The sequence below is a fragment of the Methanomassiliicoccales archaeon genome (assembly GCA_029907465.1).
In the GTDB taxonomy this organism is placed as follows: Archaea; Thermoplasmatota; Thermoplasmata; order Methanomassiliicoccales; family JACIVX01; genus JACIVX01.
On sequence record JARYLV010000001.1, the window covers coordinates 115,344 to 173,014 of the forward strand.

At 46.5% G+C, this 57,671-nt stretch carries 55 protein-coding genes and 1 tRNA gene (2 of these 56 cut by a window edge); 33 read left to right on the top strand and 23 right to left on the bottom strand.

Annotation, left to right across the window (positions count from 1 at the left end; all coding sequences use genetic code 11):
* Positions 1-1,537: the 3' portion of a hypothetical protein gene (locus QHH00_00510; GenBank protein MDH7507866.1), read on the top strand. Its footprint begins 2,810 nt before the window's first position; only the last 1,537 of its 4,347 coding nucleotides appear in the window; its start codon lies beyond the left edge, outside the window; its stop codon occupies positions 1,535-1,537.
* A gap of 10 nt (positions 1,538-1,547) precedes the next feature.
* Here the strand turns inward: QHH00_00510 and QHH00_00515 are convergent, their stop codons facing one another.
* The 4 genes from QHH00_00515 to QHH00_00530 are packed head-to-tail and all read right to left on the bottom strand — an operon-like array spanning position 1,548 to position 4,877.
* Positions 1,548-1,952 carry a Zn-ribbon domain-containing OB-fold protein gene (locus QHH00_00515; protein MDH7507867.1) on the bottom strand — a complete coding sequence of 135 codons (405 nt, stop codon included), beginning with the start codon at positions 1,950-1,952 and terminating at the stop codon, positions 1,548-1,550.
* Positions 1,953-3,119 carry a thiolase domain-containing protein gene (locus tag QHH00_00520; protein MDH7507868.1) on the bottom strand — a complete coding sequence of 389 codons (1,167 nt, stop codon included), beginning with the start codon at positions 3,117-3,119 and terminating at the stop codon, positions 1,953-1,955.
* Positions 3,116-4,174: a hydroxymethylglutaryl-CoA synthase gene (locus QHH00_00525; GenBank protein ID MDH7507869.1), complete on the bottom strand. Its 1,059-nt coding sequence runs from the start codon at positions 4,172-4,174 to the stop codon at positions 3,116-3,118. Before QHH00_00525 ends, QHH00_00520 begins: the two co-directional genes overlap by 4 nt.
* A 19-nt stretch (positions 4,175-4,193) precedes the next feature.
* Positions 4,194-4,877, bottom strand: coding sequence for a helix-turn-helix domain-containing protein (locus QHH00_00530; GenBank protein MDH7507870.1), 684 nt, complete (start codon positions 4,875-4,877; stop codon positions 4,194-4,196).
* A 200-nt stretch (positions 4,878-5,077) separates the two neighbouring features.
* On the opposite strand from QHH00_00530, the gene QHH00_00535 reads away from it, so the two are divergent.
* A tRNA-Pro gene (locus tag QHH00_00535) sits at positions 5,078-5,151 on the top strand.
* A 695-nt stretch (positions 5,152-5,846) separates the two neighbouring features.
* On the opposite strand, the gene QHH00_00540 is transcribed toward QHH00_00535, so the two are convergent.
* Entirely contained in the window at positions 5,847-6,902 is a 1,056-nt protein-coding gene (locus QHH00_00540) for a Clp1/GlmU family protein (protein ID MDH7507871.1), read from the bottom strand.
* A gap of 1,169 nt (positions 6,903-8,071) precedes the next feature.
* Here QHH00_00540 and QHH00_00545 point away from each other — a divergent pair.
* The 3 genes from QHH00_00545 to QHH00_00555 all read left to right on the top strand — a co-directional run bounded on the left by QHH00_00545 (position 8,072) and on the right by QHH00_00555 (position 9,484).
* A complete protein-coding gene (locus QHH00_00545) occupies positions 8,072-8,566 on the top strand; it encodes an AmiS/UreI family transporter (GenBank protein ID MDH7507872.1) in 495 nt (164 codons plus the stop codon).
* 530 nt (positions 8,567-9,096) lie between these two features.
* Positions 9,097-9,273: a hypothetical protein gene (locus QHH00_00550; GenBank protein MDH7507873.1), complete on the top strand. Its 177-nt coding sequence runs from the start codon at positions 9,097-9,099 to the stop codon at positions 9,271-9,273.
* 4 nt (positions 9,274-9,277) lie between these two features.
* The gene (locus tag QHH00_00555) at positions 9,278-9,484 is read left to right on the top strand and encodes a DUF6485 family protein (GenBank protein MDH7507874.1); all 207 of its coding nucleotides are present in this window, start codon (positions 9,278-9,280) and stop codon (positions 9,482-9,484) included.
* 481 nt (positions 9,485-9,965) lie between these two features.
* Here the strand turns inward: QHH00_00555 and QHH00_00560 are convergent, their stop codons facing one another.
* The 6 genes from QHH00_00560 to QHH00_00585 form a co-directional block, all read right to left on the bottom strand.
* A complete protein-coding gene (locus tag QHH00_00560; protein MDH7507875.1) occupies positions 9,966-11,561 on the bottom strand; it encodes a PAS domain S-box protein in 1,596 nt (531 codons plus the stop codon).
* Positions 11,562-12,031: 470 nt separating this feature from the next.
* Positions 12,032-12,706 carry a phosphate signaling complex protein PhoU gene (gene phoU / locus QHH00_00565; protein ID MDH7507876.1) on the bottom strand — a complete coding sequence of 225 codons (675 nt, stop codon included), beginning with the start codon at positions 12,704-12,706 and terminating at the stop codon, positions 12,032-12,034.
* A 1-nt stretch (position 12,707) separates the two neighbouring features.
* Positions 12,708-13,463 carry a phosphate ABC transporter ATP-binding protein PstB gene (pstB, locus tag QHH00_00570; protein MDH7507877.1) on the bottom strand — a complete coding sequence of 252 codons (756 nt, stop codon included), beginning with the start codon at positions 13,461-13,463 and terminating at the stop codon, positions 12,708-12,710.
* A 2-nt stretch (positions 13,464-13,465) separates the two neighbouring features.
* Positions 13,466-14,317 carry a phosphate ABC transporter permease PstA gene (pstA, locus tag QHH00_00575; GenBank protein ID MDH7507878.1) on the bottom strand — a complete coding sequence of 284 codons (852 nt, stop codon included), beginning with the start codon at positions 14,315-14,317 and terminating at the stop codon, positions 13,466-13,468.
* Positions 14,314-15,273, bottom strand: coding sequence for a phosphate ABC transporter permease subunit PstC (gene pstC, locus QHH00_00580; GenBank protein MDH7507879.1), 960 nt, complete (start codon positions 15,271-15,273; stop codon positions 14,314-14,316). Before pstC ends, pstA begins: the two co-directional genes overlap by 4 nt.
* Before the next feature lie 57 nt (positions 15,274-15,330).
* Positions 15,331-16,230, bottom strand: coding sequence for a PstS family phosphate ABC transporter substrate-binding protein (locus tag QHH00_00585; GenBank protein MDH7507880.1), 900 nt, complete (start codon positions 16,228-16,230; stop codon positions 15,331-15,333).
* A gap of 336 nt (positions 16,231-16,566) precedes the next feature.
* On the opposite strand from QHH00_00585, the gene QHH00_00590 reads away from it, so the two are divergent.
* Positions 16,567-17,532: a phosphate uptake regulator PhoU gene (locus QHH00_00590; protein ID MDH7507881.1), complete on the top strand. Its 966-nt coding sequence runs from the start codon at positions 16,567-16,569 to the stop codon at positions 17,530-17,532.
* 70 nt (positions 17,533-17,602) lie between these two features.
* On the opposite strand, the gene QHH00_00595 is transcribed toward QHH00_00590, so the two are convergent.
* The 6 genes from QHH00_00595 to QHH00_00620 form a co-directional block, all read right to left on the bottom strand.
* Complete coding sequence (locus tag QHH00_00595; GenBank protein ID MDH7507882.1) at positions 17,603-17,767, bottom strand: hypothetical protein; 165 nt, start codon at positions 17,765-17,767, stop codon at positions 17,603-17,605.
* A gap of 1,176 nt (positions 17,768-18,943) precedes the next feature.
* Positions 18,944-19,957, bottom strand: a complete 1,014-nt coding sequence (locus tag QHH00_00600; GenBank protein MDH7507883.1) for an isocitrate/isopropylmalate dehydrogenase family protein — start codon at positions 19,955-19,957, stop codon at positions 18,944-18,946.
* Positions 19,944-20,456, bottom strand: a complete 513-nt coding sequence (locus QHH00_00605; GenBank protein ID MDH7507884.1) for a 3-isopropylmalate dehydratase small subunit — start codon at positions 20,454-20,456, stop codon at positions 19,944-19,946. Before QHH00_00605 ends, QHH00_00600 begins: the two co-directional genes overlap by 14 nt.
* Positions 20,453-21,706, bottom strand: coding sequence for a 3-isopropylmalate dehydratase large subunit (locus QHH00_00610; GenBank protein MDH7507885.1), 1,254 nt, complete (start codon positions 21,704-21,706; stop codon positions 20,453-20,455). The genes QHH00_00605 and QHH00_00610 overlap by 4 nt, the downstream gene beginning before the upstream one ends.
* 11 nt (positions 21,707-21,717) lie before the next feature.
* Complete coding sequence (gene nifV, locus QHH00_00615) at positions 21,718-22,893, bottom strand: homocitrate synthase (GenBank protein MDH7507886.1); 1,176 nt, start codon at positions 22,891-22,893, stop codon at positions 21,718-21,720.
* Between the two features lie 342 nt (positions 22,894-23,235).
* The gene (locus tag QHH00_00620; GenBank protein ID MDH7507887.1) at positions 23,236-24,345 is read right to left on the bottom strand and encodes an mRNA surveillance protein pelota; all 1,110 of its coding nucleotides are present in this window, start codon (positions 24,343-24,345) and stop codon (positions 23,236-23,238) included.
* A 240-nt stretch (positions 24,346-24,585) separates the two neighbouring features.
* Between QHH00_00620 and carA the strand changes: the two genes are divergently transcribed.
* Both carA and carB read left to right on the top strand, forming a co-directional pair.
* Positions 24,586-25,665, top strand: a complete 1,080-nt coding sequence (carA, locus tag QHH00_00625; protein MDH7507888.1) for a glutamine-hydrolyzing carbamoyl-phosphate synthase small subunit — start codon at positions 24,586-24,588, stop codon at positions 25,663-25,665.
* Positions 25,662-28,901, top strand: coding sequence for a carbamoyl-phosphate synthase large subunit (carB, locus tag QHH00_00630; protein ID MDH7507889.1), 3,240 nt, complete (start codon positions 25,662-25,664; stop codon positions 28,899-28,901). Before carA ends, carB begins: the two co-directional genes overlap by 4 nt.
* Here the strand turns inward: carB and QHH00_00635 are convergent.
* Both QHH00_00635 and QHH00_00640 read right to left on the bottom strand, forming a co-directional pair.
* Complete coding sequence (locus QHH00_00635; protein MDH7507890.1) at positions 28,837-29,718, bottom strand: EamA family transporter; 882 nt, start codon at positions 29,716-29,718, stop codon at positions 28,837-28,839. The genes carB and QHH00_00635 overlap by 65 nt on opposite strands.
* A 36-nt stretch (positions 29,719-29,754) precedes the next feature.
* Positions 29,755-30,255, bottom strand: a complete 501-nt coding sequence (locus tag QHH00_00640; protein ID MDH7507891.1) for a regulator of amino acid metabolism, contains ACT domain protein — start codon at positions 30,253-30,255, stop codon at positions 29,755-29,757.
* Positions 30,256-30,521: 266 nt separating this feature from the next.
* On the opposite strand from QHH00_00640, the gene QHH00_00645 reads away from it, so the two are divergent.
* The 12 genes from QHH00_00645 (at position 30,522) to QHH00_00700 (ending at position 42,598) form a co-directional block, all read left to right on the top strand.
* The gene (locus tag QHH00_00645; GenBank protein MDH7507892.1) at positions 30,522-31,061 is read left to right on the top strand and encodes a hypothetical protein; all 540 of its coding nucleotides are present in this window, start codon (positions 30,522-30,524) and stop codon (positions 31,059-31,061) included.
* A gap of 516 nt (positions 31,062-31,577) precedes the next feature.
* Positions 31,578-32,369, top strand: a complete 792-nt coding sequence (locus QHH00_00650) for a 2-amino-3,7-dideoxy-D-threo-hept-6-ulosonate synthase (GenBank protein ID MDH7507893.1) — start codon at positions 31,578-31,580, stop codon at positions 32,367-32,369.
* A gap of 4 nt (positions 32,370-32,373) precedes the next feature.
* Positions 32,374-33,417: a 3-dehydroquinate synthase II gene (locus QHH00_00655; protein MDH7507894.1), complete on the top strand. Its 1,044-nt coding sequence runs from the start codon at positions 32,374-32,376 to the stop codon at positions 33,415-33,417.
* The gene (aroE, locus tag QHH00_00660) at positions 33,417-34,883 is read left to right on the top strand and encodes a shikimate dehydrogenase (protein ID MDH7507895.1); all 1,467 of its coding nucleotides are present in this window, start codon (positions 33,417-33,419) and stop codon (positions 34,881-34,883) included. Before QHH00_00655 ends, aroE begins: the two co-directional genes overlap by 1 nt.
* A complete protein-coding gene (locus tag QHH00_00665) occupies positions 34,880-35,752 on the top strand; it encodes a shikimate kinase (protein ID MDH7507896.1) in 873 nt (290 codons plus the stop codon). Before aroE ends, QHH00_00665 begins: the two co-directional genes overlap by 4 nt.
* Positions 35,749-37,017 (top strand): 3-phosphoshikimate 1-carboxyvinyltransferase, encoded by a 1,269-nt coding sequence (gene aroA / locus QHH00_00670; protein MDH7507897.1) that lies wholly within the window; start codon positions 35,749-35,751, stop codon positions 37,015-37,017. Before QHH00_00665 ends, aroA begins: the two co-directional genes overlap by 4 nt.
* Positions 37,014-38,090, top strand: a complete 1,077-nt coding sequence (gene aroC, locus QHH00_00675) for a chorismate synthase (protein MDH7507898.1) — start codon at positions 37,014-37,016, stop codon at positions 38,088-38,090. Before aroA ends, aroC begins: the two co-directional genes overlap by 4 nt.
* Positions 38,083-39,159: a prephenate dehydrogenase/arogenate dehydrogenase family protein gene (locus tag QHH00_00680; GenBank protein MDH7507899.1), complete on the top strand. Its 1,077-nt coding sequence runs from the start codon at positions 38,083-38,085 to the stop codon at positions 39,157-39,159. The genes aroC and QHH00_00680 overlap by 8 nt, the downstream gene beginning before the upstream one ends.
* Positions 39,160-40,224 (top strand): aspartate-semialdehyde dehydrogenase, encoded by a 1,065-nt coding sequence (gene asd, locus QHH00_00685; GenBank protein MDH7507900.1) that lies wholly within the window; start codon positions 39,160-39,162, stop codon positions 40,222-40,224. It abuts the gene before it with no gap.
* A 72-nt stretch (positions 40,225-40,296) separates the two neighbouring features.
* On the top strand, positions 40,297-41,460 hold the full coding sequence (locus QHH00_00690) for a homocysteine biosynthesis protein (GenBank protein ID MDH7507901.1): 1,164 nt from the start codon (positions 40,297-40,299) through the stop codon (positions 41,458-41,460).
* 2 nt (positions 41,461-41,462) lie between these two features.
* Positions 41,463-41,870, top strand: coding sequence for an NIL domain-containing protein (locus tag QHH00_00695; GenBank protein ID MDH7507902.1), 408 nt, complete (start codon positions 41,463-41,465; stop codon positions 41,868-41,870).
* Positions 41,864-42,598, top strand: a complete 735-nt coding sequence (locus QHH00_00700; GenBank protein MDH7507903.1) for a UPF0280 family protein — start codon at positions 41,864-41,866, stop codon at positions 42,596-42,598. Before QHH00_00695 ends, QHH00_00700 begins: the two co-directional genes overlap by 7 nt.
* A 123-nt stretch (positions 42,599-42,721) precedes the next feature.
* Here QHH00_00700 and QHH00_00705 read toward each other — a convergent pair whose 3' ends face one another.
* Positions 42,722-43,132, bottom strand: a complete 411-nt coding sequence (locus tag QHH00_00705) for a hypothetical protein (protein MDH7507904.1) — start codon at positions 43,130-43,132, stop codon at positions 42,722-42,724.
* Between the two features lie 69 nt (positions 43,133-43,201).
* Here QHH00_00705 and QHH00_00710 point away from each other — a divergent pair, with 69 nt between their 5' ends.
* The 11 genes from QHH00_00710 to pheA all read left to right on the top strand — a co-directional run bounded on the left by QHH00_00710 (position 43,202) and on the right by pheA (position 52,199).
* Entirely contained in the window at positions 43,202-44,017 is an 816-nt protein-coding gene (locus QHH00_00710; GenBank protein ID MDH7507905.1) for a winged helix-turn-helix domain-containing protein, read from the top strand.
* A 183-nt stretch (positions 44,018-44,200) separates the two neighbouring features.
* Entirely contained in the window at positions 44,201-45,064 is an 864-nt protein-coding gene (gene hisG, locus QHH00_00715; GenBank protein ID MDH7507906.1) for an ATP phosphoribosyltransferase, read from the top strand.
* A gap of 10 nt (positions 45,065-45,074) precedes the next feature.
* On the top strand, positions 45,075-46,124 hold the full coding sequence (hisC, locus tag QHH00_00720; GenBank protein MDH7507907.1) for a histidinol-phosphate transaminase: 1,050 nt from the start codon (positions 45,075-45,077) through the stop codon (positions 46,122-46,124).
* Positions 46,115-46,714, top strand: coding sequence for an imidazole glycerol phosphate synthase subunit HisH (gene hisH, locus QHH00_00725; GenBank protein ID MDH7507908.1), 600 nt, complete (start codon positions 46,115-46,117; stop codon positions 46,712-46,714). The genes hisC and hisH overlap by 10 nt, the downstream gene beginning before the upstream one ends.
* Positions 46,711-47,421, top strand: coding sequence for a HisA/HisF-related TIM barrel protein (locus tag QHH00_00730; GenBank protein ID MDH7507909.1), 711 nt, complete (start codon positions 46,711-46,713; stop codon positions 47,419-47,421). Before hisH ends, QHH00_00730 begins: the two co-directional genes overlap by 4 nt.
* Positions 47,418-47,972 (top strand): imidazoleglycerol-phosphate dehydratase, encoded by a 555-nt coding sequence (locus QHH00_00735; GenBank protein MDH7507910.1) that lies wholly within the window; start codon positions 47,418-47,420, stop codon positions 47,970-47,972. Before QHH00_00730 ends, QHH00_00735 begins: the two co-directional genes overlap by 4 nt.
* Positions 47,969-48,727 carry an imidazole glycerol phosphate synthase subunit HisF gene (gene hisF, locus QHH00_00740; protein MDH7507911.1) on the top strand — a complete coding sequence of 253 codons (759 nt, stop codon included), beginning with the start codon at positions 47,969-47,971 and terminating at the stop codon, positions 48,725-48,727. The genes QHH00_00735 and hisF overlap by 4 nt, the downstream gene beginning before the upstream one ends.
* Entirely contained in the window at positions 48,724-49,329 is a 606-nt protein-coding gene (hisIE, locus tag QHH00_00745) for a bifunctional phosphoribosyl-AMP cyclohydrolase/phosphoribosyl-ATP diphosphatase HisIE (GenBank protein MDH7507912.1), read from the top strand. Before hisF ends, hisIE begins: the two co-directional genes overlap by 4 nt.
* A complete protein-coding gene (locus QHH00_00750; protein MDH7507913.1) occupies positions 49,326-49,985 on the top strand; it encodes a histidinol phosphate phosphatase domain-containing protein in 660 nt (219 codons plus the stop codon). Before hisIE ends, QHH00_00750 begins: the two co-directional genes overlap by 4 nt.
* Positions 49,982-51,358, top strand: a complete 1,377-nt coding sequence (locus tag QHH00_00755) for an aspartate kinase (protein ID MDH7507914.1) — start codon at positions 49,982-49,984, stop codon at positions 51,356-51,358. Before QHH00_00750 ends, QHH00_00755 begins: the two co-directional genes overlap by 4 nt.
* Positions 51,351-52,199, top strand: a complete 849-nt coding sequence (gene pheA / locus QHH00_00760) for a prephenate dehydratase (protein ID MDH7507915.1) — start codon at positions 51,351-51,353, stop codon at positions 52,197-52,199. The genes QHH00_00755 and pheA overlap by 8 nt, the downstream gene beginning before the upstream one ends.
* Here pheA and QHH00_00765 read toward each other — a convergent pair whose 3' ends face one another.
* Positions 52,200-53,273 (bottom strand): pyridoxal phosphate-dependent aminotransferase, encoded by a 1,074-nt coding sequence (locus QHH00_00765; protein MDH7507916.1) that lies wholly within the window; start codon positions 53,271-53,273, stop codon positions 52,200-52,202.
* A 1-nt stretch (position 53,274) separates the two neighbouring features.
* Entirely contained in the window at positions 53,275-53,796 is a 522-nt protein-coding gene (locus tag QHH00_00770; protein MDH7507917.1) for a flavin reductase family protein, read from the bottom strand.
* A 283-nt stretch (positions 53,797-54,079) separates the two neighbouring features.
* Between QHH00_00770 and QHH00_00775 the strand changes: the two genes are divergently transcribed.
* Positions 54,080-54,868, top strand: coding sequence for an S-methyl-5'-thioadenosine phosphorylase (locus QHH00_00775; GenBank protein MDH7507918.1), 789 nt, complete (start codon positions 54,080-54,082; stop codon positions 54,866-54,868).
* Positions 54,869-55,259: 391 nt separating this feature from the next.
* Here the strand turns inward: QHH00_00775 and gcvH are convergent, their stop codons facing one another.
* On the bottom strand, positions 55,260-55,643 hold the full coding sequence (gene gcvH, locus QHH00_00780) for a glycine cleavage system protein GcvH (protein MDH7507919.1): 384 nt from the start codon (positions 55,641-55,643) through the stop codon (positions 55,260-55,262).
* A 403-nt stretch (positions 55,644-56,046) separates the two neighbouring features.
* On the opposite strand from gcvH, the gene hypF reads away from it, so the two are divergent.
* On the top strand, positions 56,047-57,671 hold the 5' portion of the coding sequence (hypF, locus tag QHH00_00785; protein MDH7507920.1) for a carbamoyltransferase HypF. The gene runs 565 nt beyond the window's last position; 1,625 of the gene's 2,190 nt are visible here — the first part of the coding sequence; its start codon is at positions 56,047-56,049; the stop codon falls past the right edge of the window.

Below are 57,671 nucleotides of genomic sequence, written 5' to 3' on the forward strand. Positions count from 1 at the left end.
TAGGGATATTGGGAAGTTCATCATAGCGTCGGAACTGGCAAGAAAAGCCGCCGAGCAAGCCTCGCAACTTGCTACGACTAGGATCAAAAATGAACTGGAAGGAGTCGAAGAATTCTGCAGAAAGGAGGGCCTCAAAGGTATCGACCTCGAAGCCGCGAGGTCATCGATCAATGAAGTCGATTATCTAATCGAGAGGTGGCATTTCAGACAGGCTAAAACATTGATCGATCGTTTTTCGAGCGAAATAAGGAGAATTCAGCAGCAGAAACAGATGAGCACACAAACGATCAACGAGGTCAAAGAACAAGCGAAGAGAGCAAAGGAGCTTGGCCTTCGTATCGAGCACGTTGAGAAGCTCATCTCCCAAGCCGATGAAAGAATGAGGAATGGCGCTTTCTCCGAGGCTTTCGCGATCGCGATGCGGTGTTCGGAAGATTTGCGATCGATCTTGGAATCATACGAGAAAAGACTAAATGAAATTCATAAGACTGAGAAATTGATTGAACTTCTCGAGAAAAATGGCCGGGATATTAGTGAACTCTCCGAGAAGGTTAAATCCGCGAGGGAAGCGCTCCAAGGGCTTGAATTTGAAAAAGCAGCCCTCCTGATTCAGAGGGCTATGATCAGCGCGACATCAGAACTTAATTCATTAGCAAAAGAAAAAATGAAAAAGCTGCATTCTCTTTACCAACTGCTCAGCCAGCTGTCATCCGAAACTGAAGTTCTTCAATTAGGATCGGATATCGGTCAAATGGAAATGGGTGAACGAGGGGCACCGAATCTCGAGGTCATTGAGAAGAAAACGGAAGCAATTGAATCCCTGTTATTCCACGAAATAGGAAACAGGATTACGAAGCTGCGAGAGAGAATTGACAAGGAGAAAAAGGCTGGAAAAGAAGTGTCGCTGAGTGAATTTTTTATCGCAACAGCAAAAGAATCGCTCGACACGAAATCTTATGGAGAAGCAATCGAAGCGTTAGAGAAGGTCGAAAAGAGTATCGGCATTTCAGTCGAAAAATATAAGGAGTTTGAAAATACAAAGGAAAAACTCACACAACTCATTACTGAAGCTTCGAGGAGGGGAATACCAGTTGAAGAGGGCAAAGATGTTCTTATTAGAGCCAGTAGATGGAGCCCACAGGAAATTGACATCATGATTGAGGACCTAAAAAATGCTATTTCGTCTCTTGAAAATAAAATCGAAATGCTGATCCCAGAAATTACGATTGACATGGATCTTCTCGGAGAGCCGATTGCCGGTCAATGGACAGGAGCAAGAATACATTTGCGTAACAAGGCAATCGCGATGGTACGAGACATCGCATTGAAATTCCACGGCGATCTTGATGTGAAAGGCCCGCTGACAATTGAATGGATGAAGGGACAAGAAGAGGTGTCTCTAGACCTGAAGATCATGCCGAAGCGAAGTGGCGTTTTACCGATCGCACTTGAACTTAACTTTAAACCTGCGTTCTCCGATGAAAACTACAGATTTGAAAGTACCTTCGAGATCGAAGTGCAAGAGTCGAAATCCTGACCATTCTGCTCTACGATTTTATTGGTGCGAACTTGTAGCCGTAGTGGATAATACCTGCCTCACCGTCTTCTCCGAGTTTTCTGAGGGTGCTTCGTACCCGCATCCCGATTTTCACTTCCGATGGTTCGCAATCGATAATCTGGCCGGTAACTCTCACCCCTTCGTCCATCTGTACGATCGCGATCACATAGGGCTTCATCTTGTCAAGTTGTGATGGTGCCTCGTAAACGATCGAAAAGGAATAGATTTCCCCTTCTCCGCGCAACTTCATCTCTTCAAGCTTGCCCACACTCTTTCTGCGACACACAGGGCAGATTGATCGTGGAGGAAACAGAATCCTCTTGCAGACACCACATCGAACTGCAGTCATATTATATCGGCTCGGGTTCTCACGCCAAAAACGCGCTGTTGACAATTACACCACCCCCAAAATGTGCACAACTGCCGTTGCTCCAGTCCCACCAATGTTGTGTGCTAACCCAATTTCCGCGCCGTTGACCTGTCGTTTCCCAGCCTCTCCTCTCAATTGCGCAACGATCTCGACGACCTGAGCAACACCCGTCGCTCCAATCGGATCTCCCCTTGCCTTCAAGCCTCCCGAGGTGTTGATCGCGATCTTTCCACCGATCGCCGTCTCACCCTCAATCGTTGCTTTACCTCCTTCCCCCTTTTTGAAAAATCCCAGATCTTCGATTGCCAGTATTTCACTGATTGTATAGTTATCGTGAACTTCCGCGAGATCAATGTCCTTAGGCTCTATCCCCGCTTGCTTGAATGCCCTCCTAGCCGCGACTTTTGTTGCTTCGAAGCTGCAGATATCCGATCTGTGATGTAAAGCTAATGTGTCAGAAGCTTGAGCTGATGCCATGATTCTTATTGGAGTATCCGTATACTTTCTCGCTTTTTCCATCGCACAGAGGACAACAGCCGCTCCCCCATCGGAAATCGGCGCGCAATCGAAGAGACCAAGCGGTTCAGCAACTGGCGACGCCCTTAGGACAGTATCGAGAGATATCTCCTTCTGGAACTGCGCCTTGGGATTGAGCGAACCATGTTTGTGGTTCTTGACAGCGACATGTGCAATTTGTTCCCGCGTCGTCCCGTATTCATGCATGTGCCGCCGCGCGATCATCGCATGGAGCGAGGCAAAGGTCGCTCCGAATGCGCACTCCCACTGCTGATCAGCTGCTGATGACTGGATGTCGATCGCTTTGAGGTCCCCAACATCCGTCATTTTCTCCGCACCGCCAACCACCACAATATCATGAAGCCCTGATGCAACTGCGAGGTATCCCTGCCGGAGGGCGAGTCCACCTGATGCACCTGCCGCCTCAACCCTTGTCGCCGGGACATGGTTCCGTGTCATACCAGCGTAATCCGCAATTAACGCACCAACATGTTCCTGCTCAATATAACGACCTGCGGACATATTACCGACATAGATCGCATCAATCTCATCGCCCGAGAGATTCGCGTCATAGACCGCTGCAAGTCCCGCCTGGATTCCTATTTCTCTGAACGATAAATCCCAGAGCTCACCAAATTTGGTATCACCGATCCCAATAATCGCAACTTCCCTCATGACATCCCTCCAGCCAAGCGAATTTTTCCTTTGAATTTTGCGTATGTCGCATAGTCAATGAATTTCTTGTTCTCGACGAGTTGTCTCACCGTGGGTGCCGCATCCCTTCGGAACCGCTGGATTTCTGGTGTGACGGTTATATCAAAAGCATCACTACCAGCACCTGATCCATACGCAACCGCAAAGATCCGTTCGTGCGGTTTCGCCACATCAAGGATCGCAGCAATACCCAGCGGTACGGAGCCACTGTACGTATTGCCGATGAATGGCGTCAGCAGTCCCGTCTCAATCTGGTCCTCTGTGAACCCAAGCTGCTTCGCAACCCTCACCGGGAATTTTCCATTCGGTTGATGAAAAACTGCATAGTCATAGTCTTCCGGTTTGGAACCCATGAGATTCATGAGTTCCTTACCACAATTGATGATGTGCTTGAAGTACGCCGGCTCACCTGTAAAACGACCACCATGACTTGGATAAGGCTGTCCTTCCCGCCTCCAGAAATCAGGCGTATCAGTCGTATAAGAATAGGTGCGGTTGATCTTCGCGATGATCTTCTTTGCGCCGATGAGGAAAGCCGCACCGCCAGCAGACGCAGCGTATTCGAGCGCATCACCCGGCGCACCTTGTGATGTGTCTACACCTATGGCGACACCATATTTGATCATACCAGCTCCAACCATCCCCATGCACGTCTGTATTGCGGCGGTTCCAGCTTTGCATGCAAACTCATAGTCTGCCGCAGTCAGTCCTGGCGAGGCTTCGATCGCTTCCGCCACAACCGTCCCTGTTGGCTTGACAGCATAGGGATGTGATTCTGAACCGACAAAAATGGCACCGATCTCTTTCGGATTAATCGAAACCCGTTTCATCATGTTCCTCGCTGCTTCAACCGCGATCGTGATCGTATCCTCGTCGGGACCAGGAACAGACTTACTAAAGATGAGGAGGTTGCGGCTCATCATCTCGCCATCAACACCCCAGACTCTACCGATCTCCTGGGGTGTTATTCTATATCTTGGAACATATGCACCATAGCTTACAATGCCAACATCCATTTCAAACACCACCTTAAGTTTACCTGAGACGCTCGAGTCTCTCGACAAGAACTTGCATCGGCAGATCTGTTCTAATGAGCGGAATACCCTCGAGAGCCGCGAGTCTGATCGCAAGCTCATCCACATGTTCAGGCTTGTGATAACAGACCATAGCTGGCTTGAGAGGGTGAGCCCTGACAGCGATCATAGGAGATCTTCCGTATTTAACACCCGTAAAAATAAGCGCCCTCTCGCTACTCCATCCATAAATCTTGAGATAATCGAATGAGCTGAGAGAAATGATCGCCTTCATCGAATCGATGACGGTATAACCGTGAATATCCCTAACTAAGGGAAGACCTTTGGTCAAATTTTCGCCATCGATGACCTTGATGAAGTTCTCCACTGGCATACTCGTCTCAAATTCTTTCATGCTGATGATGCAGTCAGTCTTTTCACCGAAAGTGTATTTCTTAATCGTCTTACCACCAGTCTTTTCGTCAAGTTCAATAAGACCGTCGACGATCTTTCTGATGATGACGATACCAGGAGACTTCCTCCTTCCAGATTCATAATCGCTAATGACCGATGGGGAGATTCCAAGATGCTTGGCGAGGGCTTGCTGGGAGATGTTGAACTCCTCCCTCCATTTCCTAATCGTTTTACCCACATCCGATGAAAGGGTGATATCCCCAGCGATCTTTTCCCTTAACTGCTCCTTCATAAAGGGTTGTAAAGCAATGCAGTATTTAATATTTGTCGAATGACGAATACGACAGATTATAAAATCAACGCATCGGGAATCGGCGTCACCGGTTTCGTGGTAAAATAGATTATCAATGAAGAGCTCAAGTCACGGTTATCGAGCACAAGGGAAAAAGGAATAATATTTATCTGAGTTGCATATTCTGACCCGTTTCTCACGGGGCTGTGGGGTAACTTGGCTATCCTTGTAGCTTCGGGAGCTATAGATTCCGGTTCAAATCCGGGCAGCCCCACTATTGTAGTATCAAGCAGGCAATGTCTCTTGGAAGATTGCCTAACGACAAGATGAGTACCCAAAGTACAAGTACCTTTAAATGGCTTTGAGTTTCCCGTGAGTTCTTAATCTAACAGGTTTGAACAATCAAGTTTGAAATTTTTAGATTGAATTCTTGGAAAATTCTTTTTTAGTCTGAACAAGGGAGCACACATACCCTATCTAGGCATCCTGCAGTTCCTTTGCCTTGAAAAGGCCTGTCCATGTAATCAAGAAAAAGTTATTATTGTATAGGTGAATGGATTGTCCAAAAGACGGTGGGATCTTTCCACAGGATTCTCATTTAAGAGTCATTTATTCATCTGAAAGACGAATTGAATTTGAGATTACTGTTAAACATGGTGTAACGGATTCACCAATCAGCAGTCGGACTTTTTACTCCGGTTTGGAGAAACTTGGTTGAAATTCAACCCCCGAAAAAAAGATCGGTTGCATATGGTGTAATTTCAAGAATCATTTCAATTCGACGACAAAAGAACGACGAAAATAAAGATGATAATTGCGGTGTTTCCAGAGTCTCTTATCGAGAGCTCCAATTTCACCTCGGGTCAACATCGTCGGATTCCCAATTGACAATACAATTCGTTTTCATCCCGACGACAATAAACGTGGCGAAATCATATAATCAAACTCGAGTGATCCGTCGTCCATTATTTACCTTCCGTTTCTTTCAATCCTGATTCCACCAATGACAACCCTTGCAACTTTTTCATCAACTGGTGTGAACACTTTTAAAACTCCATTTTTAACATCGATTCCGACAACGACGCCAATGCCGAGTAGTTTTCCATCAGTTCCTAAGAGTCCGATTAATCGACCCATGCTATTTTGCCAATCTTTTCCGAAAACCACCCTGTCGTTACGAAATACCCTTATGCGTCCCTCTTTCAGATACTTTGCAAAAATGAGCTCTCTTAGCCTTCTTCTTGTTTCTGGGCTCCGAGGTTTAACATCCAAAGGTGGCTCAACAACAATGAAATCGTTACTGAAGCTTTGGAGTAAGGGGTTGAGCTCTGCATCCTTTGTTATAACGATAACAAGTGGTGACGGGAGCAGTCCGATTATTGATCTTTTGTAATTTAGTGCCTCATCATTTCCCACCCATCCATCAGTGTTCATGATAATGATTCTAGCCCTTCTCTCTTTTACCTTTTCCAACAATTTCTCCGCCATCGAAAGGACCTTTTTCTGAACGGAATAAGGGGATGTAACCCCCAGGAACATTGTCCAATCAGGACTCATCAGTTGGAGATCTGTTGTCTGTTCTCTTAGAATAACAAAACCAATGGTGCCAGGAGGACCTATTTCTGATTGTCCTAAATCAGTATCTATGAAACATACGGGATCAAGACCATCTCTAATGCAACGGTTTATGAGATAAAGTCCCAAACTCGATTTTCCTGAGTCATTACCACCGATTATTGCTACAGAAGGGGGGGTCTTTTTGATAATCGCATCAGCACACTCGATCCATGATCGAGGAATCGTATTTCCCTCTTTGACTGTATATGTCGAATCGACGCCAAGTCTCATCTTGATTTTGGCTGGAGCAATCGCGTAAAAAGGGAGCCTCCTATTCTCTTTTACAATCGTCATTGATTGAGCCCTTTTTTCAGCTCCAAACACTTCAATAATACCGCTTTCTACCCAGACTGACGCGGGGCCATCAACCAATAGGGTACTATCTGGACATAATTCCAATTCAATCATTTCTGACCCTCCTAATGATCGAGTTATCGCGCGTCAACCAGATCCAATGTTAGTTCTTCACAGTCAAGAAGACTTCATTTCATTTGAATCTATTGCGGATGTCCTAGTGCATTCTCCAGGAAAGCTCCAGTGATATCCATCAGCAATACCCCGAACTCTTGGTTTCCCGCTGTTCTATAAAAATGGGAGGCGTGGCGAAACATTGGAGTCCGATGATATCGTTCATTAAGGTCAAATTCATGGAATTTACAATCAGGGCCAAAGAAATGCGAGGTTTTTCACAGTTATCTTTGTCAATTCAAATTCCCTTCAATTAAGAACTGCTCTTCCGGGAACAGACCAGGCACAAGAAAGCAGTCGGACGGATCCGAGAATATCACTCTGAAGACATTGTTCCAAAAGAAAAACCCGTCTAGAACATTACCTGCCTAGATCTTACACTCTTATCCGCCACCACTTCATTATCCTCACTATATCGTCGAGTTGAGAGGACATTCGTTGCTTGGAGCCAAAAACACGATCGCGAGCTCAGAACTCTATGCTCAATTGGGTTGTTTTCCTCCCCTTCGGCGATTGAAGAGCTATTGGATTATATTTAGCCCACATCGTTAAGAGTGTAGAAGGATTGAGGAAGCCCTATTACGCATATCGAGGTCATGCTTTTCCTGCAAACAATCATCTCTTAAGTCGTTGGTTTTCTCCCCTTGACTATGGTGCTCCAATGTATTGAGACTTGAAGAATGTAACGGGGCGTCATGGCGAAACAGTGCCTATAAACCATAGGCAGAGCAAATTGCCCTGGATTTATGGAAATGGGTTCAAGAGTCCGATGATCTTTCCAACTGGATAAATAAATAGATCAAGGGATGGAGGTCGACGAGGTAATATTCAACTGATGCCTAGAAGATTATAAGATGATCCAAAGATTGTATCCATGCTTGCGCACGGTTCGAACACTACATTGCTGAACACAAAGATAGAATTAGTTAGTGCGAAATGATCTGGGACATCACCGTTCAAATTCGTCCTCGATCGGCCCTTCAAAAATTCCGGTTCTAAGCGGAGAATTTGAAGCATATATTTATTAACAATTTGGTGGCTAGAATTGTGCGCTCAGGAGGAGAAAATCTCCATTTAACTGGAGAGGAGGTGATTTGCTGGGAGAGCTGTTGTTAGGGCTTCCCGCTTTATATATTGGCGGGGTGCTCGTAGTAGCTTTGCTCGTTCTTATGGGATACGCTGATCAGAAGGGTGCATCTATCTTCATCTTGTTAGTCGCCTTTCTAGCGACGGCTGTAGGTTTCTACAACTGGCTAGTCCTAAACAGCCCATTAGCTATGGCGCAAGTGCTGCTTTTCGCATTCACATATTGGATCCTTGGATATAGCTGGTACACTGGCGCAACTGACAATAGGACGCTTGGATGGTACTGTCTGTTCGTGGCCGTCAACGTAATACCGTTTGCCTACTACGTTTGGGACGCGGGAATGTACATACTTGGGGTCAACTGGGTGCTATGGGGACTGGCATGGTTCATGTTCTGGGTCGTCATGGGAATTCAGAGAACACAATTCATGAAGCTCACAATGGTCATAACCTGGATCGCAGCAATCGTCGTATGGATATGCGGGCTTGGATGGTTGCTTGGGTGGTTTGGCTTCTGAATAGAAAAAGAGTAGTCCTTGGAATACGTTTCCTTCGAAAAATCATTGAAATTCATATTCGGAAGGAACAAAACATCTGAGCCGGATTCACTGAGTGTCGACTATAGATGGATACATATGGAATCATTTTATTGTGATATCCCATTTAATGAGATTTGACAATAAAATCTATAACAAAGTAGAACACCAGGGCGAGCGCGAATAGTGGCGATGGTCTTGGGTGGATCGTTCATTTGAGCGGACAGTGACTAGATACTGAGAAAATGGACTGCCCAGGTCACAAAATTCTTGCCAACGTCTTCCCTGATTTGGATTCTCGGATTCGCTATAGGAAGATCCGACAGATCGAAAACAGTAGCAATACGACAATATGATGAGGTTCACACGACGCCCCAGATGTCGTTGATCACAACAAGGCTCACTGGTCTTGCAATATACAGTCGTTCGAATCAAACGTCTCTAATGCCCTTGATGAGTATCGATAGAGAGGGCAATGAAGGAAGAAATTGTGAGGATTAAGAAATCCTCAAATGAGATCGGAGAGTATTCCAGTCATTGTTATCAAAGGAAAAGAATTGAAACCGTCTCCCACAGAGAATCGATATACACATTGCAGAAATCCGCAAGAGTTCCTGCGCTATGATGAAAAGATTGAAAAGATCGCTAGCAAAATAAAAGTGAGGATTAACGAAAGAGTTGCATGGTGAGTGAATGAAAGATAAAATTTGCAAACAACAGGAGAATATAGAGCACTGTTCGTGCACTTACGAACCGTGCGTTCGAAAAGGGGTTTGCTGCGAATGCATCAGATATCACTGGAGGAATCGAGAGCTCCCCGCATGTTTTTTCCCCAAGGATGTGGAGCGAACCTACGATAGATCGCTAGAGCGTTTCATTGAATGCTACAGCAGGAAATGATCACTCGATTTTGGACCAAACTCATTTTCATCGATAGTTGTGAAGTCGAATTCGGAATAGACGAGAGCAGACTGTCGTTAAATAGGAAAGCAAATCGTTCGACTGAGCATTGATTTGTATATCCGTAATGAAGACCCGAAAAAGATAGGGGTCATCGAATCATCGAATATTTACCAGATAAATCATAACGGATTCTTATCGGAGAGTACATAATTTCTTTGATCTAGTTGAAAAGGAGTTTGATTACTTATTATGAAAAAAACAACTGGCACTTCGATTTGGTATAATGATACTTAATTGGAGAATTTCTGATTGATGCTGAAAAACCCAATCGTATAAAGAGGGGGTGTAAACTCCCGAAAATTCTTCTTACAAAGCAATCGTTCTTTTTTTCTCACAGAAAAAATGATTGGCCCCGTCTCAAAGAATCCAAAAAAAGACGATTGGCCAGATTGAATTTCGTCTCTATTCTGAGACAGCTCTAGTTTTTTTCTTTTCCTTCTATAATTGAAAATCTTCGATTTTTCTTGACGCTTCCTCTTTTCAACACTGGATTCAATATATTCCCTTGCGACTCCTCGGTGATATCATGGCCAGTGCAGACGAGCATTCTTACATTACCTCTCTCATCCAGGATGGGTACTTTGGTTATCGCGATTTTTCGCTTCCCCTTTTTCGTACTGATCCACTCAACACCCTTATAAATTCGCTTTTCCTCAAATGCAATCTTGTTGCCCTGGATACATATTTCTGCCGTTTCAGCTGGGATAACCTCCCGTATTTTCTTTCCTTTTAAATCCTCTTTCGCCATTCCTAGAAACTCTGCTCGGGCCTTATTGACGGGCCCGTAGGTTTCTGGGTCGATTGCACACCAAATCTGTGTATCAATGCTATCGAGCAGTGTTTCCAGCTCTCTCGTTTTTTCTTTTAACTCTTCTTCCATCAATTTCCGATCAGTGATATCAATAACATTGCCCAAGATAGCAGGTTTCCCTTCGAAATCGATTATTGCGGGAATGAGTTCGACCCATCTCCCTTCGCCTTTTTTATTGAGTACGATAAATTCAACAGTCAAAGGCAGTCCTTGTACCTCCCCTCTGAGAGCCTTCTCAGTGAGTGTCTTCATCAACTCTCTGTGTTCAGGATGGATTAGTTCCAGATAATTGATGTTCATCAATTCTTGCTCTGAATAACCTAAGAATTCAATCATTCTTCGATTTACGAATTTGAATTTACCATCCTGGAAGATGTAGATGCCAGACGGCGACGACTCAGTTACATCCCTATACCTTTTCTCGCTTTGTTGGAGAGCGTGCATCATTCTCCTTAACTCCGTCACATCTCTGGCTGTGAGAATGAACTCGGTTCTGCCTTTCGGATCAATGCTTCCCTTACCAGTGACTTCAAATACTCTCCATCCACCAATCTTATGGCGGAATCTCAAATCGAATTGGTCGATCTTCCCTGGCTTTGTCGACAATCGTTCTACCGATTTTTCAAATATTTGGACATCATCCATGTGCAGAAATTGTGACAAATTCGTCCCGATCAATTCTTCGGGATCGTATCCAAGTATCTTTTTGACGGACGGGCTAATGTATTTGATCGTGTCAATAGGACTCATGATTATGAAGATATCAAATGACTCCTCGATTAGTGATCTAAATCTTCTCGCATTGTACTCTAAGGCTTCTTCCATATCGCGTTTGATGGCTGCTTGGCGAATCAGATGTACAAGCTCCGCGAATTGCGATGCCAGATCTCCCCCCTTTTTGATATAGAAGTCCGCTCCTTTATTTAGGGCATCGATAACTACTTCCTCCCTTCCTTTTCCCGTGAAGAGTATGAACGGAATTCTGCTGTTTCTTTTCCTGACAATTTCAAGAAATTCGATACCATCAATCTCGGGCATCTGGTAATCACACACAATTACATCGAATCTACTGTGATCGAGCTCCATGATTGCCTGCCGCGGTGATTCGCAAACAGTCACTGTGATATCTGCCTCTCTTTCGAGATAAGCCTTGCCTATTTCTAGGAGCGCTGGCTCGTCGTCGACAAGCAGGACCTTCAACATAGCATGCCCCTGTATTATGAAATCGTAATGGTGAACAAAAAAGGAATAATTAATGAATTTCCGTAAGGTTCTCATTCCTGATAATGAGGGTCGTGAAAATCGTAAAGGAGCGAACGAAATCAAGAAAAAGATGATGGATCTCTGGAGTATGTTAAATGATCAGAATTTATATATAATTCGACTCATTTAATAATTTTTTATTATATAAAAAAATAACCGTGATCCCTTCTCATATCAGGAGACACTGATGCAACCATTACAAATGATGATCCAACTGGGAAGAAGTCTGTTAAGTTCCAAATGAGCTAACTATACTTCCAAGTATTATACGATAATGAGATCTAACGCCCGCAAGCGCTTCCAAATATGTGTTAATGAGTTATCGAAGTCTGTTTAATGTCCCTGCATATCTGTTTATCTCACCCACGATCATTCCGCATTAAAGATACCTGATGCCATCATCGGTCTCATCACATAATTTTTTGGGAATGTCTTACCCGTTCAACCCGCTCACCTGATATCATGTAAATGACTCGTTCCCCAATATTACACGCATGATCTGCAATGCGCTCGAGATACCTCGCGATAAGAATGAAACGCATGCCCATCGGCACTTTTTTTGGGTCTTCCATCATATATGTGAGAACCTCTCTGAATATACTCTCATATAGCGCGTCAACCTCATCGTCTCGCTCAAAAAGGTCGAGCGCTTTATCAGCGTCCCTTTTAATAAAACTCTCAACGGCATCGTCGACCATTCTAATCACCAGAGAAGCCATATGTGGAATACTGACAAGTCGTTTGAAATACCTCTGCCCTTCGAGAAAGTCGATCACTTCCGCGATATCTCGTGCATACCTACCAATCCTGTTGAGGTCTGTAATCATTTTGAGGGAGGTAGATACGATTCTCAAATCACTAGCGACTGGGGAGTGAAGAGCAATGAGGTCAATACAATGTTTTTCAATTTTCAAATCCCATTGGTAAATCGCATCATCGAGTTTCTTGACCTCATCCTTGAGAGCGAACTCCTCGTTGACGATCGCTCTAATCGCCTTGTCTATCGCTTCCCTTGCCAATTTTCCCATTTCTGCGACTTCCTCGTTGAGCTTCGCGAGCTCGTCGCTCAAAACAATCCTTGTCAACTCAACCAAACCTCCCTGTGATATATTGCTCGGTCAACTTTTTTTCGGGCTTTTCGAAAATTTTTCTTGTTTCTCCAATTTCAATAAGTTCCCCCACGTAGAAGAATGCGGTCGTGTCCGCCACTCTCGCCGCTTGCTGCATATTATGCGTCACGATCACCACCGTGTAATCCCTTTTCAGATCGACCAATAGATCTTCAATCTTCGCGGTCGCGATAGGATCGAGGGCGGAACAGGGCTCATCGAAAAGAATGATCTCGGGTTTGACTGCTAACGCCCTCGCGATACAGAGTCGCTGTTGCTGCCCTCCTGAGAGGTCGTACGCAGGCGCATTGAGGCGATCTTTGACCTCATCCCATAGCGCCGCTCTTTTAAGACTCCATTCAACGAGCGCATCTAAATCGCTTTTCCTTTTCACGCCGTGGATGCGCGGTGCGAACGCGATATTTTCGTAGATCGACTTCGGAAAAGGATTGGGTTTTTGGAAAACCATTCCAACTTTCTTTCTCACCTCAACAGCATCCGCTTTCGCATGGTAAATATCGAACCCATCAATCCAGACATGCCCCTTCACGGTGCACCCTGGGATGAAGTCGTTCATCCTGTTGAGACTTCTTATGAACGTCGTTTTGCCGCATCCAGAAGGGCCGATTATTGCGGTTATTTCATTTTTCTTAATCTTCATAGAGATATTTTTGATCACGTGGTTATTTCCAAAGAAAACATTTAGATTCTCAACAAAGATTTCCGGTGCCAAGATTACCACCTATATTTTTGCCTGTATTTTTTCCTCAGCAATATTGCGATGAGATTCATTCCGATGACTAACATAAGAAGGACAAGTGCTGTACCGTACTGAATCGGCCTCGTCGCTATAAGATCAGAGGACTGCGTCGCCATCGCATAGAGATGAAAAGGTAATGCCATGAATTGCGAAAAAATAGAGTCGGGGAGACTTCTCATGAAATATGCCGCTCCAGTCATAAGGATCGGGGCAGTTTCTCCGGCGGCCCTAGAAAGGGAGAGTATAATCCCTGTTAGAATGCCTGACATCGCATACGGGAGCACATGATGTCTGATAGTCTGCCATTTGGTGGCGCCCAGTGCAAGAGATGCTTCCCTTACGGATTCTGGAACTGCAAGAATTGCCTCTCTTGCAGCTGCGATGATTATAGGAAGTACGAGTAGGCCGACGGTGAGTCCAGCAGCGATGAGACTGAATCCAAAATCCAATGCCATAACGAAAAGCCCAAGACCAAGCAGACCGTACACGATCGATGGGACGCCTGCAAGATTATGAACGACGATTCTCCAAATTTTTTTGACCGTCGAATTCTTTTCGTATTCAACAAGATAGATTGCGGAAAGCACCCCAACTGGAACGGAGAAAGCGAGAACGATCGTACAAAGATAAAATGTTCCTACGATTGCAGGTAAGATTCCTCCTTCACTCATTCCCTGCTTTGGAAATTGCGTAATGAAATCGATGTTGACACTTCTAATCCCGCCTAAGATGATATACGTTAAAAGGACGAGGAGGGCGAGGACGACGATAGCACCACAGAACCTAAAAAAGAGGAAATATGTTTTTTCTTTCGTCCGTCTGTTCAATGATAAACCTCCGTGAATTTTGAAAGGACGAGGTCTGCGACGAAATTAATCGCGAAGGTGATAACGAAAAGGACGGCACCAACTGCGAAAAGTGCATGATAATGCAGACTTCCAAAATTGATCTCTCCCATTTCAATCGCAATTGCCGCAGTCATAGTCTCGACGGATGAGAGCATATCCCAGGTAATGATCGGAGTGTTACCGCATGCCATGAGGACGGTCATCGTCTCTCCGACCGCCCTTCCAATCGAAAGCATGATCGCGGCAGTGATGCCAGAAAGTGATGCCGGGATGATGATGCCCTTCAGTGTCTCCCATCTTGTTGCACCTAGCGCATAGGCAGCTTCTCTTAATTCCTTGGGGACGGAATTCATCGCGTCTTCGGCAAGACTCACCATGATCGGTATCATCATCACCGCAAGCATGATTGCACCGTTGAGTGCGTTAAGGCGATACGTATTGTGGAAGATCGCATAGATCCAATCCGAGAGAATAACAAGCGCAAAGAATCCGTATACTACCGATGGAATCCCCGCGAGTATTTCTATAGCAGGTTTCAGAAGAGATCTGATTTTCGGATGCGCGATCTCAGCGAGATAGATCGTACAGCCGATGCCTATTGGTATCGCAATTACCGACGCCCCGAGACTGACAAGAAATGTACCACAAAGAAGTGGCAAGATCCCATAAGCGGGATTCGTTGGTGATGTTGGGTTCCACACTGGCCCTGTGATGAATTCGATGACACCGATTTCGTCAAACGCCGGAAGTGCTTCAGAGAAAATGAAGAAAAAGACGGCACTGAGGGTGAATATTGTCGTGAGTGTGACAACAAAAAGAATCGCCTTGATCGCGTATTCCTTCTTATTGTACATTTCACTGCGATGCCTTGAAATCAGCCGCTGTTTCAATCCTTTCAAAGAGCTTCGGATTCCAATTGCGATCTTCATAGTCATCCTGTTTCACCCTCGCTACAAGCCCTAAGAGTCCGAGAAGATCCGATTCCTCCTCGCTCAACCTAGCTTAGCTAATTCCTCCGTAACTACCTCAGCGGGTAAAGCGTAGAATCCAATTTCTTCAGCGATTGGTTGGCCATCAGTGAGAATCCATGAGATATATTCTTTCAACGCGCCAGTCGGTGCACCATTTGTATACAAATACAGATATCTTGACAGGATATATTCTCCAGAAAGAACCGCATTCTTATTTAGTGGGGAATATGCTTGCGATGATTCATTATTCCTGAGTTCGAGCAATTTGATTCCTGAGGCTTTTTCGGCGTAACCGATTCCTACATATCCTATTCCACCCACGTCATTTGACACCGCGGTAACTATCGCTGAGTTGCCCGTCAATTGTTGCATATCTGTTCTGTAATCCTCATTCTTAAGCACGTGTTCCTGGAAGAAAGCATAGGTCCCGGAAGTGCTCTGTCTTCCATAAGCCACAATCGCTCGATCATGCCCTCCGATCTGTTTCCAGTTCGTGTACGTACCATTGAATATCCCACGCAACTGATCTAAAGTCAAATTCGTTATTGGATTTGACGGGTGGACGATGATCGCGATGCCATCGATGGCGACCCTAAATTCAACAGGTGTTACCCCAGCTGCAATTGCCTGATCTATTTCGCTCTGCTTGATTTGCCTTGATGCTTGTGCGACATCGATATTTTTCGATATCAATGCCGTGATACCCGTACCACTTCCCCCTCCTGACACGATAACCGAAATACTCTTATGATCTTCATGGAAACGTTCTGCCCATACCTGGCACAATTCAAGCATTGTATCCGATCCTTTCTGTTTGATCGTTACAGGCTTCTCGCCACCGCCCATGATAAGGACGGCAGCCAATCCGCCAATGATAACGATCAAAACTATTCCAATTACAATCAATCCTTTCCTAACCATTCGTATCACTTCCTAGTGTTTCATCGTGTGCGGCGTTGTCCATATTACTAGAAATCCTCAGGGAAAGTTTGTCCGATCCATGCATCAAACAACACGCTTCTTGTTCTATATTGAAGCCGCAACACAGCTCCACGGAATTTCGTAACATTATGAGCTTTTATGTATTTTTCAGAATTAGAATATATTCCGGCTCGTATAATATATAGATATATATATCGGACATGAAACTCTATTCGATACGTATACCGTCAAAGAGATTATTTCGCTTTGTAGATCATATCAGCAGGATTGATGAAAATGAACATGAGAAAAATTCAGAAAACCGGTGTCTCCACAATGACAATCTCCCTTCCAAAGATTTGGGTCTCCGAACATCGTCTAAAACCAGGCGATCCTGTGATCGTTCGCGTGATGAACGACGGTACATTGCATATCTGCCCAGCCACACAAAGGGAAGAGGAATCCACAAAGAAGATCCTCCAGATTAGTAATGAATCGAGAGAACATCTCACTAGAAAGCTCATCGCGACGTACCTGGCTGGGTACGATATCATCGAAGTGAGAGCGAAGGATCGATTTGATTTAGATCTTAAGAGAGCGGTGAAAGATTTTTCAAAGATGGTCATTGGTCCCGAGGTCATCGAAGAAACGAGCAATTCAGTAGTATTGCATGATCTATCCGATCCAATGGAGTTACCTCAGCAAAAATGTGTAAGACGCATGCACCTCATCGCGAAGTCGATGCATGTCGACGCAATGTTGTCCTTTGAGAGAGGCGATACAGATCTTGCGAGAGACGTTATTGATCGTGATACAGAAATCGATAGGCTATATTGGATGGTCATTAAACAGTACAATCTGATCCTTAGAGATCGCTATTTCGCTGAGAAAATGGACATCGATGTATACGACGGATTGGACTATACAATCTCGGCTCGAGGTATCGAAAGAATAGGGGATCATGCTGAAAAGATCGCAAGAAATGCCCTTCTACTTGCTGAGTCGAACACAACAAATAGAGAGAATTCGGAAATAACGAGGTCAGGCGACGCCGCTGTGAAGATTTTCGATAGAGCGATCGAGGCTCTGTTCCTCAAAGATACTGAGAAAGCAAATGATGTAATTGACAGAGGGAATGAACTCGTTGAACTCTGTGAAAAAATGCGCGCTAATATTGCTTCATCACAACCGGTTGAGTTAGTCGCAAAAACAACTGTTATAGACAGTATTACAAGGACTATTATGTATTCTATGGACATCGCTGAGATTGCGATCAATGGTGCGATGAGGAAATCCGGGTAAAACGTTCTGAAAACATATAGATGGGTTCAGCTTCTTCATATACTCGACCCAGCTAAAATGATCTGAAGGCTTATTTTGACGACGCCATCAATAGTGCCGATTTTCTCCAGGACAAGTTTGGCGAGTCCCATTCTGTTTTCAGTCCAAATTTTAGCACCTTCGCTTGATCTTCCAACACGGTCGTAGCAGGTTTCGCTTCTCTGACCACATAGAGTTTCTCTGCTACTTCGGGCAATCTCGAAAGATCGACAACGATGGTGAACTTTTCTATGATCTATCTACTGGACGAATTCATTACTCTTTTCCTGGTTGTTGACTAATTTACGTTCAATTGTCTTACTACCATTTAATGACAGGCCATTGTCTTCCTCTAGCAATTCATTGATTTTTCCATCCCATCTGTCAACTATATCTGTTTCCCCCCTATTCCCCTTTTTTCTATTTACTATCAATTTTTCTCGAATCATTGTAGAAAAAATAAAAAGAAACGTGCTAATGGTATAAATTTTTATAATAAAAATATATATGAAAAATAAAAAAAGAGTGTCATTTTACGAGAAAAATGATTGAAGAGAGCGCATAACTGTCTTTGCAAAAGAGTCGAGTTTAATGGAATTACACAATATTGGCAAAGATGATAGAAAAAGAAGGATTATTAAAAAGCAGCGAGGTTGTTTAAAGCGATTAACAGCGGAGCAATAACATTAACATGCCATAAATCATTTCCAAGTACTCGGGCTAATTTGCAAGGCTGAGGATAGCCTCTAAGCGGATATTAACGGCGAGAACTCCGAAATTAAGGAGATGTAATCCGTTTTAATATAAAGGCAAAATACCAGGAAGAGGAGGCTCCTCAGAGGAGGGCTCACTAGGCCTTTTCTGCGGAAGAAATACAGTAGCATGTATCAAAATGCAGAACAGCCGATGGAGAGTTGGAAAGATGTGAGCTCCGGAGCATCTGCATATGCAGTATTTGCGGATATACAATGGAGGAAGAAGTGCTAGAACGGTGCACATTTGTGGTGCTTTGAATGAGAAGTTCAGGAGGTTCTATCCCTGATGTGGAAATAAGGTATGCCAGAAATTCACTCATCATCGGATGCAATACGGCAAGTGAAGAAATGCGCACTAAACCGATCGGAAAACGGCTTATTATCAATCACAAATTGGCTCCGGCCTGATAGCTTAAATTACCATTAGAAAATGTGTGCTTGAAGAAGTGTCTGTGAAAGAAATTTTAAAGATGTAAGTCGACAAAAATAAAGTTCCCAATTATCTTAACTGGCCTGTTCTCGAATATTGTGGTTATTGATTGACACCGCAAAATGGTCCTTTATGGTATAATCGATGTTAGACTCCCATTAATTAAAAAAATGATGAATGAGAGAATACTGTTGATATTGAGCGGAGGTCACCCTAATGCAGCGATGACCGCTTCTGTGAATTGCTCGGTTGTTGCACTTCCACCCATATCAGGTGTCAACACTTTCCCTTCTCCGAGCACACTATAAACCGCTTTCCTGATCCTTTCAGCCTCACTTTTCATGCCGATATAATCGAGCATCCAGGCAGCAGACAAGATGATTCCAGTAGGGTTTGCAACACCTTTTCCAGCAAGATCAGGAGCGCTTCCATGAGCGGCTTCAAACATGCCTATGTTCTCACCGAAATTGGCACCGGGCATGAGCGCGAGACCGCCGATGAGGCCACCACACAGTTCTGAGAGTATATCCCCATAGAGATTTTGCGTTACGATTACGTCAAACTGTGAGGGATTCGTAACAAGCTGGAACGCGGCATTATCAACGAGCATGTCCCTGAACTTAATGCCCGGATATCCAGATGCGATCTCGCCAACGCATCTCAAGAAAAGACCGTCGCCCTTCTTCAGAATATTTGCTTTGTGCACCGCCACTACTTCTTTTCTATCGTTCGCGAGGGCATATTCGAAGGCGAACTTGGCAATGCGTTTACTCGCCTCGACAGAGGTGATCTTAACACTCTCTACCGCGCCGTAACTCGATTCCCTCTCCACGCCAGAGTAGAGACCTTCTGTGTTCTCCCTCACGATGACGATGTCGACATTATTGTAGAGCGATTTGACGCCAGGGATCGATTTGACGAGCCTCACGTTCGCAAAGAGATTGAGACGCTGTCGCATTGTCACATTAACGCTCTTGAAGCCAGAGCCGATCGGGGTTGTGACCGGTCCCTTGAGGACAACGCCTGTTTCAATTGCCCATTCAAAGAATCTCGGTGGTATAGGTCTCCCGATCTCCTGCATAACTTTTGCGCCAGCCTCGATTCTCTCCCATTGGATTTTTGCGCCACTAGCCTCAACGACTTTGACCGCCGCATCTGTAATCTCTGGGCCGATGCCATCACCTGGAACGAGTACAACTTTTCTCATCTTATCCCTCTTCATTGATTTTGAATCCACCATGTTTCCTGAAATGCTCGACGAGCCCACCATCTTCAAGGATCTTGACCATCACGGCTGGTAGAGGCTTCGCCTTGATGATTGTTCCCTTTGCGACGATTCTGATCAACCCCTTCCCGAGATCCACCTGGAGCTCGTCACCATCCTCGATGCCCGAGGTGTCACATTCCAATACTGGCAAACCAACATTAATGCAGTTTCGATAGAAAACTCTTGCGAAAGACTCGGCAATAACAGCTCCGATACCCGCAGCCTGCAAAACGAGTGGTGCTTGTTCTCTGCTTGACCCGCATCCAAAATTCCGCCCAGCAACGATAAAATCGCCATGTTCGATTTCCTCGTAAAATCCAGGCCTAAGGTCTTCCATCACATGCTTAGCCATTTCGTTTATGTCCAGTGTCTTGAACTTGTATTTCCCCGAAATGATATAATCAGTATTAATGTTGTCTCCAAATCGATGGGCTCTTCCCCTCAACAGATTCATTGAAACACCTCTCTAGGATCAGAAATCACACCGTTGATCGCTGAATATGCTGCCGTAGCAGGGCTAACTAGATAGATGGACGCCTTCGAATTGCCCATACGACCCTTGAAATTACGGTTTGCCGTCGAGAGAACGTTTTCGCCGTCAGCTGGTATACCGCCACCAGTGCCGACACATGGGCCACAACCAGGTGTGAGAATAGCCCCTCCAGCCTTCACTATCTTTGCGAGAATCCCTTCCTCCAATGCTTTCAAATAAATTTCCCTCGAAGCTGGTGCGACTATCAACCTTGTCCGGTTCGCCACCTTCTTGCCATCGAGAATTCCAGCTGCGATGCGCAGGTCTTCGAGCCGTCCATTTGTGCATGTTCCGATGAAGACCTCATCGATTTCTACGCCAAGAACATCATCAACTGGCACAACTTGATCAACCTGGTGCGGCTTTGCAACCTGCGGTGGAAGTTTAGAAAGGTCCTCTCTGATCACCTTTTCATACTTTGCATCATCAGTCGCATCGACCCCTTTGATCATCTTTGATGTGCGACCCCTGAGATAATCAATGACCTTTCCATCACAACGCATCAATCCGACCTTTGCGCCTGTCTCAACAGCCATATTAGCGATCGTCATCCGCGCTTCGACAGACAAAGCGTCGATGACCTCCCCATAAATTTCCAGTGCCTTGTAGGTCGCACCATCAGCGGTCAGGGATCCGACCATATATAATGCGACGTCTTTCGAAAAAACACCTGGCTGCAGAATACCGTCGTAGATGAGCTTGATTGTTGATGGTACTTTCAACCATGTCATTCCACTGATGAGTGCTGCCGCAACATCTGTTGAGCCCATCCCTGTTGCAAATGCGTTGAGCGCACCATAGGTACAAGTGTGGGAATCAGCTCCGATGACGATGCTGCCTGGTAGGGCATGACCTTTTTCCGGTATCAACTGATGGCACACGCCCTCGCCCACATCATAGAGAATCGCGCCATACCGCAGGGCAAAGCGCCTCATTTCTTTATGGATATTCGATACGCCTTCAACCGGTGATGGCGCATTGTGATCAATGACGATCGCATATCGACCTGGCGCATAAACGGATTTCCCACCCATTTTCTCGAACGCCTGTATTGTCAACGCAGTGGTTCCATCCTGGCTCATAATAAAATCCACTGGCACCACGACGATATCGCCAGCTTCTACCTGAGCGCCGATATGATTCGAGATAATATTCTCTGAAATTGTCCCCATCATCCTCACCTTTATTCTTTTTCGAACATGCCAGCCTTATAATCCTGATAGATATAAACAAGCTCGTTTTCAGAGAGGCTCCGTTTTAGGGCGATCGACGTCGCCCTAACAAGTTCTAAAAGATCAGTCGCTGTCTTCTCGTCGATCTCAATGCCTTTGGACCTGAGAACTTGAATAATAGTGTGCCGCCCCGAATGCTTGCCGATGATGATCTTCCTAGTCATTCCAACTTCTTCTGGGGAGTAGGGCTCATAGTTGCTGAGGTACTTCATCACACCATCAGTGTGAATTCCCGCTTCGTGTGCGAAGCAGTTCGAACCGACAATTGGTTTCCAATCGGGTATTGTCCTACCAGCAGCTCGCGCCACGTACTCTGCAATCTCGCGGAACCTTTGCGTCTCGATCCCTGTATCGATCTTAAGCAGATGCTTTGCCGCCATAACGATTTCTTCAAGGGGGGCGTTCCCTGTCCTTTCTCCGATACCGAGAACCGTTGTACTCACAAACGTCGCACCAGCCTGGACACCGGCGATGGCATTAGCCGTCGCCATACCGAAGTCGTTATGTGTGTGCATCTCAATCTCTAAATCGACTTCTTTAATAAGTGATGCAATCGCATCGAAAGTCCCACGTGGCTCCAATATACCCAGGGTATCGCAATAGCGGAGTCTGTCAGCACCAGCATCCTCGGCCGCCTTGGCAAATTGAATGAGAAACTCTTTATCTGCACGGGAAGCGTCCTCAGCGTTCGCCGAAATGTAGAGGCCATGGGATTTTGCATACTCGATTGATTCGACCAATCGCTCGATAACCCACTCTCTAGTTTTCCTCAATTTGTGTTCAATATGAATATCGGAAGAGGACATGGAGACCGCAACTGCATCGACATCACAGTCAATGCTGTGCGAAATATCTTCGATATTTGCCCGATTCCAACCCAGCACAGACGCGTTGAGGCCAAGTTGCGCGATTTTCTTCACACATTTCTTCTCATCACCACCCATTGCTGGGATTCCAGCTTCAATTTGCTGGACACCAATTTCATCAAGCAGCTTTGCAATTCTGATCTTCTCGATGTTCGCAAAGACTATGCCCGCTGCCTGTTCTCCATCCCTCAGGGTGGTGTCGCAAATATTGATCGGGCTCTTGCTCAATTTGGCAATGACTAGTTGCTTATCCTTCATCATTTCACATGCCTCTTTGATTTCGTTTCTCATAATTTATAGCCAGGGAGCAAATGGAAGGGTCATTGAACAACATATAGATAATTCTTTCCGCACCATTGTTCAAATATTTACCCAATGTGATAGTTATTCGACATATATTCAAGCAAATAGTCCATTTGTGGACAAGACGCTGCACCGCAACCTGATTGCCCTGAAATCAGGGCGATCGCAACTCTAGTAGGAAATGCTATTCACTTCCAAATCGATAGAATGGAAAAATCATATAATAATGTTGCCCCCGATGATCAAATGGATTCGAAAATAATATCCTAAAATGGAGGCGCTGTTTATTGAAACAAAGAATTATTCGATCTTGAATCTTAGGAGAGCTGCGATTCCGCCAAGTCCCTTAAGTTTTTTGCCTGCCTCGTGATGTTCGCTGACGATCGTTACAGTGCCCCGCGCCTCCTCGACTTTTTTAATGATATCCTCTATGTAATTCTCCCTCAATAGTGAGTCGACGATCAAAAGGGTCCGGACGGCACCGGCGGTAACGGCTCTTTCGACATTACCAGGGCCATAGGTTACTAGACCGTCCTTTGCAATTTCCGTTAGAACGTCCTCAACGAGCTTCGTTTCTGCAGCAACCCTTGAATCTTTCAAGACCTCGGCGCCTAACCCTTTCTTCATTATCTCATGAATGCCAGCTATTCCAGCCTGGCCGGTATGGAAAACAAAGGATTTCGTGAATATCTCAGGTGCACGCCGCTTCCCTTCGGCAAGAAGAGCCTCCTTCGCGAAACCAGGACCGAGTATGATAACTGGCATATCGTCAATGTGAACTTGCTTGAGTTTGTCGATCACGTCACCATAGAAATCTTCCTTATCGCTTTGCTCATACATCTTTCCTACAGATTGACGTGTTATCCGGGCAATCTCCTTGATACCGAACTGAGTGAGCATTGCGATAAGCGCTTCATCGTATTCGATTGCCACAAAAATCAAACGTGGTTGCTGGGAATCTTCGACGGCCCTCTGCAATCTCTCAAGTGCAGATCGAGGCCAATTATCCTTTGTGATCGTAATAGTTTCACCTTCTTGCAGATTAAATGTATGATAGGAACCGAGGTCTTGAGGACCTTCAACGATGGTACCAAGAATTCTCAACCTCGAATCGCTTTCCTGGAATTCGAGTTTCTCGACAGCAATGGTCAGCGTCATTCTCTTTTTCTCTCCTCGTTCAGATCTCAGCTTGTCAGTCTTGATTTCCTCCCTCCTAAAGGTTGAGCCAGTAATCCGATCGCCTGGACGGATGATGTTATAGAGGTGCCAGAGGTCGTCAAGAGAGTCGATCTGAACCTTGATTTTCCCGCTTTTTCTGTCTTGATGGAGTATTTTCATGGTTAGAACATGATATCGGAATTCATAGTCATATCTTGTTCCACTACACTGCTCTTTTATCACTGAGTTCATACCTTTAGCTTAATGTTTCGAATGATGGAACGAGGTTGAAAGCATGATGTTGGAGACCTGAATTGACTTACTATATGTGACTAATAAGGGAGCAGGGAGAATGGCACAGCCTGAATTCCCAATTGCGTTGGCAAATTCCCCCGTCTTTTTTATATGTCCCAGTTCAGACAATTCCATTGAATATTGTCCAATCGCCGGGGATAAAGGTTAAGTACCGCATATCTATACCTTCACCCTCTGATGGATTCGTGCCGCCTCATCCTCGAAGATGGAAGTGTTGTCGAGGGTGTTGGCTTTGGTTTTAAGAAAACGGTTTTTGGCGAAGTCGTTTTCAACACCGGGATGACGGGTTACCAAGAGAGTCTTACAGACCCCTCATATAGAGGACAAATTCTCATCATGTCCTTTCCCTTGATCGGGAATTACGGGGTCAACGCACAAGACTTTGAGTCGGAAAGAGTACAGGTTACTGGTTTCGTTGTCAGGGAAGTCTGTAGTGATCCTTCCCCGATGTACGGGGGAAAGACACTTGACGAATTTCTTAGGGAGTTCGAAGTACCAGGCATTTGTGGTGTCGATACGAGAGCGTTAATCATCAAGATCCGGGAACATGGAACCCTTCGCGGAGCAATCTCATACGATGAAGATGTGGAATCTGTTTTGGAAAAAGTCAAGAAAATGCCATTTCCCGCAGCATATAATCTCGTTGGAGAGGCAACTGCGAAAAAGATCGTCAAACACGAAAAGAAAAATGCGAAAACGATCGCCCTCTTTGACTGCGGATGCAAAGGCAGTATTTTGAAAGAGCTGAAGAAAAGATTTACTGTTATTCAAGTCCCGTACGATACGCCTGTAGAATTTTTCAGAAATAACGATATTGATGGTATCGTCATTTCAAACGGTCCAGGCGATCCTGCACATCCTGCACTCAGGGAAACAATTATCAAAACGATCCAGAAGATCAAGGAAGACTATCCAATTATGGGGATATGTCTCGGTAATCAAATCCTCGCACTTGCCTTTGGCGGACGAACCTACAAAATGAAATTCGGTCACAGAGGTGCGAATCAGCCCGTCAAGTTTAGGAACAAAGTTTTCATCACATCGCAAAATCACGGGTACGCGGTAGACAAGGACAGTCTGATCAACGAGGGATTTCAGGCAGACCAGATTAATGTCAACGATGGTACTGTCGAAGGAATGAGGCACTGCGAGCTCCCAATATTCTCTGTTCAGTATCACCCCGAGGCGTCACCAGGACCAACAGACACATCATTCCTCTTTGATGAGTTTGCTTCGATGCTGGAGGGGACACGATGATCGAGAAGAAACTAAAGAAATTGATGGTCATCGGCTCCGGCCCAATTATTATCGGCCAAGCTGCAGAATTCGATTTTTCTGGCTCCCAAGCTTGTAGATCTCTCAGAGAGGAGGGGTTTGAAACCGTTCTCGTGAATTCAAACCCAGCAACTATACAGACTGATTTTGAAACAGCGGATCAAGTATACATCGAACCACTCAATGCTGAAACAGTTGCCATGATTGCTGAGAAAGAGGGGGTCGATGGTATACTCTCAGGCATGGGAGGTCAAACAGCCCTGAACATCTGCTCCGAGCTCGCAGAAAATGGAACACTCGATCGACTCGGCATCAGACTCCTTGGCACCCAGCCTTTGTCGATCGCCCTCTCGGAAGATCGGGAACTTTTTAGAGACACCATGAAGAAGATCGGTGAGCCGATTCCAAAAAGTATTGCGGTGCGGAACATTGATGATGCAAAGAAGGCCGCAAGTGAATTGGGATACCCAGTGCTCGTGAGACCAGCATATACTCTTGGCGGTACGGGTAGCGGAATTGCCCGGAACGAAGAGGAACTTGAATCCATTGCCGGCAAGGGGCTCATTTACTCACGCATCCATCAGGTCCTGATCGAAGAGAATGTCCTCGGATGGAAGGAATATGAATATGAAGTTATGAGAGATAGCAAAGACAACTGCATCATCGTCTGTAGCATGGAGAATCTTGATCCCATGGGCATCCATACGGGCGAGAGCATTGTTGTCGCGCCCGCGCTTACATTAAGAGATGTTGACCATCAGAGACTTAGGAGCGCGGCGATCAAGATCATAAGGGCTTTAGGGATAGAAGGTGGGTGCAATATCCAATTCGCTTTTAACCCCGAGACTAAAGAGTACAGGGTCATCGAAGTCAACCCGAGGGTTTCAAGGTCCTCAGCACTCGCATCGAAAGCAACGGGCTATCCGATCGCAAGGGTAGCTGCAAAAATCGCCGTCGGTAAAACACTCGATGAGATCAAGAATAAAATTACTGGAAAGACCTATGCGGCATTTGAACCTGCAATTGACTACGTGGTTCTCAAAATCCCAAGGTGGCCTTTTGACAAGTTCAGAACAGTCGATCGGAGGATAGGTACCCAAATGAAAAGCACCGGAGAGGTCATGGCGATCGGGAGGACGGTTGAGGAGGCGATCATGAAAGCCGTCAGATCTCTCGAGATCGACAAAATGGACCTTGAACCGGAAAGTTGGAGTGATGCAGAACTCGAAGAAGAACTTACATGTCCAACTGATAAGAGATTGTTCGCGATTGCAGAGGCGATCAGAAGAGGAATGAACCTCGAAAGGATCGCCGACCTGACGAAATGGGACATATTCTTCATCAAAAAGATCAAAAACATCATCGATATGGAAGAAGAGATCAAAAACGCGAAGGAAATCGATAGGGACCTTCTTCTCAGGGCGAAGAAGATGGGGTTCCCCGATGAAACTATCGCGCAACTCCTAAGAGCATCGCCTGAGGAAATCAGGAAACTGAGGATTTCGCTAGGTATCGTACCAACGTATAAAATGGTCGATACCTGCGCGGCCGAATTCGAAGCCGCGACGCCTTACTTCTACTCAACCTATGAGACACATTGTGAAGCGAAAAAGTCGACGAATAAAAAAGTCGTCATCATTGGTGGAGGGCCGATCCGAATTGGACAAGGGATCGAGTTCGACTATTGCTGCGTCCATGGCGTCATGGCACTGCAGGAGGAGGGTATCGACGCAGTGATCATCAACAACAACCCAGAAACGGTCAGCACGGACTATGATATTTCAAACAGACTGTATTTCGAGCCACTGACGCTTGAGGATGTTCTCAACGTCATCGAGAAGGAAGATGCCGATGGTGTTATTCTTCAATTCGGGGGCCAGACAGCAGTCAACCTCGCTGTACCCCTGCAGAAAGCCCTCGAAGGCCGCAAGACGAGAATCTTAGGGACGGATCCAGAAATGATGGATGTCGCAGAGGATCGCAAGCTTTTCTCGGCGCTCATGGATCGCCTTGGGATTAAGCAACCAGCATCTGGGACAGGATACTCATTCGCAGAGGTCAAGGACATCGCCGCCAAAATAGGCTATCCAGTGCTCGTGAGACCGAGCTATGTACTCGGCGGCAGAGCAATGGAAATCGTTTATAATGAAAAGGAGCTCGAAACTTATGTCAGTTCGGCTGTCAAGGTCTCAAGGAAACATCCGATTCTTGTTGATAAGTATCTTTCAAACGCGATTGAGATCGATGTCGATGTCGTTTCCGACGGAGAAGATGTCTTCATTGGAGGCATCTTAGAACACATCGAAGAAGCAGGTGTGCATTCAGGCGATGCGACAATGGTCATCCCGCCACAAACCCTGTCAAAGCAAATCATCGATGAGATCATTAGCATCACTCATAAGGTTGCGCGCGCACTCCAGATCAAGGGTTTGATGAACCTTCAGTTGGCGGTCAAAGACAACGAAGTTTACATGCTTGAGGCCAATCCCCGCGCTAGTAGGACTGTACCTTTCGTATCAAAGGCAATAGGGATTCCGCTCGCAAAGATTGCGACGAAAGTCATGCTCGGTAAGACGCTGAAGGAACTGGGATTGGTCGGCGTTGCCCCGTTCGGTCATGTGGCGGTCAAAGCTTCAGTCTTCCCATTTTTGAAACTACCAGGTGTTGACAGTATCTTAGGACCTGAAATGAAGAGCACAGGGGAGGTCATGGGGATAGGCGATAGCTTCGAGGAGGCTTGCTACAAGGCATTCATTGCTGCTGGTTACAAGCTCCCCTTGAACGGTAGCGTGTATATTACGGTCAGCGATAGGGATAAGGAGGCTGTACTTCCAGTCGCGAGAGAGCTGTGGCAAATGGGCTTTACAATTTATGCAACAAAAGGAACCTCAACTTTCCTGAGGAATCACGGGATACAGACAACAACGGTGTACAGAATCAGCGAGAACATTTCGCCTGACGCTCTTGGCCTCATGAGAAAAGGAGAGATTGATCTCATTATCAACACACCGACCGAGAGCTCTGGGGCGAGAAGGGATGGGTATATGATGAGACGCCTCGCCGTTGAACTCGAAATACCTTTCATTACCACAATACAGGCGGCAAAAGCTACGGTTGGTGCTATAAAATGGGCAAGGGAAAGGAGAATCGATGTCAATGAGCTAAAGAGTTATCACCCTCCTTCAACACCGATCTCGATCTTAACGCCGCAATCATGATCCCGATTATGACGAGAGAACCGCCAAAGATCGCAATCGTTGATGGAATCTCGCCAAGTAACAGAGCTGCCAAAAGCGTCGCTCCGACAGGCTCTCCGAGAAAAGAGACGCTAATAAAGGTCGCCGGCAGATATTTTAAAGAATAATTGAAAAGAGTATGGCCAAAGATCGTCGAGACGACCGCAAGACCGAAGAAAATCGCGAGCTCCTGCGGCGGATAGGGCCAGAGAGGTGCACCAGTGATTAAACACGCCACCACTAGAAAAATCGAGGAAAAGGAGTATACAATGAAGACGTAGGTGATGAGACCCATCCTTTGCCTCATCACCCTTCCAGAAATGATGTACATCGATGCGGCAATTGCACCGAGCAGCGCCAAGAGGTTCCCTATATCCTCGCCGATTCCTACACTCCCTGAATAGATGAGAGTGACACCAGCAAAGCCTACAAATGCGCCGATCATCCAGTGACGAACAGGCTCACGAAAAAATAAGCTAGAAAGGATGCAAACGATGAGCGGATGGGATGTTACGAGGATGACAGCATTTGCGATTGTTGTTAATTTTACAGCAGAAATGAAGAAGAAAAAATGAAGGGCGAGCATGAACCCCACGATCGAGAGAGAAATAAGCTGTCTGCTTGACATCTTCTTCAATTCCGCTCGTGAAACACTCACTGCAACAGGCAGGAGAAGAAGTGAGGTCAGCCCCATACGGTAAGCAGCAATAACAAGAGGAGGAGCATCGCTCCAACGGATAAAAATAGAGGAAAATGAGATGCCGATAATGGCAATGAACGCGCAGACATAGGGATTCAGGCGGATTTCCAGATCAGGTGTAATCGGACAATCCCCCTAATGGATCAAGATGCTGCGAACGCCGCGACACGCTTTGATTGATGGAATCAGTTCTGGTGGGACAGGACTTTCCGTAATAACATAGAGACGGGGCTCCTCCGAGAGCTCAGGGTCATCGACGATTGCTTGTCTGATGCTGATACCAGCACTTGCGATAACTCCGGCAACATCTGCGAGTATACCTGGCATTTGGGCATCGACGGGGATGATTTCAATTGCACTCCAGCCCATGACAGGGGCGACATCCTTAAAAAGAGCAGTAGGGCGCAATTGGGAATATACATTGAGGAGTTCATCGTGTGACATGATCGTTTCAACCGCTGCTCTGACGATCCTCCTATCAACGCCAGCCGCCCGAGCGACAGCAACGTCTGCGACCTCAACATCACCGCAGAAAATCGTGCGGTCGCTGACGCGCAGCCCGTACTGGAGTAAGAGCTTGGCGACCTTTGCCTGCGACGGATATCGTCCGAAGTATTTTGCCAATGAACGCCACATCTAATCGATACAATGTGGTTCCAATAGAAAACGCTTTCCAATTTAATGATTAGTGATGAACAAAATAGTGCTACATTGATCTCATTAAACATCTGAATTGAAGAGTGCGTTGCATCAAGTTGCAATATGAATAAGTGGTAATCGGCGCAACTCAATAAGAGTCAAGATCTTTGAACTTCACCAGCAAGCGAGTGGGGGCCTTTTCGATACCAATTCAACAAGAAATTAATTATTCTGTATTCCGATCATTAATCCAGGAGGATAAGTTGAATTCTGGAGATGGGGAGAAAATACAAGGACAGTCAAAGAAGCCGATAAAAGCCACAAAAATCGTAGGAGGCGTAATTATCGCAGTTTGTGTGGTCGCGCTGGTCTTGATTTTCGTGGACATATACGGCACAGACCTCTGGAATTTGAGCCCCGCTCGAAACCTGGAAGGCACGTGGGAAAGCACCTTTGATTGTATCTATTATGAGCTTGACCCGTTCTTCGAAAACACCAGACAGGTCAAAGTCTGGGGACAGTTCAGCATGCAACTGCATCAAGACGGTGATTCCGTCAGCGGTATAATGGACATCACACCCACATCGTGGGAGTATCTCACGGAGTACCATATTCCTCCGGTAAACCACCATTTCCATTTCACAGGATCCGTTGAGGGCGGCAACCTGACTATCACCTCTGACGATACCGCACCTTGGATCATCACGATCAGATTCGCGTTTACGAGTGACATTATGACCGGCACAATTTCAGGAAACATGATTGACTCAGACCAAAACGCGATCGTTCTTACAAAACAATGAAAGATAAGGGAAGAAATCGCTGGGATTAAAATCCGAAGACTCGATTACCAAAAAGGTGGCATATAAAGCCAGGGTAAACGAGAGGTGAGACTCGTCGAATTCGACCAATTTTCAGCTTTACATCCACTATAAGTGTCAGAGTGGAAATCCATCATTAGCGACTGGTTTATCGATCGTCGATCCATATCTCGGCACATTGTTTCGTTAGTGCATCGAGGCACTGCAGCGTTCCATTTATTCATATGACTGGATATTCTTCATGACTGTCGGCCTTTCGACATGAAAAATTGAGGAAATTAAAGGATGGTCAAAGGATTCCTCACTTGCCTCTATTCCTTCTTGATGCAAGTTTTGATCGATTAGGTAGCATTCCAGTCGTCGTGGGCGTAATTCTCAATACTTGAGTACACCGAGATCGATACTTAGTAAGTCCTACAAGACTAGCTAGTTGAGCAAGGATGACAGAAAGAATTATAAGCGTGCTAAGTATTGTCACGCTCCGCCCGAGGTGGTATTGTGCTTGGGAAGAGCATACGCATGGAGCGAATCATGGACAGAAAAACAGGAAGGGCCGTGATTGTGCCGATGGATCATGGCATTTCACTTGGCCCGATCGATGGATTGGTTGATATGAAAAAAACGATTGACATGGTAGCGGATGGCGGTGCAACAGCCGTCGTTCTTCACAAAGGAATTGTTCAGTATGGTCATCGTTCGTTTGGCCGCGACATTGGACTGATAGTTCACCTTTCTGCAAGTACAAATCTCGGCACTGATCCAAATGAAAAAGTCATCGTAACGAGCGTTGAAGAAGCTATTAAACTAGGTGCCGATGCTGTCTCGATTCACATCAATCTTGGATCGAACACCGAGTCCCAAATGCTAAGAGATTTTGGGGAGATCGCGAGAAAATGTAACGAATGGGGAATGCCCCTGCTCGTGATGATTTACCCCCGAGGAAAAAATATCAGGGACTCTTTCGATGTGGATTTGGTAAAACACTGCGCAAGGGTGGCGGCGGAACTCGGGGCTGATGTCATCAAGACAAATTACACTGGTGATATCGATTCATTCAAGGAAGTCGTCAAAGGTGCTCTGGCGCCAGTTGTCATCGCGGGCGGCCCCAAAATGGATTCAGACGAGAGGCTTCTCCAAATGGTCAAAGACTCAATAGAAGCTGGGGGGAAGGGCGTTTCGATCGGCAGGAATGTCTTCCAGCACAGGGACGTCGTCGGGATCACAAAGGCAATTTCAAAAATCGTTTTAGAAGATGCAAGTGTTGAAGAAGCGATGAGAATACTGATGTGATCAAATGCCTGGGGATCGAAAGGGAAGAATCATTTGGGTTAGTGCGGCAAAAGCATCATCTCGAGAAGAGAGAAAGAAAATAGTAACGACGGCATTAGAGAGCGGGTTTGTGGACATTCTCATCAGAGAAGAAGATAAAGAATTCAAGAAGCTAGGGAAGTTTGATGCTTTCATCCTCAAGGGAGACGAAGTGTTCCTCGATGATTCCCTCGTTGGACACGTTCTCACAGTCAAGAAGGCCGATGACCTCAGGAAGGCAAGCGAATTGAAAGACAAGATTGAATTCGTTATCATCAAGACTCTTGATTGGAAAATCATTCCACTTGAGAACCTCATTGCAGAATTTCAAAAGTCGAAAACGAAGCTCCTTGCTTCAACATCAAGCCCAGACGAAGCGAAATTGTTTACGGAGACGCTCGAGGTCGGCGTTTCGGGCATTGTCATTGAGCCAAATTCTCCCAGGAGCCTAAAGGAGTTTCATGGCGTTGTCTCAAGGGAATTGCCACCGATCAAGTTGACTGCAGTACCTGTTAGCAGAATCGTACCGCTATCTTTGGGCGACAGAGTGTGTGTTGATACTTGTTCATTACTTAGAATAGGAGAGGGTATGCTCGTTGGCTCTCAATCCGCCTGCCTTTTCCTTGTCCATTCAGAGAGCCTTGAAAGCGAGTATGTCGCTTCGAGACCTTTCAGAGTGAATGCTGGGGCAGTACATGCATACATTCTCGGGCCTGATGGAAAGACAAAGTATCTTTCTGAAATCTCGAGCGGTGACGAGCTACTCGCAGTCGACACTAGCGGGAACTGTAGGACGGTCGTTGTTGGTAGGGCCAAGATTGAGCGAAGACCTCTCATCCTCGTAGAGATTGATGCAAACGGAAAGAAATACACAACAATCCTTCAGAACGCGGAAACGATACGGCTTTGCACACCAGATGGTTCAGTTTCTGTGGCAGATTTGAAAGAAGGACAGAAGGTACTGGTAAAACTTGATGAGGGCGGAAGACACTTTGGCCACGCCATTAATGAAACGATTGTGGAGAGATGATGAGACTTTGCGTTTCTATCGCCGAAAAAAACCTGGAAGATGCAATGGCCGTCGCCAGGAATATTCTTACGAAATCTCCAGATTTAATTGAGATTAGGTTCGACATTATGGATTCCTTGCCGCAGAAGCTCGATGTGTTCAAAGAGATACCAGTTCCTAAGATCGCCACACTACGGTCCGTTGACCAAGGTGGAAAGTTCACGGGTACTGATGATGAAAAACTGAAATTCATGGTACGGGCGGCAGAATCAGGATTTGAAGTCATCGATATCGAATCCAATCCGAACTTGATGAAAATGATTGGGGGCGCGATTCGAAACACGAAGATCATTTGCTCAACGCACGATTTTACTGGCACCCCAGATGCATCAACGGTGATAGAACTCCTCGTCAAAAATGCTGCGAGGAGTGATATCGCTAAAGTCGCGTTCCAAGTGAACTCAATTCATGATCTATTATCTATCATTGACGGGGCCGAAGGCTTCAAGGAAACTGGAAATGAATTCATCATCATCGGGATGGGGGAACTCGGAACCATAACGAGGATTCTCGCACACAAACTCGGATGCACTTTCACCTATGTTGCAGCTGAACCAGGGAAAGAAACGGCACCAGGTCAGCTCGATATCGAGACAATGAGATTTCTCGGCGACGACCCCATAATTACTGGTATAACTGGCTACCCTCTTTCTCACAGTATTTCGCCAATACTTCACAATGCTGCATTTCGAGCTCTTAAAATCCCTGGACGTTATTTGACCTTCCCCGCGAAAAAAGATGAACTAGAGGATCTTGTGAGCATTGTCATCGATCTGGGGATCCGGGGGCTCAATGTCACGATCCCGCACAAGGAAGATATCATTCCTTACATCGATAAAATAGACAGTAGTGCGTCTCAGACTGGCGCAGTTAACACGGTGCTCAACAGGGATGGGACTTTGATCGGCTATAACACTGATCTCTATGGCGTTGACATGACCTTTAGGAAGAATGGAGTTGATCCTTCAGGAAAAGAAACCCTTATCATCGGTGCTGGAGGCGCAGCGAGAGCTTGCTGTGCATATCTCCTTGGAAAAGGAGCGAAGGTTTATATTGTGAACAGGACACGTGAAAGAGCAGAAGCATTGATCGAGGACTTCGAGAATAAAATACAACTTCTTGAGACGGCGGAATTGAGACAAAGGAAATTCGATGTCATCATCAACTGCACCCCGCTGGGTATGAAAGGATTTCCAGATACGACACCCGTTAATACAGAAGTCTTCTCACCGGGTCAATTTGTCTTCGATACAATTTACAATCCTCCCAAGACCAAATTCCTTGAGGATGCCGAGCGGCGTGGCGCTACGATTTCATCTGGTCTTGAGATGCTCATCGCCCAAGCTGAAAAAGCGTTTGAGATTTGGACAGGCGTCACCCCGCCACACGAGATCATGTTGGCCGCTGCGCAGGAGGCACTGACATGAAAGGGGAGGCATTTGCTCACGGAGCTGCGACAATCGTCAATGCGATCGCTACGGGCAAAGGAGCGGCGTTTGGCATCGGCCTAAAGACATGGGCAGAAGTGGAGATAGTCCATGGGGATGGCGTTGTCGCGGAAATTGAGGGGTTCGGGCACGAGGACACAACGTTGATTAGAAAATGCGTTGAAGCGGTGCTCGCCCGTTACTTCCCTAGAAAGGGACTTGGGGCGAAGGTGAGAACGAGGTCTGAGATCCCGATCTCTAGGGGACTGAAGAGCAGTAGCGCGGCAGCTAATGCCGTCATTTTCGCAACACTGAGGGCTATCGGGGCGGAGTACGAAAGTCTCGAAGCGATTAAGATCGGAACGAAATGTGCAATTGAATCTGGCGTTTCGATCACAGGCGCACTCGACGACGCCTGCGCTTCCTTTTACGGTGGAGTTGTGATCACAGACAACAACAAGGGGACGATCATCAAAAGAGATTCGATGCCTGATGGTTTGAAGGTTCTGATCCATGTACCAGATTTTCAGATCAGAAAAAACCGCCTGCCGCTCGATAGTATCAGATCGATAAGAAATATCGTGGAACTCGCATATGAGCGTGCGCTTGCTGGTGATTATTTCACAGCTATGACTCTCAATGGACTTGCTTACGGCGCCGCACTCAATATCGGTCAAGAAATTGCGATCAGGGCATTAAGCAAGGGAGCGAAAGCCGCTGGTTTGTCTGGGACGGGACCAGCGACTGTTATTCTAATTGAGGAGGAACAGCTTGATGACTTTCTTGGGGATTTCGAAGATGTGAAGTTTATTGTGACCGACATTTATAATGGAGAGCTGCATACTCAGGAAAAGGGAGATCAGCGATGAAACTTCTTGTTAAGCCATCAACGGTTGACGGCACAATTCCGTCATCGCCCTCAAAGAGTTATACGCACAGAGCGATGGTTCTTGCTCAACTAGCTAACGGCACGTCAACGCTGAGGCGCGTTCTGCTGAGTGGCGATACAATCGCGACGTTGCGTGCGATCCAGCTACTTGGTGCTGAGGTAACTGTTACGGGCGATATTTGCACGGTGAAAGGCGGGGAATTCGTATGTCCTGAAGATGTTATCGATGTTGAGAACTCGGGAACAACGATTAGACTCATTGCTGGCGTCGCTTCGCTATTACCATGCATCACCATACTGACAGGGGACGAGTCTATACGCCAGAGACCAATGCAGCCATTGATTGATGCGTTAACAGAGATGGGGGTCTATTGCGTCTCCACGAGAGGCGATGGTCGCGCACCGCTCGTCATCAGAGGGCCAAATCATGGAAAAGTCGCACATATCAGGGGGGATGTGAGTTCCCAATTCATTTCGTCACTGCTCATCTCTTCGCCGCTCAAGGAGGTTGATACTGATATTATCTTGACGACACCCTTGAAGTCCAGACCGTATGTCGAGATCACGATCGAGATGATGAAAAGGTTCGGCGGCGAATGCTATGAATCACGAGAGGGATTCCACGTCCCAGGGGACCAGGAATACAAGCCTTGTGATTATACGATACCTGGCGATTATTCCTCTGCCGCTTTTCCACTTGTTGCAGGTGCATTAGCTGGTACAGTCACAGTTACGGGCCTCGACCTTGGGGACCGTCAAGGGGATAAGTTGATCCTCGATATACTTGAACAGTTCGGGGCATATGTGGAACGGCAACCTTCAAAGGTCACCGTTTCGGCCGGCGAACTCAAAGGAATAGATATTGATATGTCCAATTCACCAGATCTGTTCCCAATCGTCTCCGTACTTGCGGCTGTTGCAAAAGGAGAGACGAATCTTTATAATGCTGAACACGTCCGACTGAAGGAAAGCGACAGGATCAGCACGACTGTGAGTTTCCTCAGATCCATGGGAGCACATATTGATGAGAGGAGGGACGGTTGTCTGATACGAGGACCGAACAAATTGCGCGGTGCGGTTATCAATTCTCACAGCGACCATAGGATTCTCATGGCAGCCGCCATAGCGGGTCTTGTCGCAGACGGTGAAACGATCATTACAGACGGGAAGTGCTACGAGGTCTCGTATCCGTCATTCATCAATGACATGCGCGCCCTCGGCGCTTCAATGGAGTTGATCGAATGAACACCATCGGTACCCTCTTCAGGCTCACCCTTTTCGGAACGAGTCATGGACCTTGCATCGGATGTGTAGTTGATGGTTGTCCGCCAGGACTAAGCATTGACGAAGAGACAATCCAGAAGGAGCTCGAATTGCGGAAACCTGACACCGAAGTTGGGACAACAAGAACGGAAGACGATAGTGTTCAAATCCTTTCTGGCATTATCAATGGAATTACAACAGGTGCCCCGATTACGCTGACCCTAGTGAACAAGGATACTGATAGCTCAAAATACGAAATCTTCAGGAGAATACCAAGACCAGGGCATGCTGATTATCCTGCGCTGATGAAATACGGAAGATTTCATGATCTTCGGGGGGGAGGCCAATTTTCAGGCCGAATGACGGTTGCAATTGTCGCGGCTGGTGCCATCGCAAAAATATTGCTCAGACAGATCGATGTAAGTATCGCGGCATACACACAATCTATTGGAAAGATTGTTGATAATGATGAGCACTCCTTTGACGACATTCTCAACGAACGCGTGAAGAATTCTATCAGGGCAGCCAGTAGTAGATACGCCGATTTAATGAAAAAAGAGATCCTGGAAGCAAAAGAAGATGGAGATAGCGTGGGCGGCGTTGTTAAGTGTATTGTCGTCGGGCTCCCAGTCGGTGTCGGCGAGCCGTTCTTCGATACTCTAGAGGGGGAGCTTGCAAAAATGATATTTGCAATCCCAGCCGTCAGGGGGATCGAGTTCGGAGCCGGCTTCAGAGCCGCGATGATGAGGGGTTCGGAGCATAACGATCCCTATGTGATCGAAAAAGGCAGGATCTCGACCCTGTCAAACAATTCTGGCGGCGTTCTAGGAGGTTTATCGGTAGGAACACCGCTCGTATTCAGAGTGGCATTCAAGCCGACATCCTCAATCAAGAAAAAACAACAGAGCATCGATATCGATAGGCTCGAGCCAGCAACCCTAAAGATCGAAGGAAGACATGACCCCTGCGTCGTGCCGAGGGCGGTTGCCGTCGTCGAAGCGGCAACGGCAATTACCCTAGCAGATCTGTGCATGCGAGGTGGTTTCATTGACTAACCAACTTGACCAGCTCCGACAGCGGATCGAAGAAATTGACAATGGTATTATGAAACTCATAACTGAGAGAATCGAAGTGGGAAAGGAGATTGGGCGCATTAAGCTCCAGAACGCAATACCTTTGCGAAATGAAGAAATCGAAGAAAAGGTCGTTTCAAGATACGTTAACTGGGCTTCGAAGATTGGTATTAGCGAAAATTCAGCGCGAAATTTATCCTCCATTCTTATCGGTGAAACGATAGAGGCGCAGTGCAAGGCGATCAGGAGCGAGAAGTCTTCGAGTGTCCTCGTTGTCGGTGGCGCAGGGAAGATGGGAAGATGGCTTTCTAAATATCTTGCCGCCAGAGGACACCGTATCATCGTTCACGATAAGATCAAAAGCGAGCTATTTCCATCTGTTGAGAGAATCGATGATATCGTCCAAAATGTAGATTTTGTAATAATCGCGACACCGATCTCGACGGTTGAGAGTTGCTTGAAGGAAATCATCGCTGGAGAACCTAAGGGGGTCATCTTCGACATTGCCTCAATCAAAACTCCGATCATCAATTCACTCAAAGACGCAGCGAAAAGGGGATACGCTGTTTGCAGCGTTCATCCGATGTTCGGGCCGAGTACAAGTTCAATCTGGGACAAGAATATTATTGTCTGCGATTGTGGTTCAAGGGAAGCGGTTGAGGCGGCCGTTGATCTGATCGGAAGGTCGACTGCGAGAATTATCAGAATGCCGATAGATGAGCATGATCCGCTAATGGCTTATGTACTCGGCATGAGTCATGCGATCAACATCGCATTCATCAGCGCACTTGAAAAAAGCGGATACAAAGCGAAGATGCTAGAAAGTGTTGCATCAACGACTTTCGAAAAACAGTTAGCCACAAGCAGAGACGTGGCAAATGAAAATGCTCATCTCTATTTTGAAATCCAGCACTTTAACCCATACAATGTCACGGTCATTGATCAACTCATTCAATCACTCGAAGAGATCAAAATAGCTGGATTGAACGAGGATCGAACTACATTCCTCAATATCATGAAAAATGGACGCAAATTTTTGGGAGGCGAGTGAATGGACAAAATCGAAGTTGCCGTGCTAGGTGCGACTGGTATGATAGGCCAGCGGTTTGTTCAGCTTTTGGAGGACCATCCATATTTCGAAATCAGGGGGCTATACGCCTCAGAACGCTCAGAGGGCAAGAAGCTTGCGGAAGTGTTAAAACTGAAAGACTATACATTCAAAGAAGAGACCCTCGAAATGGTTGTGGAGCAGATTGATGTTGATAAAATCGCGAAAGATGTGAGGTTGGCGTTTAGTGGACTGCCTAGCGATATCGCAAAGGAGTATGAGGCGTCCCTTGCATCGAAAGGAGTTGCTGTCTTCTCCAATGCCGCTTCTCATAGAATGAGGGACGATGTACCCCTTTTGATTCCAGAAGTCAACCCGGACCATCTCGCATTGATTGAGAGGCAGCAAACCTACAAAGATGGCGGCTACATTGTGACAAATCCAAATTGTTCGACGACTGGCCTTGCGCTTCCACTCAAGGCAATCGATGACGCATTCGGTATAGATTTGGTTGTCGTTTCCACCTACCAGGCCGTTTCTGGCGCTGGTTACCCCGGCGTTCCTTCACTCGATATCCTCGGGAACATTATCCCTTTTATCAAGAACGAGGAGGAAAAGATGGAGAGTGAAATCCTCAAACTCCTCGGAAAACTGACAGATCAAGGTGTAAGATTCGCTGATTTCGAGGTTCTCGCGAACTGTGCGAGAGTGCCGGTCATTGACGGTCACCTGGAATCAGTGACACTTAAGTTGAAAACGAGTCCCACACTGGAGGAATTTAGGGACGCCCTCGAAAGGTTTACGAGTGAAGCACAGCGACTTAACCTCCCAACGATTCCGCGCGTCCCCATTGTCGTAAGAACGGAGATGGACAGACCTCAACCGTTGATGGACGCTTATGCAGGAGAACCTCGAAGAGCAAGAGGAATGGTTGTAACGGTCGGGAGGATTCGAAAAAAGAATAATTATTACAAGATGTTCATTCTCTCACATAATACCATAAGAGGTGGTGCAGGCGGATCAGTTTCAAATGCCGAGCTCGCGTATGCGAAGAAAATGCTTTTCTGATGAGGCGCACAAAGGTATAAATCTTAACAATTGTTACCACTATTTTATCTACGCTGACCAAGCGGTGATTTAATGACGAGAACCTACGAAGAAATCAATGAGAAAATTAAAAAAGGCGACGTCGTGGTGATGACCGCAGAAGAGGTCATTAAGGTCGTCGAAAGTCAAGGGCTAGAAAGTGCAACGAAAGAAGTCGATGTGGTCACGACAGGCACTTTCGGTGCTATGTGCTCGTCAGGTGCTTTTCTCAACTTCGGCCATTCAGAACCTCCGATAAAGATGCAAAAGGTGTGGCTCAATGGCGTTCCCGCTTATACAGGACTCGCCGCCGTGGATGCTTATATCGGGGCAACCGAACTCAAGGAAAACGGAGATCTGGATTACGGTGGCGCGCATGTCATAGAGGAATTAATTGCGGGGAAACCCGTTTACCTCAGGGCAACTGCCTACGGAACGGATTGCTATCCTAGGCGTAGCATTGAAACATACATCTCCCTGAAAACGATCAACCAGGCGTATCTCTATAACCCGAGGAATGCGTATCAGAACTACGCAGTCGCGACGAATTCATCAGACACTACTCTTTTCACGTATATGGGGAAGCTCCTGCCGAACTATGGCAATGCGACGTTTAGCAGTGCTGGGCAGCTTTCCCCATTGCTCAAAGATCCGCTCTGCAGGACGATTGGAATAGGCACAAGGATTTTCATTGGCGGGGCAAAAGGATTCGTTGCATGGGAAGGCACACAATACAACACCACGGTTCCGACAAAAAATGGCGTGCCGTTGCGACCTGGAAGGACACTTGCCGTCATTGGTGATATGAAAGAGATGTCAACAGAGTTCATCAGGGCACTTTATTTCCACCGTTATGGCGTCTCCCTCGCTGTTGGCATCGGTGTACCGATTCCAATTTTGGACCAGGAAGTCATGAAATTTGCATCCCTCAGCGACAAGGATCTCTTTGCGCCTGTGCTTGATTATTCACTTCAATCAAGGAACAGAAAGCCGCTGAAAGAGGTCAGTTATGCGGAATTGAGGAGCGGGTCGATCGAGCTCTTTGGAAAGAAAGTGAGAACTTCATCCCTCTCAAGCTACTACAAGGCAAGGGTTATAGCGGAGAAGTTGAAGAAGATGATTGAAGAAGGGGAATTCCTGATTTCTAGACCAGTTCAGCCATTGCCAGAGGAGCGATCGTTCAAACCGCTCGACATCAGGTCGAAAGAGGAGGTGTGATCATGGTGAAGAAAAAATACCTCCTGAGCTTCACACCTGCGATCGTCAACGAGCCAATTACGTACAAGATGATCAAAGAATACGACCTCCTCGTCAATATTCTGCGCGCCGAGGTCAGCGAAAGAGGTGGAAGGCTTCTAATCGAAGTTGAGGGGAAACCCTCGCAGATGAACAAAGGAATTTCCTTTTTGAAGGATGCGGGTGTCGAGGTTAGGGAACTGAACGAATACGTGAACAGGGATGAAGATCGTTGCACTAATTGCGGCGCTTGCCTCTCGATTTGTCCAGCCGACGCGTTTGAGATGGACAAGCAGACATGGAAAGTGCTTTTCAAAGGAGATCGATGCATCGCATGTGGCCTTTGCATCGATACCTGCCCACCGAGAGCAATGAAATTACGGATATGGTAACAAAGAAACATTTTGAAATCGGAGAGACGGCCGTTAACATCATTGCAGAAGAGCGTTTCATTCCTGCGGCAGAGGCCTCCATCTTTAACTCAAGAGAACAGATCATCCGCTTCGCGCTCTCGGACCCTTTTTTCCTTGTGACGCTCGAACCATATGAGCCGCCTTCGTCTGCTCCTCCAATTGTGAGGAGAATGTGCGAAGTTTCGAGAAGGGCTGGCGTAGGACCAATGGCGGCGGTTGCGGGCATTATTGCAGAAGAAGCTGTTAGGGCAATGGTGGCTGAAGGCGCAGATCACGCGATCGTCGACAACGGCGGCGACATTGCAATGAAACTGAAAGTGCCAGTAGAAATCGGGATCTACGCAGGCGATCATTACAAAGGGAAGATCGGATTCAGATGCGAACCGAGAGAAGGAATCTTTGGCATCTGCACGTCCTCAGGAAAGGTAGGACACTCGATTTCATTTGGCATTTCTGACGCCGCCACAGTTGTTGCGGAAGATGTGGCCCTTGCAGACGCATGCGCGACACTTCTTGGTAATCTCATTAAATCGGATGATGAGGAAATTGTGCGAGCAGCACTAGACAAAGTTTGCTCGATAAATGGAGTTGAAGGGACGATGGTCATTGTGGGAGACAAAGTGGCACTCAAAGGCAAACTACCAAGGCTCATTAGGACAGATTTCTCCGAAAAAGCAATTTCGAGAATTGAATTCGCGTTCAATTAAACGATTGACTGATAACTTGCATCAGTAAATAGATTCTGGCTTTGGGATGAAAACATCGCTCTTGAAGATTCTCATGTAAAAATTAACGCAAAAAAATTAAAAAGGGGGAGCGAAAGGAAGCGCTCAGACGATGCGCTTCCCAGCTTCTTGAGAAGCACTCTGATTCCAGATTTCGATAGGTTCCAAAGTCCAGACGCCTCTCGCCGATAGATTCATCTTTGCAAGTCGCTCATTCATCGCATTGACTAACTGTCCAGACGTAAGGAAATCTTTAACCCTCGCTTTGATTTCATATGATTTCATACCGCTGACGAGAAGTATCGAGGCCGTTTCATTTTTCTTTTTCATCTCTTGTAGATTGTTGCTCGTTTTCTGCATAAGCACCGCTCCGACTGCGAGCGTATCAGGAGCTGGCGCAATGAGACTTCCTACATGGATTAAATGGACTGATCCTCTCGAATCCTTTGTCCCTAGAATCTTGGCTGTCGTTGGCTCGTTAATGATTTTCATTATTTCATCCGGGATTTGCACCATTTTTTCACCCTCTCAGAGGAGTGTAATTCGAAATATATAAGTTTTATTAATTAATACATTTCTATACCAATGGAAAGCGAGCAGATACTAAAAGAACTGAATTCGTTAAGAAAGGAAATCGAAACGCTCAGTGAAACACTCCTCCACACGCGGTATGACGACTTCAAAAGCACTTTCATCGAGCAAATTCAGCAGATTTTTAGCGAAGAAAGTCAGAGATTATTGAAGACAGAGATGTGCCGCTTCGACATTTCGTCCAACTGTTCCAGGAAGAGCGAGTGCATCACAAAGATCGAGAAGGTGGTCAATGAGATAATCGAACTTTTCCAGAGCGATAACGTCGATGCTGCAATCACATTGATTGAAGAAATAGAGACAATGATTTTGGGAACATCTTCGCCCTGTCTCGATCCCAATTGTTCAAAGTTTGCTCTTGACTTCTTACATCAAATTAAATGCTATATCGCGATATTCAATGTTTTCAAAGCACGCGTGGGCGCTGGAACTAATGGCAACAAGACAATGTGCGCTCCATCAAGTTTTTCCCCGGAGCAAGTTGAAACGATTTTAAGCCCCCTCTCAAATGCATGGCGAATCAGGATTCTGGAGCTCCTTTCGACAAATCAGAGAACATTTTCTGAAATAAGCCGTCACCTCGGCTTGAGAACTGGACACTTGCAATTTCACATGAAACTACTGAGAAATAGCAGATACATAGATATAGACAAGAGAACGCACGTCTATCGCATCACTACAAAAGGCATCGCTGCGCTAAGAGGAATTAAGCAAATGCTGGAACTTCTCTCAATATCTGAAAATCATCAGGATTTCAAAAGGATGTTACGAGATCAAGGACTGCAAATAACTAATAATATTAAGCACTAGGAAATCTGAAAAGAATTTGACTGATACGATCAAGGAATAATGAGAGGGACACTATTCGAAACAAAAAAACATTCGGACGGTATCTTCTTTTGTCGCTTCCTTTGTCGCTTCCTTTTAGATCGTTCAAATAATATTGTTAAAATAGTGATTCCACATTGAGGGAAGATTGCTACAGGTGAACATATGGCATTACGGGTCGCGTTGCCGAATAAAGGACGCCTGAGCGAGCGGTCTATCCAGATCATGAAACAGGCGGGCATTGAGATTGAGGACGGGTCTGAGCGAAAGCTTTTCGCTGCGGTGAAGGAGAGAGACCTCGAAGTTATGTTCCTGAGAGCTCAGGACATTGTCCGATTTGTGCATCAGGGGGTTGTTGATGCTGGTATCACAGGAAAAGATCTTGTCCTTGAAGCCGATCTCGATGTTGTCACACTCGTAGAGCTTAATTATGGACACTGCAGGCTAGTTGTCGCTGTACCTGAAAACACCAATATCAACACAATCGAAGAAATCAAAGAGAATTCAACCGTTGCGACATCGTTTCCAAATTTAACACAACGTTTCTTCTCAAAATTGGGTAAGAACGTTAAGATTTCGGTTGTTTCTGGTGCGACGGAGGTTACACCGCACATCGGCGTCGCTGATCTTATCGTCGATCTTGTTTCAACTGGCTCCACCCTTAGGACCCACAGACTCAAAGAAATTGCCACTATTGTAGAGTCCAATGCAGTTTTAATCGGCAATAAGGAGAGTGTAAAGAAAAAGAGGAAGCAAATCGATGAATTATCGGCGGCGATCAAGAGCGTATCTGATGCAGAGAACAAGAAATATTTGATGGCAGACGTGCCAGTCAAAGCTCTTGATGAAGTAAGGAAATTCCTTCCTGGCATTGCAGGACCCACGATCATGAATATCATGGGCCGAGATGATGTAGTAGCGATTCACGTCGTAGTCGATAAGGACAAGGTCTACGATGCGGTCATCCGGCTAAAATCACTAGGAGCAACTGGTATTCTCATAGTACCAATCGATAGAATGGTGCCGTAGGTGAAATGTAATGATCGAAAAGTGGATCAAATCGACGTTGCGCGACATCTCTCTATATTATAGCCCGACTGTGAAAGCGTTCAGAATGGACAATAATGCGAACCTATTCGGACCTAACCCCGTTATAAAAGAGGTTCTCCGGGAATTGACCGACACTGAGCTCAGTAATTACCCAACGACCTATTCCGATGATTTGCGAAAAGCGTTGGCCGGATTTTATGGTCTCGAGATGAATAATTTCGTTGCTGGAAACGGATCAGATGAAGTCCTCGATGTTTGCATCAAAGCGTTCGTCGAGTCTGGAGATAAAGTCGTAATGCCTCACCCTACCTACGCATTACACTCATTTTTTGTCAAAGTCAATGGTGGGGTTGTGGTCAGTGTGGACCTCGACGAGCAATTCCAGCTAGTCCCCGAGGCGATAAACGCGACAGAAGGAAAAGTCGTCCTTCTCAGTACGCCGAATAACCCGACAGGAAATAGCTTCAAAATGAAAGATGTAAGAGAGGTCATTGAAGGGGTGGATCGGCCCGTGATCGTTGACGAGGCTTATGCTGAGTTCTCGAACCAGTCCTTTGTTCCGCTTGTCAATGAATATGAAAATCTCATCGTTACGAGAACTTTTTCTAAGGCTTACGGGCTTGCTGGTCTGAGGATTGGATATGCAATCACGAATCCCCGTCTCGCAAACGTCCTACTGAGGACGAAGACACCACTGAGCCTCAACATCATCAGCGAGAAAATGGCGATTGCTGCACTGGATCGGCAGGATTTCGTGATGAAGACTGTGGAGAAGGTGAGACGGGAGAGAGAATATGTGTCAAGAGGGCTGATGTCGATCGGATTCAAGGTCTTCCCTTCTGATACAAATTTCGTACTCGCAAAATCACCAATAAGCTCTGCAACTCTTGTTTCAAAACTCGCACAGAAGGGCATTCTCATAAGAGACTTTGGACATGTCCCGAGACTGGAGAACTGTGTGAGGGTGACCATAGGAACCAGGGAAATGAATGAACGTCTTCTTCGACTGATTGAGGAGGTGCTCAGAGAGTGCCAGTGAAGATTACAATCGCGGATTACGGTGTCGGTAATCTGCACAGCATCAGGAAGGCTCTGGAGAATTGTGGAGCCAAGGTTTCGATTGCCACTGATTTAAATCTACTACTTGATGCAGAATGCATTATTTTTCCTGGCGTTGGCGCCTTCAGTAGAACAATGGAGAGACTCTTTTCAATCAGAGACGAAATCGTGAGACGATTGAGCGAAGGAATACCTTGCTTAGGTATCTGCATTGGGATGCAGATCCTATTCGAAGGCAGCGAAGAGGGTTCGAGGCCAGGCCTGGGCTTTATGAATGGACGAGTCATTAGACTGAGGGCGAATAAAATTCCGCACATGGGGTGGAACACCGTCGCTAGCGAAGATCCAATTCTCCACGGAACAGGCTCAAATTTCTTCTACTTTGCTCACTCGTATCGAGCTGAGCCTCGAGAAGGCATCACGGTCGGAAGGACGCACTACTATGAGGAATTTCCATCCATAGTCAGAAAGGTGAATACTTACGGAACACAGTTCCATCCTGAAAAGAGCAGCACACATGGTCTCAAGTTCTTATCGAATTTTGTTGAGTTCGCGGAGGGTTGCCTTTGATCGTTTTGCCAGCGATCGACATCATGGGCGGAAAGGTCGTGCAACTCGTCGGTGGGGTTCCTGGCACTGAGCGCATCGTGCTCCCCGATCCAATTACAGTGGCTCACGACTGGGAAAATCAGGGCGCACCTGGCCTCCACGTCATCGATCTTGACGCGGCGATGGGAAAGGGGAACAATTTTCCAATCATCCAGAGGATTCTAGCAGAGGTAGAGATCCCTGTCCAGGTTGGTGGGGGAATCAGATCAGAATCGATTGTTGACGATTTGATATCATCTGGTGCTTCAAGGGTTATCACAGGGACAAGGGGGATTCTTGACCATGTTTGGCTAAAATCTATGACAGAGCGATGGCCAGGGAAAGTTATGCTTGCTGTGGATATGCGGGAAAGTAAAGTCCTTATTAAAGGTTGGCAGGAGCCAACGATGATCACCCTAGACAAGATTTTCCATAAAATCAGAGAACTCCCACTTGCTGGTGTTCTCTACACAGATGTCGATGTCGAGGGAAAGAACGCTGGGATCAACATACATAAAACAAAAGCGTTCATCGATCAATGCCCTCACAAGGTTTTCGTCGCCGGCGGAATAAAGAATAGGGAAGATATCGATTTACTTGAGAAGCTCGGCGCATATGCCGCCGTCGTAGGAATGGCGATATACACCGGCGGGATTGCTCCGAGCGATGTATGGAGGCGGAGACGGTGAAAAAGAGGATGGCGAAACTCAGCAGAAAGACAAGAGAAACGGATGTTGAGATCTCGATGGTGCTCGATGGTAGCGGCACCAGTCAAATTGAATGCGAAGATCAATTCCTCCGCCATATGATCGAGACTTTTGGGAAATACGCGTCCTTCGACCTCACTATGAAACTTGTAGGGGACAATAAGCACCACCTCGTTGAGGACGCAGCGATCGTTCTTGGCCTTGCACTACGACAGGCGATTGGTGATGTACCCGTTGAAAGAATTTCTAGTGCAACTGTTCCGATGGATGATGCACTAGTCTCGGTTGCGGTCGATCTAATCGATCGCCCATACGCAGATATCGAATGTCCTAACGACCTCTACCGCCACTTCCTAAGAAGCTTTGCAATGGCATCAGGGATCACACTCCATGTGATTGTCCAAAGGGGATTTGATGAACATCACATCATTGAGGCGATATTCAAGGCACTTGGACTGGCGCTCAAGAATGCGGTATTACGAAGAAAAGATGTGCTAAGCACGAAGGAGATCCCGCGGATCGGGAGGGGATGACACTGCTGGCCAAGAGGATCATTCCATGCCTTGATGTGACTGAGGAGGGGGTTGTCAAAGGTGTCAAATTTCAGAACCTCAAGGGCGTCGGGTATCCACCTGAAATGGCCGCAGAATACGAGAGACAGGGAGCGGACGAGATCGTCTTTCTCGATATTTCTGCAAGTGTGAAAGGAAGAAAAACGCTCCTCGATGTTGTTAAGAGAACAGCTGAGAAGGTTTTCGTCCCATTGACGGTCGGCGGTGGGATCCGAGGCCGTGAGGACATGCGGGATGCACTGCTAGCTGGTGCAGACAAAGTCTCGATCAACACTGTTGCCGTTGAAAACCCCGAGACGATTGCTTTATGCGCAGAGGACTTCGGGAGGCAGTGCGTTGTTGTAGCGATTGACGCGAAGAGAGAAAAGGATTCTTGGCTCGTCTATACACACGGAGGTCGACGGCGGACGTCACTAAATGCAATTGACTGGGCGATTCGGGCGGAAGAACTCGGTGCAGGCGAGATCCTGTTGACGAGCATGGATGCGGATGGGACCCAGAAGGGCTACGATATCGAATTAACGGCTGCTGTGAGTGAGGCAGTTGGTATCCCTGTAATCGCCTCTGGAGGTTGTGGTACACTCGAGCACATCTATGAAGTCTTCTCTCAAACCGATGCAGATGCCGCACTCGCGGCCTCGATCTTCCATTACGGGGTTTACACTGTCCAGCAAGTCAAGGAATATTTGCGGGAAAGGGGGATTCTCGTCAGATGATCTCAAAACTCAAATTCGATGAAAATGGGCTCATTCCCGTTATCATACAAGATGCTGAGACCAACGAGGTCCTGATGATGGCCTACGCGAACGAAGAGGCTTGCCGAAAGATGATCGAAACAGGGAGAACACACTTTTATAGCAGGTCGAGGAAGAAGCTCTGGATGAAGGGTGAGACTTCAGGGAACGTCCAGGAAATCATCTCCATACAAACAGATTGTGATTCAGATGCTCTCCTCGTAAGAGTCCGCCAGACGGGCAACGCATGTCATCTTGACAGGCCTTCATGCTTCGAGGAGGTCATTTATGGCAATACGAGTAGTACCGCCGCAATTATTCCAGAACTCCGCAGAGTAATTCGAGACAGGAAAACCAGCCCCAAGGAAGAGAGCTACACATCTAAATTGTTGAAAGACGAGGACAAGTTGCTGAAGAAAATCGTTGAAGAGGCAACGGAGCTGATTCTCGCTGCAAAAAATGGTGATCTGAAACAAGAAGCGTGGGAGACCGCAGATCTCATTTACCACTTCATGGTTTTGCTGGAGAAGATGGAACTCCCCATCGCGGAAGTTTACAAAGTCCTTTCGGAGCGAAGAAAATGAGGATCGATCTCCATACACATACAATACTGAGTGACGGCGAACTTCTTCCAATTGAACTTGCGAGACGAGCCGTCGCTAAAGGACATCAGGCGATAGCATTGACCGACCATGTTTCTCTTTCAACGATGGAGAGGGTTATTAAAGAGACACGAAGAGACTGCCACCTTGCTTCAGAATGGGACATTGAAGTCATCCTTGGTGTCGAACTGACGCACATACCAGCCTCAAAATTAGATGTCGCGATTACCGAAGCGAGAAGACTTGGCGCTCAGCTGATTGTTGTTCACGGCGAAACGATCAGTGAACCCGTCGAGCCAGGGACAAATAGGGTTGCCATAAGTAATCCTGAGGTCGACGTGCTCGCGCATCCTGGCTTCATTACAGTCGAAGAGGCGCAGGTCGCAAAGGACAATGGAATCGCTCTTGAAATCACCTCGAGAAGTGCACATTCGGCGACAAACGGCCATGTTGCCAAGATCGCCAGCGAAGTCGGTGCAAAGATGATCGTTAATACAGATGCACATTACGCAAAAGACCTCCTAAGCGAAGAGGAGGCAATCATAATTGCAATGGGTGCTGGCCTAGCGAGGGCAGAAGCTGAAAAGGCGGTGAGAGATAATCCTGTTAACATCATCAGGAGAGTGAGAGGGCGATGAAAGTCATGAAATTTGGCGGCAGTTCGTTAATGGATGCCAATTCGATGCTCGGTGTCGGAAGAATCATCGCCTCTGATCAGGAACCGAAGGTCATCGTCGTAAGCGCTGTCCAGGGGGTCACCGATTCGATCGTCTCGTTTGTTTCTAAAACGAGGCAGGACGAAGAGGTGGAGGCTTTCGTCAGTCAATTGAAGGAGAGACACATGGCAATCCTAGGTGGAGTTGCCAACGCCCTTGATGTAAAGCAACGTGCGATCGATCTTCTACTTGGAAGGCTCGCAAAACTCGAGAAAGTCCTCTATGGCATTTCGTACCTTGAAGAGTTGACACCTCGGTCGATGGACCTTGTGCAGAGCTTTGGAGAGAGACTTTCAGTCATTCTTGTCGCTGCGATGTTACAGGATATGGGGTTGAATGCAACGCCGATCGATGCTGATGAGCTCGGCATTGTCGCTGTTGGCCCATATGGCAACGCAGTGGCGGATCTCCAAGAGACGAGGCGGAACATCGCGCCAAAGCTCCTCGCAATGCTTGGCAGGCAGGAGGTGCCTGTCATTACAGGCTTCTTTGGGAGGACGAAGGAAGGCCACGTCGCTGTTTTTGGGAGAAACGGAAGCGATTACAGTGCCAGCGTCATTGCGAATGCTATAGGTGCACACGTGCTTGAGATCTGGAAAGACGTGGATGGATTCATGAGCGTGGATCCAAAATTCGTACCCCAGGCGGTGACTATAGAGAATCTCTCGTATGATGAGGCTGCTGAGTTATCGTATTTTGGAGCGAAGGTACTGCACCCAAGAACCGTCGAGCCAGCGAGAGAGAAAAATATCACGATCAAGGTAAGGAATGTCTTTAAACCGGAAAAGGAAGGAACGACGATAAGACCAAGCGGTGTTGAGAGAGCGGGCACGATCAAGAGCATTTCATACATGAAAGACATGGCGGTCATTAAGGTATACGGCGCTGGTGCCGCGCACAAATTCGGCGTCCTTTCAAGTATTTCACAAAAGTTGAGTGATGCTGGTGTCAACATATACTCAATTGCAACCTCTCAGACCTGCATCGCGATGCTTGTCGACAAGAAATCGCTTGAGCGCGCTGAGAAAGCGCTTGAGGAACTTGAAACGGGAATTGTCGATAGAATCGAATCAGTCGATGATATCGCTCTTCTTTGCGTCGTAGGCGAGGGGCTCGGTTACAGAAAGGGGATCGCAGCCAGGGTCTTCACCGCCGTGTCGAAAGAGGGAGTCAGCGTTGGGATGATTTCTGCCGGGGCATCCATGGTCGCGTATCACTTCACTGTTGATGCAAAGGATCTTCAAAAGACGATAAAGGCCGTTCACGATGAGTTCTTTGGTGGGAAACATGAATAGCAGGGAGATGAGGCGAAAAGTGGCGTTCCAGGGTATTAGGGGCGCTTACAGTGAGGATGCAGTGTATAGGTTCTTTGGCGAAGGGACTAAGACTCTGCCTTGCCCCGAGTTTGAAGACGTTTTCGAAGCGATTAACCGCGGGGAAGCAAGCCACGGTGTTGTCCCGGTGGAGAATTCGATTGAAGGGAGCGTTACTAAGGTCAACGATCTCCTCCTCGAAAACGATCTAACAGTTGTCGGGGAGATCATATTACTCATCCGTCACTGTCTCATCGGGCATCCAGATGCGGAAATTGAAGATGTGAAAAGAGTCTATAGCCACCCTCAGGCACTAGGGCAGTGCAGGAGTTTTCTCGCGAGATACCCTCACTGGGAAAAGATTCCAGCCTACGACACAGCTGGAAGCGTTGAACTGGTAAAGAAACGAGGGTTGAAAGAAGAGGCGGCGATCGCGAGTGCGAGGGCTGCAAAAGAATACGATATGAAAATTCTCAAAGAAGGGATTCAGAACAGTCACAACAATTACACACGGTTCTTCGTCATCGAGAAGACTGCAATGCTGAATCCATCAGGCGATAAGACATCGCTTGTCTTCGCGACAAAGAATGTACCCGGTGCACTCCACTACTGCCTCGGCGCCTTCGCTGACAAGAATGTGAATATGCTCAAGCTGGAGTCAAGACCTCGGCGAGACAAGCCATGGGAATATGTGTTCTATGTGGACATCGAGGGCCACTTCGACGATCCGAATGTCAAGTCTGCGCTCACTGAGCTGATGAGACGCGCTTCGTTCCTCAAGGTACTCGGCTCGTACAAGAGGGCGGAGATACCGACAGAGTGATCAAACACAGAATTTGTCGAGCGCCATCGATATATTTTCAAGTCCAGATCTGAAGTCGGTCGCGTCACAACTGAAAGTCACTCTCACGTGGTTATCTATACCGAAATAACGACCGGGGCACACTGCCGTGAAAAACCGCTCGAGCAAATATTCGCTGAACTTCATATCGTCAATCCCTTCCGGCAATTTGAAGAGAGCCATGAGACCTCCATGCGGGAGTCTGCACGAAATCCGATTTTCCTCTTCGAGCCATTCCTTCAAGAGAGTGAGATTTCTCATTGCGATGCGCAACATCCGCTCCCTGAACCAATCTCTGCGCTTGATCGCTTCGATGGCGACGGCGACCGATCGGGCCGGAAGACGGTATGTAACATAAAGCCTCAGGAGATTGATCCGAGACGCGATCTCCGGTGGCGCGAGCGCCCACCCTATCCTCAGGTCACCGAGTCCGAAAAGCTTTGTGAGACCAGAGATGGAAATTGCGTTACAATTAAGAGCCGCAACAGGATCTGGCGGGACACCATAGTGCATCTCCCGGTATATCTCGTCGCAGACGACTACGATCCCCTTTTTTGAAGTGATCTCAAGAATGCTCATTAGGGTTTCATTGGAAAACGAGGACGCACTTGGATTATGGAGATTCGTGAAAACGATAGCTTTTGCCCCTCTCTTTATGCACTCTTCAATTTCCTTCTCGAGGAAGTGAAAATTACGCGAGGGGTCTCTATTCAAATCGAAAACGCCACAAATGGAATTGGCAAGCACCCTAATTGGCATATATGTAGGCGATTCAATAGCCACAAGATCGTTCGACTTTAAGATTGTCCTAAAGGCCAAGTAATTTGCATTCTGCGCCCCCGAACAGAGGGCGACCATATCTTTTTCAACACCATAAGTGGAAGCGATTAGTTCGGCCAATCTCTCTTCGAGCTCATAATCATCAGTATCCCATTGGTCAATACTTGGATCAAAACCATCCTTATAGGGAGATGGAGCGCCGCTATGGTCAAGGTTAATCTTTGCGCCCCTGCACTTGATCAACCAATCCTCGAGGTCGAAAGGTGGGAGGCCCAAATTACCTCCTCCAGATCACCTCACCCGGTAACCGAAATTCTCCGCCCCAGTACAGAAGGGCTTTGTCTCGCGTGTAGTCTTCCGTAGCTTCAGCGTGCACGACCTCGCCAAAGAACCAAGTCCTGTCACCAATATCAATTGACCCCGTTTTCTTGCATTCCATAACGACCAGACATTCGCCTATACACGGGGATGCGATTTTTTTCCCTTTGACTGGAGTGAGGTTCGTTTCTCTGAATTTATCCACGTCCTTGCCAGATTTTGTCCCACAAAACATGACCTCCTTGATAAGGTCCTTGCCTGGTAAATTAACTGAAAAATCATCGTATTTTTGCATTAATTTGTGACTGTGTCTCGAAGGCATAATGCCAACGCCAATGATCGCAGGCTTGAGAGACATGGCATGCACGATACCGACAGTGATGATATTCCTCTCGCCATTTCCCATCGCAACAAGTGCAACTGGGAACGCTGGGAATGCTTTGATTGCATCGCCAACTGCCAACTCAACTTTCGGATCCATACGCATAACCTCCGATAGTTAATAATCGCTTAATGCTTGAAAAATACTTCTATGAATTCCATCCAATCAATTGTATTACATTGTTGTCGGCTACTTTATTGAAACTCTGGGATGCCGAGGATAAGATTCTTCCGTGATTACGCGCCGACAACACAAAGATCAGAGAAGGCACACTTGTTCGCCTTAAACGGTTTGCTGGGCTAAGGCTAAATATAATCGAACCGCAAGCTTATTCATCACAAATTTGATTTCGTCTTGAAAATAGCAGTCTCAGGTGTTCAAAATGGATAGGGTGCGCATCGGAATTATCGGGGGGACTGGTGTCTACGAAGAAGGACTTTTCAAGGTCAGAAAAAGTGTGAGATTAAATACACCGTATGGACCACCATCCGATGAGGTTCAGATCGGCGATTTGGGTGAGACAAAGGTTGCTTTTCTATCGAGACACGGAAAAAACCACATCTACCCCCCACACAAAGTCAATTACAGGGCGAATATTTGGGCGTTAAAGGAACTAGGCGTTGAAAGAATTATTTCCCCATGCGCTGTTGGTTCGCTGAAGGAAGATTATAGACCAGGAGAAATCGTGATTGTCGATCAATTTATCGATTTTACGAAACGCAGGGATTACACATTCTACGATGGTGCAAAGACGATTCATATTGGCACTGCTGACCCATTTTGTCCAGAATTGCGCCAGCTTTTCATCGAACAGGCATCGAGAGAAAAAATCCCCTTTAAACCGTCTGGTACTTACGTCTGTATCGAAGGGCCGCGTTTCTCTACCCGTGCGGAGAGCCGGATGTTCAGAAACTTCGCGGACATCATCGGTATGACGCTCGTTCCTGAGTGCCAACTGGCTAGGGAATTGGAGATATGCTACGTGAGCCTCGCAATGATCACCGATTACGATGTCTGGGCTGAGAGACCTGTTGACACAGCAACTGTCTTGAGGACGATGAATGAGAATATTGATAAGATCAGGCGACTCATTGTTAGAACCTTACCCCTGATCCCCGAAAAAAGGGAAAAATGTGAATGCCCCAGGACTCTTGAACTGGCAGGGGCGTGAAAGCGATCAACGTATGATCGACTCGATGGTTTGGCCTCGAGCCCAATACAATTACACCACTGTTTCAGCGTCCGAGGCGGAGTGTTCAAATCGTCTCAAAAATCCGCATCTCAGTTATCAATCACGGATACCAACGTATCTTAGGGATTAAAGTGTAGATCCGACTGTATGTAGCACACAGTATCTACATAAATAAGGTGGTACCTGAATTGTAGCAGTTTTTCCAGAACAGTCGACATTTTCCAGGATATGACTTTCAAATCCCACACAGTTCTATTTTTATATCGACAACTTGGATCGAAAACCTGAACTGATTCCTGTGCAAAAACCAGAGACCAACTTAAATCACGTGGAATAAAGCGGTTTTTTGAAGCAAAATGAAAATGGGGGATCAATCAGCAATAAGTTTTTTGTAATCTTCAGCATCCAATAGATCGGCAAGTTCAGAAGGGTTACTGATTTTGATCACCGCGATCCATCCATCAAAATAGGGTGATTCATTGATCAATTGCGGGGACTCTTCTAACTGGACATTCGATTTGACGACTTCACCAGAAATAGGGCTATAGACTTCAGCAACAGTCTTGACACTTTCAACAGCTCCCAAAACGTCCCCCTTTTTCACAATAGTTCCTATTTTCGGTACCTCAGCATAAACGATGTTTGCAAGTTCATTTTGCGCGTGATCGGTTATGCCCACGACGGCGAATTCACCCTCAATTCTCACCCATTGGTGCTCCTTCGTATATTTTAAGTTATCAGGGATAAAACCCATGTTCTCAACCGGCTGACAATATTGAAATCCCTTCCTTATACATTTTGCAAGATTTTACGATTAGTACCTCGCATAAATTCACCTTCCGCCACACAAAGAGCCGCCCTAATAAGGAAGAAAAAAGTCGCCAAAATCCCGCCAGATTGGGAGCGTCGATAATGCTTAGGTGATCAAGAGTTATCGGAACAGATCTCATGAGACGACAAGAATTGTTGATAACTCAAGCATTCCCGGGACAATAGCCACCCTTTTGCAAAAATCGGATATTCCTCTAGCCGCTTCTCTGATGGCAAAAGTCATTATTCCCGCATGGCAGAAGTAATGATAAGGCACGAAAAACACGAAAAAAAATGCAACGATAATTGCATATAATATTTGTTTCCTGCCCGTTACTCTGAGTTGAATGCGTATCGTGATCCGAGGTATCGTCCAGGGCGTCGGGTTCAGGCCCACTGTCTATCGGATAGCAAGAGCCATGGGACTTAATGGATTTGTCCAGAACAACGGTTCCAACGTAATTGTAGAGGTTGATAGGGACGGAGAAATCTTTTTGGAAGAATTGAAGCGGCACCTACCACCACTCGCTCGGATAGATTCCATCGAGATCATTAGCACCAATGTTGACGCAAGCAACATATCACCAGGTTTCAGGATAGTGCCAAGCAACGAGGGAGAGCGTGGCGTCTCCATTCCGACCGATACAGCGATATGTGAAGATTGTAGAAACGAAATCTTCGACGAGGGAAGCAGACGATATCTCTACCCCTTCACCAATTGTACCATTTGTGGTGCTCGATTCAGTTTGATCAGTAATGTCCCCTACGACCGCATTCATACCTCAATGTACGAATTTCCAATGTGCAAGGACTGCAGAGAAGAATATGAGGACCCAACCGATAGAAGATTTCACCACCAAACTATCAGTTGCCCAAAATGCGGGCCGCATTACTACCTCGTCGATTCACACGGCAATAGGATTGATGAAGAACCTATCAGACAGTTTGCGGAGATGCTACATCAGGGTGCTATCGGCATCGCGAAAAGCTGGGGCGGTATGCATATCTGCTGTACGCTTGAGAACCTTTCCCGACTGCGCGAGTGGTACAGAAGAAAGGAAAAGCCTTTTGCTGTCATGTTCAGGGATCTCAAGGCGGTTAAAGAATTAGCAGAACCAACACCCTTCGAGGAGAAACTGCTGGCATCGCGGAACAGGCCAATTGTTCTTGTTAAGAAAAAAGAGAAGAGGGTCAATGACTTAATTGCGCCAGGACTCGGAAACATCGGCGCCTTCCTGCCATACAGCGGAATGCATCATATTCTATTTCACTATCTCCAAGAAAACGCACTCGTGATGACTTCGGCCAACGTGCCTGGTGAGCCAATGATTCTTCAGGACGATGATGTTTTTTCAATGAATGCTGATTGCTATTTACTCCATAATCGGAAAATCATCAATCGGTGCGATGATTCGGTTCTTAGGACTTTCAACACTGAAATTTTCTTCCTAAGGAAATCAAGAGGTTATATCCCTTCAAGTCTCAATTTTGATATCCGCGGCGCCACTGTTGGAGTTGGAGCTCAAGAGAACATCACAGGGGCGATTGCGTACAATGGGAGAATATATCCGACGCAGTACATCGGCGATGGCAGTTCGCTCGGTGTAATTGAGTTCCTCGATTCAGCGATCAAATTCCAGAAAAAACTCTTGGGTATCGAGAAGATCGATGCAATCGGGATTGATATGCACCCTGGTTATACAACGAGGAGACTGGGTAAGGAGCTCTCAGAAACCTGGGGTGCCCCGGTCGTCGAGATACAGCATCATCATGCTCATGGTGTATCGCTTCTCGTTGATAGAGGTCTTGACGAAATCATTGCACTGACCCTCGATGGGACGGGTTATGGGGATGATGGGAAGTCTTGGGGCGGCGAAGTCCTTTACATGAATCCATTAGAATACGAAAGAGTGGGGCACCTGCAGGAAATCCCATTGTTGGGAGGAGAAAAAGCCGTCAGAGATCCGCGCAG

What these genes read in the sequence shown, in the direction of transcription:
- aroC (MDH7507898.1), top strand. Translation starts at nt 37,014, where the DNA reads ATGAACACCATCGGTACCCTCTTCAGGCTCACCCTTTTCGGAACGAGT.
- QHH00_00555 (MDH7507874.1), top strand. Translation starts at nt 9,278, where the DNA reads ATGAAAGATAAAATTTGCAAACAACAGGAGAATATAGAGCACTGTTCG.
- hisG (MDH7507906.1), top strand. Translation starts at nt 44,201, where the DNA reads ATGGCATTACGGGTCGCGTTGCCGAATAAAGGACGCCTGAGCGAGCGG.
- QHH00_00605 (MDH7507884.1), bottom strand. Translation starts at nt 20,456, where the DNA reads ATGAATCTGTTGAGGGGAAGAGCCCATCGATTTGGAGACAACATTAAT.
- QHH00_00655 (MDH7507894.1), top strand. Translation starts at nt 32,374, where the DNA reads ATGCCTGGGGATCGAAAGGGAAGAATCATTTGGGTTAGTGCGGCAAAA.
- QHH00_00620 (MDH7507887.1), bottom strand. Translation starts at nt 24,345, where the DNA reads ATGAACTCAGTGATAAAAGAGCAGTGTAGTGGAACAAGATATGACTAT.
- QHH00_00550 (MDH7507873.1), top strand. Translation starts at nt 9,097, where the DNA reads ATGAGATCGGAGAGTATTCCAGTCATTGTTATCAAAGGAAAAGAATTG.
- aroE (MDH7507895.1), top strand. Translation starts at nt 33,417, where the DNA reads ATGAGACTTTGCGTTTCTATCGCCGAAAAAAACCTGGAAGATGCAATG.
- QHH00_00700 (MDH7507903.1), top strand. Translation starts at nt 41,864, where the DNA reads ATGGTAACAAAGAAACATTTTGAAATCGGAGAGACGGCCGTTAACATC.
- QHH00_00560 (MDH7507875.1), bottom strand. Translation starts at nt 11,561, where the DNA reads ATGTTGAAGGTCCTGCTTGTCGACGACGAGCCAGCGCTCCTAGAAATA.
- QHH00_00755 (MDH7507914.1), top strand. Translation starts at nt 49,982, where the DNA reads ATGAAAGTCATGAAATTTGGCGGCAGTTCGTTAATGGATGCCAATTCG.
- carB (MDH7507889.1), top strand. Translation starts at nt 25,662, where the DNA reads ATGATCGAGAAGAAACTAAAGAAATTGATGGTCATCGGCTCCGGCCCA.
- pstC (MDH7507879.1), bottom strand. Translation starts at nt 15,273, where the DNA reads ATGACTATGAAGATCGCAATTGGAATCCGAAGCTCTTTGAAAGGATTG.
- hisIE (MDH7507912.1), top strand. Translation starts at nt 48,724, where the DNA reads ATGATCTCAAAACTCAAATTCGATGAAAATGGGCTCATTCCCGTTATC.
- QHH00_00750 (MDH7507913.1), top strand. Translation starts at nt 49,326, where the DNA reads ATGAGGATCGATCTCCATACACATACAATACTGAGTGACGGCGAACTT.
- hisF (MDH7507911.1), top strand. Translation starts at nt 47,969, where the DNA reads ATGACACTGCTGGCCAAGAGGATCATTCCATGCCTTGATGTGACTGAG.
- QHH00_00590 (MDH7507881.1), top strand. Translation starts at nt 16,567, where the DNA reads ATGACAATCTCCCTTCCAAAGATTTGGGTCTCCGAACATCGTCTAAAA.
- QHH00_00710 (MDH7507905.1), top strand. Translation starts at nt 43,202, where the DNA reads ATGGAAAGCGAGCAGATACTAAAAGAACTGAATTCGTTAAGAAAGGAA.
- QHH00_00690 (MDH7507901.1), top strand. Translation starts at nt 40,297, where the DNA reads ATGACGAGAACCTACGAAGAAATCAATGAGAAAATTAAAAAAGGCGAC.
- nifV (MDH7507886.1), bottom strand. Translation starts at nt 22,893, where the DNA reads ATGATGAAGGATAAGCAACTAGTCATTGCCAAATTGAGCAAGAGCCCG.
- aroA (MDH7507897.1), top strand. Translation starts at nt 35,749, where the DNA reads ATGAAACTTCTTGTTAAGCCATCAACGGTTGACGGCACAATTCCGTCA.
- gcvH (MDH7507919.1), bottom strand. Translation starts at nt 55,643, where the DNA reads ATGGGTTTTATCCCTGATAACTTAAAATATACGAAGGAGCACCAATGG.
- QHH00_00770 (MDH7507917.1), bottom strand. Translation starts at nt 53,796, where the DNA reads ATGGATCCGAAAGTTGAGTTGGCAGTTGGCGATGCAATCAAAGCATTC.
- hisC (MDH7507907.1), top strand. Translation starts at nt 45,075, where the DNA reads ATGATCGAAAAGTGGATCAAATCGACGTTGCGCGACATCTCTCTATAT.
- QHH00_00695 (MDH7507902.1), top strand. Translation starts at nt 41,463, where the DNA reads ATGGTGAAGAAAAAATACCTCCTGAGCTTCACACCTGCGATCGTCAAC.
- QHH00_00665 (MDH7507896.1), top strand. Translation starts at nt 34,880, where the DNA reads ATGAAAGGGGAGGCATTTGCTCACGGAGCTGCGACAATCGTCAATGCG.
- QHH00_00520 (MDH7507868.1), bottom strand. Translation starts at nt 3,119, where the DNA reads ATGAGGGAAGTTGCGATTATTGGGATCGGTGATACCAAATTTGGTGAG.
- QHH00_00640 (MDH7507891.1), bottom strand. Translation starts at nt 30,255, where the DNA reads ATGTGGCGTTCATTGGCAAAATACTTCGGACGATATCCGTCGCAGGCA.
- QHH00_00585 (MDH7507880.1), bottom strand. Translation starts at nt 16,230, where the DNA reads ATGGTTAGGAAAGGATTGATTGTAATTGGAATAGTTTTGATCGTTATC.
- QHH00_00530 (MDH7507870.1), bottom strand. Translation starts at nt 4,877, where the DNA reads ATGAAGGAGCAGTTAAGGGAAAAGATCGCTGGGGATATCACCCTTTCA.
- QHH00_00610 (MDH7507885.1), bottom strand. Translation starts at nt 21,706, where the DNA reads ATGGGGACAATTTCAGAGAATATTATCTCGAATCATATCGGCGCTCAG.
- QHH00_00705 (MDH7507904.1), bottom strand. Translation starts at nt 43,132, where the DNA reads ATGGTGCAAATCCCGGATGAAATAATGAAAATCATTAACGAGCCAACG.
- asd (MDH7507900.1), top strand. Translation starts at nt 39,160, where the DNA reads ATGGACAAAATCGAAGTTGCCGTGCTAGGTGCGACTGGTATGATAGGC.
- carA (MDH7507888.1), top strand. Translation starts at nt 24,586, where the DNA reads ATGGATTCGTGCCGCCTCATCCTCGAAGATGGAAGTGTTGTCGAGGGT.
- QHH00_00540 (MDH7507871.1), bottom strand. Translation starts at nt 6,902, where the DNA reads ATGATTGAATTGGAATTATGTCCAGATAGTACCCTATTGGTTGATGGC.
- QHH00_00525 (MDH7507869.1), bottom strand. Translation starts at nt 4,174, where the DNA reads ATGGATGTTGGCATTGTAAGCTATGGTGCATATGTTCCAAGATATAGA.
- QHH00_00600 (MDH7507883.1), bottom strand. Translation starts at nt 19,957, where the DNA reads ATGAAGAGGGATAAGATGAGAAAAGTTGTACTCGTTCCAGGTGATGGC.
- pheA (MDH7507915.1), top strand. Translation starts at nt 51,351, where the DNA reads ATGAATAGCAGGGAGATGAGGCGAAAAGTGGCGTTCCAGGGTATTAGG.
- QHH00_00775 (MDH7507918.1), top strand. Translation starts at nt 54,080, where the DNA reads ATGGATAGGGTGCGCATCGGAATTATCGGGGGGACTGGTGTCTACGAA.